The organism is Streptomyces sp. NPDC006235 (genome assembly GCF_040613735.1).
GTDB lineage: Bacteria > Actinomycetota > Actinomycetes > Streptomycetales > Streptomycetaceae > Streptomyces.
In genome coordinates, this window is sequence record NZ_JBEXSR010000025.1 from 57,672 (window position 1) to 115,342 (window position 57,671).

45 protein-coding genes, 1 tRNA gene, 1 other RNA gene and 1 pseudogene (2 of these 48 cut by a window edge) are annotated in these 57,671 nt (G+C 72.0%); 39 read left to right on the forward strand and 9 right to left on the reverse strand.

The annotated features are described in order from the left end of the window. Nucleotides 1-725, reverse strand: the 5' portion of a protein-coding gene (locus ABZ192_RS26365) for an ABC transporter substrate-binding protein (protein ID WP_356926937.1). 682 nt of this gene lie to the left of the window's left edge; 725 of the gene's 1,407 nt are visible here — the first part of the coding sequence; the start codon lies at nt 723-725; the stop codon falls past the left edge of the window. Between the two features lie 214 nt (nt 726-939). Further along, a complete protein-coding gene (locus ABZ192_RS26370) occupies nt 940-5,304 on the reverse strand; it encodes an FHA domain-containing protein (protein ID WP_356926938.1) in 4,365 nt (1,454 codons plus the stop codon). 380 nt (nt 5,305-5,684) lie between these two features. On the opposite strand from ABZ192_RS26370, the gene ABZ192_RS26375 reads away from it, so the two are divergent. From ABZ192_RS26375 to ABZ192_RS26390, 4 genes are all read left to right on the forward strand, one after another. Beyond that, complete coding sequence (locus tag ABZ192_RS26375) at nt 5,685-7,382, forward strand: serine/threonine-protein kinase (RefSeq protein WP_356926939.1); 1,698 nt, start codon at nt 5,685-5,687, stop codon at nt 7,380-7,382. A gap of 122 nt (nt 7,383-7,504) precedes the next feature. Continuing rightward, on the forward strand, nt 7,505-8,749 hold the full coding sequence (locus tag ABZ192_RS26380; protein ID WP_356926940.1) for a serine/threonine-protein kinase: 1,245 nt from the start codon (nt 7,505-7,507) through the stop codon (nt 8,747-8,749). Nucleotides 8,750-8,830: 81 nt separating this feature from the next. Next, nucleotides 8,831-9,937, forward strand: coding sequence for a peptide chain release factor 2 (prfB, locus tag ABZ192_RS26385; RefSeq protein WP_356926941.1), 1,107 nt, complete (start codon nt 8,831-8,833; stop codon nt 9,935-9,937). 304 nt (nt 9,938-10,241) lie between these two features. After that, complete coding sequence (locus ABZ192_RS26390) at nt 10,242-10,871, forward strand: LPXTG cell wall anchor domain-containing protein (RefSeq protein WP_356926942.1); 630 nt, start codon at nt 10,242-10,244, stop codon at nt 10,869-10,871. An 86-nt stretch (nt 10,872-10,957) separates the two neighbouring features. Here the strand turns inward: ABZ192_RS26390 and ABZ192_RS26395 are convergent, their stop codons facing one another. Continuing rightward, nucleotides 10,958-11,149 carry a hypothetical protein gene (locus ABZ192_RS26395; protein WP_356926943.1) on the reverse strand — a complete coding sequence of 64 codons (192 nt, stop codon included), beginning with the start codon at nt 11,147-11,149 and terminating at the stop codon, nt 10,958-10,960. Nucleotides 11,150-11,440: 291 nt separating this feature from the next. On the opposite strand from ABZ192_RS26395, the gene ftsE reads away from it, so the two are divergent. The 5 genes from ftsE to ssrA all read left to right on the forward strand — a co-directional run bounded on the left by ftsE (nt 11,441) and on the right by ssrA (nt 15,438). Further along, on the forward strand, nt 11,441-12,130 hold the full coding sequence (gene ftsE, locus ABZ192_RS26400; protein ID WP_003990615.1) for a cell division ATP-binding protein FtsE: 690 nt from the start codon (nt 11,441-11,443) through the stop codon (nt 12,128-12,130). 40 nt (nt 12,131-12,170) lie between these two features. Next, nucleotides 12,171-13,088 carry a permease-like cell division protein FtsX gene (gene ftsX, locus ABZ192_RS26405; protein WP_356926944.1) on the forward strand — a complete coding sequence of 306 codons (918 nt, stop codon included), beginning with the start codon at nt 12,171-12,173 and terminating at the stop codon, nt 13,086-13,088. A 68-nt stretch (nt 13,089-13,156) separates the two neighbouring features. Beyond that, complete coding sequence (locus tag ABZ192_RS26410; protein ID WP_356926945.1) at nt 13,157-14,326, forward strand: S41 family peptidase; 1,170 nt, start codon at nt 13,157-13,159, stop codon at nt 14,324-14,326. Between the two features lie 46 nt (nt 14,327-14,372). Continuing rightward, nucleotides 14,373-14,852, forward strand: a complete 480-nt coding sequence (gene smpB / locus ABZ192_RS26415) for an SsrA-binding protein SmpB (protein ID WP_356926946.1) — start codon at nt 14,373-14,375, stop codon at nt 14,850-14,852. Nucleotides 14,853-15,034: 182 nt separating this feature from the next. Continuing rightward, nucleotides 15,035-15,438, forward strand: a transfer-messenger RNA (tmRNA) gene (gene ssrA / locus ABZ192_RS26420). Between the two features lie 48 nt (nt 15,439-15,486). On the opposite strand, the pseudogene ABZ192_RS26425 reads toward ssrA, so the two are convergent. Continuing rightward, a pseudogene (locus ABZ192_RS26425) lies at nt 15,487-15,600 on the reverse strand (LacI family transcriptional regulator); the annotation flags it as partial. A gap of 347 nt (nt 15,601-15,947) precedes the next feature. Here ABZ192_RS26425 and ABZ192_RS26430 point away from each other — a divergent pair. From ABZ192_RS26430 to ABZ192_RS26495, 14 genes are all read left to right on the forward strand, one after another. Continuing rightward, nucleotides 15,948-16,193, forward strand: a complete 246-nt coding sequence (locus ABZ192_RS26430; protein ID WP_356926947.1) for a hypothetical protein — start codon at nt 15,948-15,950, stop codon at nt 16,191-16,193. Between the two features lie 12 nt (nt 16,194-16,205). Further along, the gene (locus ABZ192_RS26435; protein ID WP_356926948.1) at nt 16,206-17,174 is read left to right on the forward strand and encodes a hypothetical protein; all 969 of its coding nucleotides are present in this window, start codon (nt 16,206-16,208) and stop codon (nt 17,172-17,174) included. Nucleotides 17,175-17,492: 318 nt separating this feature from the next. Next, nucleotides 17,493-18,506 (forward strand): hypothetical protein, encoded by a 1,014-nt coding sequence (locus ABZ192_RS26440; RefSeq protein ID WP_356926949.1) that lies wholly within the window; start codon nt 17,493-17,495, stop codon nt 18,504-18,506. Nucleotides 18,507-18,857: 351 nt separating this feature from the next. After that, nucleotides 18,858-21,056 carry a glycosyltransferase gene (locus tag ABZ192_RS26445; protein ID WP_356926950.1) on the forward strand — a complete coding sequence of 733 codons (2,199 nt, stop codon included), beginning with the start codon at nt 18,858-18,860 and terminating at the stop codon, nt 21,054-21,056. Further along, nucleotides 21,053-22,357, forward strand: coding sequence for an acyltransferase (locus tag ABZ192_RS26450; RefSeq protein WP_356926951.1), 1,305 nt, complete (start codon nt 21,053-21,055; stop codon nt 22,355-22,357). The genes ABZ192_RS26445 and ABZ192_RS26450 overlap by 4 nt, the downstream gene beginning before the upstream one ends. A 126-nt stretch (nt 22,358-22,483) precedes the next feature. Beyond that, entirely contained in the window at nt 22,484-23,566 is a 1,083-nt protein-coding gene (locus ABZ192_RS26455; RefSeq protein ID WP_356926952.1) for a hypothetical protein, read from the forward strand. A gap of 186 nt (nt 23,567-23,752) precedes the next feature. Beyond that, nucleotides 23,753-25,138: a nitrate/nitrite transporter gene (locus tag ABZ192_RS26460; protein WP_356926953.1), complete on the forward strand. Its 1,386-nt coding sequence runs from the start codon at nt 23,753-23,755 to the stop codon at nt 25,136-25,138. Between the two features lie 117 nt (nt 25,139-25,255). Beyond that, nucleotides 25,256-26,407, forward strand: coding sequence for a uroporphyrinogen-III synthase (locus ABZ192_RS26465; protein WP_356926954.1), 1,152 nt, complete (start codon nt 25,256-25,258; stop codon nt 26,405-26,407). A 427-nt stretch (nt 26,408-26,834) separates the two neighbouring features. Beyond that, nucleotides 26,835-27,428: an ABATE domain-containing protein gene (locus ABZ192_RS26470; RefSeq protein WP_356926955.1), complete on the forward strand. Its 594-nt coding sequence runs from the start codon at nt 26,835-26,837 to the stop codon at nt 27,426-27,428. A 373-nt stretch (nt 27,429-27,801) separates the two neighbouring features. Continuing rightward, entirely contained in the window at nt 27,802-28,323 is a 522-nt protein-coding gene (locus tag ABZ192_RS26475; RefSeq protein ID WP_010039908.1) for a sigma-70 family RNA polymerase sigma factor, read from the forward strand. Further along, the gene (locus ABZ192_RS26480; RefSeq protein WP_356926956.1) at nt 28,323-29,150 is read left to right on the forward strand and encodes a zf-HC2 domain-containing protein; all 828 of its coding nucleotides are present in this window, start codon (nt 28,323-28,325) and stop codon (nt 29,148-29,150) included. The genes ABZ192_RS26475 and ABZ192_RS26480 overlap by 1 nt, the downstream gene beginning before the upstream one ends. A gap of 60 nt (nt 29,151-29,210) precedes the next feature. Then, on the forward strand, nt 29,211-31,496 hold the full coding sequence (locus ABZ192_RS26485) for a UvrD-helicase domain-containing protein (protein WP_356926957.1): 2,286 nt from the start codon (nt 29,211-29,213) through the stop codon (nt 31,494-31,496). Nucleotides 31,497-31,852: 356 nt separating this feature from the next. Next, on the forward strand, nt 31,853-33,283 hold the full coding sequence (locus tag ABZ192_RS26490; protein ID WP_356926958.1) for an NAD-dependent malic enzyme: 1,431 nt from the start codon (nt 31,853-31,855) through the stop codon (nt 33,281-33,283). 310 nt (nt 33,284-33,593) lie between these two features. Then, nucleotides 33,594-33,875 (forward strand): HU family DNA-binding protein, encoded by a 282-nt coding sequence (locus tag ABZ192_RS26495; protein WP_003990598.1) that lies wholly within the window; start codon nt 33,594-33,596, stop codon nt 33,873-33,875. Between the two features lie 104 nt (nt 33,876-33,979). Here the strand turns inward: ABZ192_RS26495 and murA are convergent, their stop codons facing one another. Further along, on the reverse strand, nt 33,980-35,320 hold the full coding sequence (murA, locus tag ABZ192_RS26500) for a UDP-N-acetylglucosamine 1-carboxyvinyltransferase (RefSeq protein ID WP_356926959.1): 1,341 nt from the start codon (nt 35,318-35,320) through the stop codon (nt 33,980-33,982). 253 nt (nt 35,321-35,573) lie between these two features. On the opposite strand from murA, the gene ABZ192_RS26505 reads away from it, so the two are divergent. From ABZ192_RS26505 to ABZ192_RS26555, 11 genes are all read left to right on the forward strand, one after another. After that, nucleotides 35,574-36,146: a YqgE/AlgH family protein gene (locus tag ABZ192_RS26505; RefSeq protein WP_356926960.1), complete on the forward strand. Its 573-nt coding sequence runs from the start codon at nt 35,574-35,576 to the stop codon at nt 36,144-36,146. Between the two features lie 29 nt (nt 36,147-36,175). Continuing rightward, complete coding sequence (locus tag ABZ192_RS26510; RefSeq protein WP_010039914.1) at nt 36,176-36,457, forward strand: DUF3039 domain-containing protein; 282 nt, start codon at nt 36,176-36,178, stop codon at nt 36,455-36,457. A gap of 211 nt (nt 36,458-36,668) precedes the next feature. After that, entirely contained in the window at nt 36,669-37,967 is a 1,299-nt protein-coding gene (locus ABZ192_RS26515; protein ID WP_356926961.1) for an extracellular solute-binding protein, read from the forward strand. A 158-nt stretch (nt 37,968-38,125) separates the two neighbouring features. Continuing rightward, entirely contained in the window at nt 38,126-39,001 is an 876-nt protein-coding gene (locus tag ABZ192_RS26520; protein ID WP_356926982.1) for a sugar ABC transporter permease, read from the forward strand. Further along, entirely contained in the window at nt 38,998-39,843 is an 846-nt protein-coding gene (locus ABZ192_RS26525; protein WP_356926962.1) for a carbohydrate ABC transporter permease, read from the forward strand. Before ABZ192_RS26520 ends, ABZ192_RS26525 begins: the two co-directional genes overlap by 4 nt. 25 nt (nt 39,844-39,868) lie before the next feature. Then, entirely contained in the window at nt 39,869-41,488 is a 1,620-nt protein-coding gene (locus ABZ192_RS26530) for a beta-N-acetylhexosaminidase (RefSeq protein ID WP_356926983.1), read from the forward strand. 259 nt (nt 41,489-41,747) lie between these two features. Beyond that, the gene (locus tag ABZ192_RS26535) at nt 41,748-42,641 is read left to right on the forward strand and encodes an FAD binding domain-containing protein (protein ID WP_086561620.1); all 894 of its coding nucleotides are present in this window, start codon (nt 41,748-41,750) and stop codon (nt 42,639-42,641) included. Next, the gene (locus tag ABZ192_RS26540; protein WP_356926963.1) at nt 42,638-45,529 is read left to right on the forward strand and encodes a 2Fe-2S iron-sulfur cluster-binding protein; all 2,892 of its coding nucleotides are present in this window, start codon (nt 42,638-42,640) and stop codon (nt 45,527-45,529) included. The genes ABZ192_RS26535 and ABZ192_RS26540 overlap by 4 nt, the downstream gene beginning before the upstream one ends. Next, on the forward strand, nt 45,526-47,844 hold the full coding sequence (locus ABZ192_RS26545; RefSeq protein ID WP_356926964.1) for a molybdopterin cofactor-binding domain-containing protein: 2,319 nt from the start codon (nt 45,526-45,528) through the stop codon (nt 47,842-47,844). Before ABZ192_RS26540 ends, ABZ192_RS26545 begins: the two co-directional genes overlap by 4 nt. Before the next feature lie 5 nt (nt 47,845-47,849). Continuing rightward, nucleotides 47,850-48,383, forward strand: coding sequence for an AAA family ATPase (locus ABZ192_RS26550; protein ID WP_356926984.1), 534 nt, complete (start codon nt 47,850-47,852; stop codon nt 48,381-48,383). Nucleotides 48,384-48,553: 170 nt separating this feature from the next. Next, the gene (locus ABZ192_RS26555) at nt 48,554-49,720 is read left to right on the forward strand and encodes an SUKH-4 family immunity protein (protein ID WP_356926965.1); all 1,167 of its coding nucleotides are present in this window, start codon (nt 48,554-48,556) and stop codon (nt 49,718-49,720) included. A gap of 11 nt (nt 49,721-49,731) precedes the next feature. Here ABZ192_RS26555 and ABZ192_RS26560 read toward each other — a convergent pair whose 3' ends face one another. After that, nucleotides 49,732-50,955, reverse strand: a complete 1,224-nt coding sequence (locus ABZ192_RS26560) for an LAETG motif-containing sortase-dependent surface protein (protein WP_356926966.1) — start codon at nt 50,953-50,955, stop codon at nt 49,732-49,734. Nucleotides 50,956-51,164: 209 nt separating this feature from the next. On the opposite strand from ABZ192_RS26560, the gene ABZ192_RS26565 reads away from it, so the two are divergent. Beyond that, nucleotides 51,165-51,653, forward strand: a complete 489-nt coding sequence (locus tag ABZ192_RS26565; RefSeq protein ID WP_356926967.1) for a DUF6083 domain-containing protein — start codon at nt 51,165-51,167, stop codon at nt 51,651-51,653. Between the two features lie 13 nt (nt 51,654-51,666). Here the strand turns inward: ABZ192_RS26565 and ABZ192_RS26570 are convergent. Further along, a tRNA-Cys gene (locus ABZ192_RS26570) sits at nt 51,667-51,741 on the reverse strand. Between the two features lie 194 nt (nt 51,742-51,935). Between ABZ192_RS26570 and ABZ192_RS26575 the strand changes: the two genes are divergently transcribed. The 4 genes from ABZ192_RS26575 to ABZ192_RS26590 all read left to right on the forward strand — a co-directional run bounded on the left by ABZ192_RS26575 (nt 51,936) and on the right by ABZ192_RS26590 (nt 57,174). After that, nucleotides 51,936-53,405, forward strand: coding sequence for an MFS transporter (locus ABZ192_RS26575; protein ID WP_356926968.1), 1,470 nt, complete (start codon nt 51,936-51,938; stop codon nt 53,403-53,405). A gap of 157 nt (nt 53,406-53,562) precedes the next feature. Next, entirely contained in the window at nt 53,563-55,362 is a 1,800-nt protein-coding gene (locus ABZ192_RS26580; RefSeq protein ID WP_356926969.1) for a DEAD/DEAH box helicase, read from the forward strand. A gap of 279 nt (nt 55,363-55,641) precedes the next feature. Further along, nucleotides 55,642-56,283 (forward strand): helix-turn-helix domain-containing protein, encoded by a 642-nt coding sequence (locus tag ABZ192_RS26585; protein WP_086561612.1) that lies wholly within the window; start codon nt 55,642-55,644, stop codon nt 56,281-56,283. Nucleotides 56,284-56,382: 99 nt separating this feature from the next. Continuing rightward, nucleotides 56,383-57,174 carry a S16 family serine protease gene (locus ABZ192_RS26590; RefSeq protein ID WP_356926970.1) on the forward strand — a complete coding sequence of 264 codons (792 nt, stop codon included), beginning with the start codon at nt 56,383-56,385 and terminating at the stop codon, nt 57,172-57,174. Here ABZ192_RS26590 and ABZ192_RS26595 read toward each other — a convergent pair. Together ABZ192_RS26595 and ABZ192_RS26600 are read right to left on the reverse strand one after the other, a co-directional pair. Further along, nucleotides 57,171-57,353 (reverse strand): hypothetical protein, encoded by a 183-nt coding sequence (locus ABZ192_RS26595; RefSeq protein WP_356926971.1) that lies wholly within the window; start codon nt 57,351-57,353, stop codon nt 57,171-57,173. The genes ABZ192_RS26590 and ABZ192_RS26595 overlap by 4 nt on opposite strands. A 1-nt stretch (nt 57,354) precedes the next feature. Further along, nucleotides 57,355-57,671, reverse strand: the 3' portion of a protein-coding gene (locus tag ABZ192_RS26600; RefSeq protein WP_356926972.1) for a helix-turn-helix domain-containing protein. Its footprint extends 268 nt past the window's final position; only the last 317 of its 585 coding nucleotides appear in the window; the start codon falls outside the window, past its right edge; it ends in the stop codon at nt 57,355-57,357.

Consider the following 57,671-nt stretch of genomic DNA (forward strand, 5'->3'; position numbering starts at 1 on the left):
TCGAACCAGTCGGTCAGCGTCCAGCCCTCGGCGCCGCCGACGGAGAACGGGGTGACGCCGGAGTCGTAGACCGTCTGCGCGGTCTTCAGCAGATCGGGCCAGGTCTCGGGCTCACTCGCCCCGGCGTTCTCGAAGACCTGGTTGTTGTACCAGATCAGGGACTTGTTGGCGGCCTTGTAGTAGACGCCGTACTGCTTGCCGCCCACCTTGCCGATGTCCTGCCAGCCCTGCGAGTAGTTCTCGCCGAGCTCCTTCTGCGCCTCCGCGCCGATGGGCTTGGCCCAGCCCCGGTCGACGGCCTGTTTGATGGCGCCCGGCTGCGGCAGCATCACGACGTCCGGCGGCTGCCCGCCGGCCACCTTCGAGCCGATGAAGTTGATGATCGGGTCCTGGGCGGGCACGAACGTGACCTTGGCGCCCGTGCGCTTCTCGAACTCCGCCAGGACCTTCTTGAAGTTGGCCTGTTCCGCGCCGGTCCACACGGCGGCGATCTCCAGGCTCGTCCCGTCCAGCTTCGGAAGAGTGACGTTGCTGGCGGCGGCCTCCTCGGTGTTGCCCGGGCTTCCACTGCTGTCCTTGTCGTCGCCTCCGCAGGCGGTGAGCGAGAGCGCGAGCGCTCCCGCGGCGACGGCCGCCGCGGCCTTGGCGGCTCCGCGGTGCTGGGGGGTCGCCTTGTCCCGTTCCGGCGACCGGCGTTTCAGGATGGTGCTGCTCGTCATGCGCATGACTGCCCCGTTCTTCGTTCCCTCGTCGAACGTTGAGCGCGCTCCCGTGCGATCTGGTCTACGCCCGGGTGTGCGGGGGCGGCAAGATGGCGTCGGCTGTCAAGCGGGGGATCGTGACCCCCTCGTGACCAGGGACTCGTCCCTGATCAACGGAGGGGGTCGGCATCCAGCCAGTGCCATGGACGAGTGCCAGGTCCTGTCGTCAGACAGGGCCTTACAGAAGTGACGGCACCTGGGCCGCCGCGACCTCCCGCGCCGCCCTTTCCAGCGCGCTGGCCAACAGTGCCAGGTCGGTGGGGCCGTTTCCGAGCTCCCGCACCGGACGCCGGGCCGGAGGGTCACCCATGCGGTGCCATTCCAGGGGTACGACCGTGGGTCGCAGCGTCGCCGTCCGGGGGATGCGGCCGGTGACCCGCCCGCCCTGGAACGGCGTGACCCGCCCGTCCTCGCAGGCGAGACGGCCACGGCCCGGAGCGGGCTCGTCCGGCCCCGGCGCAGGAGCGTCGAGCGTGACGCGGAGGGTGGCCCGGCGCGCCGGTTCCGTCTCCGCCGTACGGGGGCAGGGGCCGGTCGCCGCCACCAGGTGGACGCCCAGCCGCTCGCCCTCCCGGGCCACGGCCTCCAGCGCGCGCATCACCGACCCGGCCGCGGGCCGTCCGGTCGAGCCGAGGGCCGGGGAGACCAGCGCGTCCAGGTCGTCCACGACCACGACGAGGCGGGGCAGCGGCGGCGGCGCCGCCTGCGTCTGCCGCCGGGCCGCTCCGGGCCGCAGCCGCATCGTCGAACTGGGCGGGGAGTCGAGATCCGCGGCACCCGCCTCGGTCTGTGCGCCCCCCCGGGCCGTCGCCGTGCGCTGGGCGACCATACGGCCCGACAGCTCGCGCCCGGTGTGCCACTCGGCGAAGTCGGACCGGCCCAGCAGCTCGGCGCGCCGCTTCAGCTCGGCGCTCAGGGACTGCGCGAACTCGCGCATCAGGACCGGATCGTGGGCCGTGAGGTACGTGGTGACATGCGGGACGTCCGTACACACGCGCAGTCCCTCACCGGCCCCGCCGCCCGCGCCGGGGCCGCCCCGGCCGTCGACCAGCACGATGCCCAGTCGGTCCGGGCGCTCGGCGGCGGCCAGGGACGCGACGACGGCCCGCAGCAGCTCCGTACGGCCGCTGCCCGGCGGGCCCTCGACCAACAGATGCGGTCCCTGGGCCGCGAGGTCCGCGCAGACCGGGCCGCGCGGCCCGGCGCCCAGCACCGCGCGCACCCGCCCGCCCAGCGCCTCGGTGTCGTCGGCCGCGTCCGCCCAGCGCGCCATCAGCGACGCCGGGGTGGCCCGGGCCAGGCCCAGCTCGTCCAGCAGCCGTGCCGCCTGGGGCAGCGGCGCGGAGACCCGCGGCTGCCCGTCGCTCGCCGAGCCGTCCGTACGCAGCGGCGCCAGCGCCCGCGCGAACCGCTCGGCCCACGCGGGGGAGACGGCGTCGACCGTGGCGATGGTGCCGTGTCCGACGGGTCCGGCCGGGGAGTCCTCGCCCCCGACCCGGGCCACGCGCATCAGCCGCAGGGCCGTCGCCACGTCCCCGCTGAGCAGCGCGACGGCACCGCACTGCCGGAACGTCGGCGCCACCGAGCAGGCCGCCTCGTACGTCTCCGTCACCGGTGAGGCGGGCGAGGCGGCGGCCGTCTCGGCCAGGCAGACGACATGGATCCCGGCCCGGGGGCCTTCCGACGCCAGCCGCGCCACGGCCGCACGCAGGTCGGCGCCGCCGGGGTCGCCGTCCACGACGAGGACGGTGTACGGGCCGGGGAAGCCGGTCGCCTGGTCGGGGGCGGGAGAGGGCGTGTCGTCCCTGGCCCAGGAGGGGCGGCGACCCAGGGGACCGGCGGTGCTGGTCCCCTGGAGGTCACCGCCCTGGCCGTCGGTCCCCTGGGCTCTGGAGAACCGCACGTTGCCCAGCAGCCCGCCGACCCCTGCGGCGCTGCCTTCCGCGTCCGCCACCTGGTCCTCCAGACGGCGGATGAGCTCGTCCGTGCGGGCGGCGGCCTGCTCCCGGTCGTAGGCGAGCAGCAGGCGGCAGTCCTGCCCGTGCCCGGGACGGACATGCGGCAGCCAGCCCAGCCAGGACCACTCGGCGGTGCGCTCCGCCAAGGGGCGGGAGCGGTCCGCGGCGATCAGGACGATCTCCAGTATGTCGGGGGAGTGCAGCGCGGTGAGCTGCGCCAGCACGGCCCGGGCCAGCCCGGCGAGCCGCGCCCTCGGCCCGGCCATTCCCAGTGCGCCCACCTCGCGCAACCCGGCGGTCACCGGCACCGCGGGCAGCAGGCCGGAGCCGTCCGGCGCGGCCCGGTCGGCGGTGCCGAGACGCACCGCGAGCGCCTCCGGGTGGCCCGGCCCGCGCTCCCACAGCCGCGGGCCCGGCCCCAGCGCCGTCAGCAGCAGCGTGGCCGGATCCGGCCAGGTCTCCGGCACGGCCGGCCCGACGACCGCGGAGCGCTCCGCCGCCACCTCGACCGGCTCGTCCTCGTACGTCTCGCGCGCGGGAGCTCCCTGCTCACCACGCCCTCCGGCCAGCCGCCGCGCCCACGCCCCGAGCCCGCCCCGCTTGCGCGTCCCCGGCGGGACATCGGTCCCCCGCAGAGGAGTGCCCTTACGCCCACGCCCGGACCGCTCGTCCGAGGCGCCCGGGCCACTGTCATCGCCGGGGCGCCCGCGTCCGGCCGGGCCGGCAGTGGTGTGGGGCGTCGGACGGGGAGCTGCTTGGCCTTCGGCCGGGGCGTGTGGAGTTACGCCTGTGCCGCTGGTGTCGCCGGGGTGTCCGTCTTGGCCTCCGGCCGGGGCGTGAGGGCTGGGGCCTATGCCGCTCGCGTCGCCGCCGGGGCGGCCGCCCCTGGCCGGACCGGCGGTCGTGGGACCCGGGGCCGGCTGGGCCCCTGGCCGGGCATGAGAGCCCGCACCGTCCGCCGTTCCGGCGCCCTGGCCGGAACCGCCCGCACGCCCGTCATCGAACGCCCCGCCCAGCGCCCCGGCCCCGGAGCGGCCCGCGTGTGTGTCCCCGGCACCGAGCCCGTGCTGCGCCGCGCCGTGCTGCCGGGGTGTGCTGGTGACGCCGTCGGGGGACCCCACCGCCGACCTGCCCTCGGCGCTGCCACGCTGCCGGGGGGCCCGGACCACGCCCTGCGACGACGCCGTACGCCTCTCTTCCCGCGATGCCGGGGGCGCCGAGTCTCCTTGGCCCGGGGTGATGCCCTGCCCGTACTCACCGGCAGCAGAGCGGAACTCGCCCTGCGGGGCCGCCCTCCCACCCTCGGCAGTCGGCCGCGAAGCCTCCGCGGCCGCTCCCGCACCCCTGCTCTCGACCCGAGGCGCCACACCCTGCCCCGGCACCACCGCCGAGTCTGCGGAGCCGTGACCGGCAGTGCCCGGCATGCCCCAGGCCGCCGAGCCGTAAGCGTGATGGGTGGACCCGGCAGGACCGGAGGCCCCAGATGCCCTGGCAGACCTGGCAGCCCCGGAAGCCCCGGGAAGACCGTCGGAGGGACCGGAGGCCCCGACACTCCGTGATGCACCGGAGGCAGCAGAACCGGAACCTCCTGCAGTCCCGGCGCTCCCGTAAGCCCCGGAAGGCCTGCCAAGGCCAGAAGCCCCAGAAGACCCCACAGAGCCAGACCCGGTAGCCCCGGAAGCCTCTGCTGCCCCTGTAGAACCGATAGCCCCTGAAGGACCGGAGCCCCCGTCGGATCCGATCGCCCCGGCAGGCCCGAAGGCGCCGGTTGAACCGGATGCCCTGCCAGTCCCGCCAGGCCCGGATCCCCCGGCCCCGGCAGGCCCGGATCCCCCGGCCCCGGCAGGCCCGAACGCGCCGGTGGAACCGGCTGCCCCGCCAGCCCCGGAACCCCCGCCAGACCTGGACCCCCCGAAACCCCCGGAGGGCCCCGGCACGCGCACGTGGCCCTCCCCGTCCGGCGTCGTGTCCACCCGGCCCCCCGGCCCCCCGGCGGGAGCCAGCCGCAGGGCCGATTCGCCGATCCGCAACAGCGCCCCCGGCGCGAAACGGACCGCCCGGCCGCTCACCCGCGTGCCGTCCAGCGTCGTGCCGTTCGTGGAGTCGAGGTCGGCGACCGAGACGCGGCCGTCCGCGCTCACCGTCACCGCGCAGTGCAGCCGGGAGACGTCCGGGTCGTCGAGCGGTACGTCGGCGTCGGCGGAGCGGCCGATGCGGATCTCGCCGCCGTGCAGGAGGTGGACGCCGCCGGCGTCGGGCCCGGCGACCACCTGGAGCTGGGCCGGGGCGTCGTCCAGCTCGGGATGGGGCTCCGGCTCGCCCGGCGCGCCCACGGACAGCACGGCACCGTCGGTCAGCGGGGGCTCGCCCAGCGTGCAGCGCTGGGCGTCGAGCCGCTGCTCCCCGGCGTACAGCACCGGGGTGCCCGAGCCGTCACCGCCGAGGACCGCCTGGGCGAGCCCGGAGGCCACCGCCGCGAGCGCCGTCCCGGCGGGCGCAGTGACCAGTACGTCGCAGCGCGCGGCGCGGTCCCGGGCCGGAGCCGCCAGGCCCAGCGGGTCTACGACGGTCAGCCGGATCTGCATCGCCGTCAGCGGTCCCTTCTGCCCGGGCGCGGAGTCCCCCCACCCCGCCCCAGCACGTCGGCCAATACTGCACGCATCCTCGCACCTGCCACTGACACCGCGCCCCTCGCTCCGGAACAAGTGATCTTGATTGGTCGGCTCTGCCCGCAAAAGTGCCTGAGAGATGACCCACTGGCGATCACTTGAGATCGGTCACGCTCACTCTCGGCAACCACCAGACCGAGGTGAGCGTCTTTCCTTCGAACGCGTGCGAAATTCGAACGCGTGCGAGAACGCATACGTAAGACCCACAGAATGACGACACCCCGGTCCCCGGCGGCACGGCACTACAGTGGGTCGGACAGGCCAGCAGGCAAGGCAAGCACCAGGGAGCGCATGACGTGCGGCCGGTAGGCAGCAAGTACCTGCTCGAGGAGCCGCTCGGGCGCGGCGCCACGGGCACCGTCTGGCGAGCCCGCCAGCGCGAGACCGCGGGCGCCGAGGCGGCCGTGCCGGGACAGCCCGGCGAGACCGTCGCGATCAAGGTCCTCAAGGAGGAGCTGGCCGGCGACCCGGACATCGTCATGCGGTTCCTCCGGGAGCGCTCCGTCCTGCTCCGGCTGACCCACCCGAACATCGTCCGGGTCCGCGACCTGGTCGTCGAGGGCGAGCTGCTGGCGCTGGTCATGGACCTCGTAGAGGGCCCCGACCTGCACCGCTACCTGCGGGAGAACGGGCCCTTCAGCCCCGTCGCCGCGGCCCTGCTCACCGCCCAGATCGCCGACGCGCTCGCCGCCAGCCACGCCGACGGCGTCGTCCACCGCGATCTCAAGCCGGCGAACGTGCTGCTCCAGCAGTACGACGGGCAGATGCACCCGCTGCTGACCGACTTCGGCATCGCCCGCCTGGCCGACTCCCCGGGCCTGACCCGCACCCAGGAGTTCGTCGGCACGCCCGCGTACGTCGCGCCCGAGTCCGCCGAGGGCCGCCCGCAGACCTCCGCCGTCGACATCTACGGCGCCGGCATCCTGCTGTACGAGCTGGTCACCGGCCGCCCGCCGTTCTCCGGCGGCTCCGCCCTGGAGGTGCTGCACCAGCACCTGAGCGCCGAGCCGCGCCGCCCCTCCACGGTCCCCGACCCGCTGTGGACGATCATCGAGCGCTGTCTGCGCAAGAACCCGGACGAGCGGCCCAGTGCCGTGAACCTCGCTCGTGGCCTGCGTGTCGTCGCCGAGGGCATCGGGGTGCACGCGAACTCCGCGCAGATCGCCGCCGCCGAGGGCGTCGGCGCGCTCCTGGTACCCGACCCGGCGCCCGCGCCCGTGCCGGACACGCCCGGCGCGGGCGACGCCGACCCCACGCAGGTCCTCCCGCAGGGCGCCGGCTCGTACGACCCGAACGCCGCGACCAGCGTCATGCCGCACACCGGCGGCCCGGCCGGCGCTGCCGACCCCACCGCCGTACTCCCGAACCGGGGTGCGGCCGACCCGACCGCCGTCATGCCGCCGGTCCCGGCGGGCTCGCCCGGACACCCCGGCCAGCAGGGCCAGCAGGGCGGGCCCGAGGACCCGCACCCGTGGCAGAACCAGCTGCGGGCGGCCCGCGACCGCAACGAACAGACGCAGGTCCAGTACCTCGACCCGAACGAGGACCCGCTGCGCCGCCGCCCCCAGCGGCAGGTCGCCCGGCCCCAGCAGCCCCCGCGCCGCCAGGCACCCCCGCCCGGGCCCGGCTACGGCCATCCGCAGCAGCAGCCCCAGCAGTACGCCCCACAGCCCCAGCGGCCCCAGCCGCCGCAGCGCTACGCCCCGCCCGCGCCGCCGCCCCAGCCCCAGCAGCCGCAGCGGCCCCAGCGCGAGCCCCGCCAGCCCCGGCAGCGCAGCGCGAACCGGATGCGGATCCCCGGGCTCGGCTGCCTGAAGGGCTGTCTCTTCACGATCGTCATCCTGTTCGTCGCCGGCTGGCTGATCTGGGAGCTGAGCCCGCTCCAGGACTGGATCGGCACCGGCAAGGGCTACTGGGACCAGCTCACCGACTGGTTCAGCACGGTGACCGGCTGGATCGAGAAGGTCGGCGGGAGCGGTTCGGGCACGAACTGACCGGAACCTCCCTGCGGGGTTGGTGATTTGTCGACACCTGGCGGGTGATTTCTGCCTCCTCGGTGAAGGTTGGCTCTCCGTGCGCGTAGTTTTAGCGACAACACGCGTCGGTAGGAGCAGCCTTGGCACGGAAGATCGGCAGCCGGTACACCGCCCACCAGATCCTGGGGCGGGGCAGCGCCGGCACGGTGTGGCTGGGCGAGGGTCCCGAGGGCCCCGTCGCCATCAAGCTGCTGCGCGAGGACCTGGCCTCCGACCAGGAACTCGTCGGGCGCTTCGTACAGGAGCGGACGGCGCTGCTCGGCCTGGAGCACCCACACGTGGTGTCGGTGCGCGACCTGGTCGTCGACGGCAACGACCTGGCGCTGGTCATGGACCTCGTCCGGGGCACCGACCTGCGGACCCGGCTGGAGCGGGACCGGCGCCTCGCGCCCGAGGCGGCCGTCGCGATCTCGGCGGACATCGCCGACGGGCTGGCGGCCGCGCACGCCGCGGGCGTCGTCCACCGGGACGTGAAGCCGGAGAACGTCCTCCTGGACATGCAGGGCCCCCTGGGCCCCGGCGGCTCCCACCGCGCCCTGCTGACCGACTTCGGTGTGGCCAAACTCATCGACACCCCGCGCCGCACCAAGGCGACGAAGATCATCGGCACGCCGGACTACCTGGCCCCGGAGATCGTCGAGGGCCTGCCGCCCCGCGCCTCCGTCGACATCTACGCGCTCGCCACGGTCCTCTACGAGCTGCTGGCCGGCTTCACCCCGTTCGGCGGCGGCCACCCGGGCGCGGTCCTGCGCCGGCACGTCACGGAGACGGTCGTCCCGCTGCCCGGCATCCCGGACGAGCTGTGGCAGCTGCTCGTACAGTGCCTGGCCAAGGCGCCGGCCTCGCGGCTGCGGGCCTCGGAGCTCGGGGCCCGGCTGCGGGAGCTGCTGCCGATGCTGGCGGGCATGCCCCCGCTGGAGGTGGACGAGCCGGACACGGAGTCCGCCGAGGAGGCGGACCGGGAGGAGCAGCCCGCCAGGCCGGCACCGGCCGAGCGGGTCCGGCGGCGGGGCGCGGTCCCCCTGGTGCCGGGCGCAAAACCGGCCGACTCCAACCGGGACACCCACACCTCGATGCGCGTACCGGCCCCCGACGAGCTGGCCGGGGGCGCGCACGGCACGGCCCGGGCCCCGCGCGCGTCGGGCACGCCCCGGCCGGGCTCGGCCCGCAACCGCGCCATCGCCCGGCGCCGCCGCGTGGCCCTCGGCGCGGGCGCGGTCGTCCTGGCGGCGGCGGTCGGCGTCGGGGCGTGGCTGTCCACCTCGGGCGACGACGCGAGCGCGCCTCCCCAGGACACGAAGAACTCGGCCCCGCAGTCCCCCTGACCTCCCGGGGCCCTTCCGATCCCGCCGTCCGGCCCGGACGCCCGGCGATGGCCGCCGGGCGGAGCCGTTACGCTGGAGGGCGTGGCAGTCGTCGATGTATCCGAAGAGCTCAAGTCCCTCTCCTCGACCATGGAGTCGATCGAGGCCGTTCTGGACCTCGACAGGCTGAGGGCAGACATCGCCGTGCTCGAGGAGCAGGCGGCCGCGCCGTCCCTGTGGGACAACCCCGATGAGGCGCAGAAGATCACCAGCAAGCTGTCCCACCTCCAGGCCGAGGTGCGCAAGGCGGAGGCACTGCGCGGTCGCATCGACGACCTCGCGGTTCTCTTCGAGATGGCCGAGGAGGAGGACGACCCGGACACCCGTGCCGAGGCCGAGTCCGAGCTCGTCGCCGTCAAGAAGGCGCTGGACGAGATGGAGGTCCGCACGCTCCTGTCCGGCGAGTACGACTCCCGTGAGGCCCTGGTGAACATCCGCGCCGAGGCGGGCGGCGTCGACGCCGCCGACTTCGCCGAGAAGCTCCAGCGCATGTACCTGCGGTGGGCCGAGCAGCGCGGCTTCAAGACCGAGATCTACGAGACGTCGTACGCGGAGGAGGCCGGCATCAAGTCGACCACCTTCGCCGTCCAGGCGCCCTACGCGTACGGCACGCTCTCCGTCGAGCAGGGCACGCACCGGCTGGTGCGCATCTCGCCCTTCGACAACCAGGGCCGGCGCCAGACCTCCTTCGCGGGCGTGGAGATCCTGCCCGTGGTCGAGCAGACCGACCACATCGAGATCGACGAGTCCGAACTGCGTGTGGACGTGTATCGCTCGTCCGGCCCCGGCGGCCAGGGCGTCAACACCACCGACTCCGCGGTGCGCCTCACCCACATCCCCACCGGCATCGTCGTCTCCTGCCAGAACGAGCGCTCGCAGATCCAGAACAAGGCGACGGCCATGAACGTGCTCCAGGCCAAGCTGCTGGAGCGGCGCCGCCAGGAGGAGCAGGCCAAGATGGACGCCCTCAAGGGCGACGGCGGCAACTCCTGGGGCAACCAGATGCGTTCCTACGTGCTGCACCCGTACCAGATGGTCAAGGACCTGCGCACCGACTTCGAGGTCGGTAACCCCGAGGCCGTTTTCAACGGTGAGATCGACGGTTTCCTCGAGGCCGGAATTCGCTGGCGCAAGCAGCAGGAGAAGTAAGTTTGTCGACAAGGCAACTGCCGCCATCGGGGCGGTAGTTGCCTTGTCCGTGCCCGCTTCTGCGTCGGCATGTCTGGGTTTTACATCACACTCACAGAGTCAGACTCCCGGCATTGCCCCCGTAGTTGGACATGGCGCCCGCAAACGCCCTTGACGTGTCTTTGAAAAATGGGAAGGGTAAAGCGCGGCATGCGTGTCTCTGGGGCGCATGTGAACCGGGGGGCTCTTTCACCTGCAGCTACCCCCGTCGAGCACAGCTCCAAACGCTGCCTAATGACGATGAGCTACTGGGGGTAGCAACCACATGACGAAGAAGACGCGGATCCGTGTCGCGCGGATAGCGGCCGGTGCCGTGATCGCCGCCGGCGCCTCGCTGACCGCCGCCGGTGCCGCATCCGCCGCGGAGACCGACAACTGCCTGCTGGGCATCCTGTGCGCCGACGAGTCGCCGACCCCGACCCCGACCCCGACCCCGCCGGTTCCCACCGAGCTCCCCACCGACCCGCCCACGGACCTCCCGACCGACCCGCCGTCGACCGAGGAGCCCACGGACGAGCCGACCGAGCCGACGGACGAGCCCACCGAGCCGACCGAGGACCCGACGAGCCAGCCGAGCAACCCGGGTAACGGCAACGGCGGTGGCAACGGCAACGGCGGCGGAAACGGCAACGGCGGCAGTGTCAGCGGCGGCAACGCCGCCGACCCCGACGGCGGCACCGCGCCGCAGGAGGAGGGCTCCTCGTCCCTCACCGACACCGGCTCGGACGCCACCCCGGCGGCGCCGCAGGCCCAGGGCAACGGCCAGGAGCTCGCCGAGACGGGTGCCGCGCAGACCACCTTCCTGGTGATCGGCGCCGCCACGATGATCGCCGGCGGTGTCGGCTTCCGCGTCCTGCCGCGCCTCATGGCCGGCCGCGGCGGGGCTGCCGCCTGAGGGTAGCCGCGTCCGTACGGACGGTAGGCACAGCGCAGAACCGAGGGCCCGGAGCGAAGCGCTCCGGGCCCTCGGCCATGTCGTCGCTAGGCGGTTTGGTGCGCCAGTAGGGCGACCGCGGCGATCAGCACAGTGAGCAGTGCGATCAGTGTCATCGGGTTCAGACCCGCGAGGAAGTTCTCCTGCTGCAGCCGCTCGCGGTTCGCACGGCACACGGGGCACCGGCCCTCGCTCACGGGCGCCGCGCAGTTCGCGCACACCAGCCGGTCGTACGTCATGCGCTCGCCCTCCTTGCGCCGGTTCCTTGTGTGTAACGCTCGTGGTGGTGCGAACGTTCCCTCTCCACTGTGCCAGGTTCCTCCGGAGGGTGCGCGGTTCGCTTCCAGAGGGGTGGTTGTGCATTGTTGCGCGGCTGCGGGCCGTGGGGGGGCTGGTCGCGCAGTTCCCCGCGCCCCTGAGGGCGGTGCAAAACGGCACATCCGTGGCGCAACCACGGTCGGTGACTGCGGTGCCCTGCCCGGTTCGCGTATGGTCACGCTCATCTACCCCCGGCGACCCGTGGTGCATCCGTGATCCGATTCGACAACGTCTCCAAGGTCTACCCCAAGCAGACCCGCCCCGCCCTCAGGGATGTCTCCCTGGAGGTCGAGAAGGGCGAGTTCGTCTTCCTCGTGGGGTCCTCCGGCTCCGGAAAGTCCACCTTCCTGCGGCTGATCCTCCGCGAGGAGCGGTGCAGCCACGGGCAGGTGCACGTTCTGGGCAAGGACCTCGCGCGCCTGTCCAACTGGAAGGTGCCGCAGATGCGGCGCCAGCTGGGGACGGTGTTCCAGGACTTCCGCCTGCTGCCGAACAAGACGGTCGGCGAGAACGTCGCCTTCGCGCAGGAGGTCATCGGCAAGTCGCGCGGCGAGATCCGCAAGTCCGTGCCGCAGGTGCTCGACCTCGTCGGGCTCGGCGGCAAGGAGGACCGGATGCCCGGCGAGCTGTCCGGTGGTGAGCAGCAGCGTGTGGCCATCGCCAGGGCTTTCGTCAACCGGCCCAAGCTGCTCATCGCCGACGAGCCCACCGGCAACCTCGACCCGCAGACCTCCGTCGGCATCATGAAGCTGCTCGACCGCATCAACCGGACGGGCACCACCGTGGTGATGGCCACGCACGACCAGAACATCGTGGACCAGATGCGCAAGCGCGTCATCGAACTCGAGAAGGGCCGCCTCGTCCGCGACCAGGCCCGCGGTGTCTACGGCTACCAGCACTGAGACCGCACCCGAGAGTCACGGAAAGGCATAAACCCTCGCCATGCGCGCCCAGTTCGTCCTGTCGGAGATCGGCGTAGGTCTTCGCCGCAATCTGACGATGACCTTCGCCGTCGTCGTCTCCGTCGCCCTGTCGCTCGCCCTGTTCGGCGGGTCGCTCCTGATGAGCGACCAGGTCAATACCATGAAGGGCTACTGGTACGACAAGGTCAACGTCTCGATCTTCCTCTGCAACAAGAGCGACGCCGAGTCCGACCCCAACTGCGCCAAGGGCGCGGTGACGGACGACCAGAAGAAGCAGATCAAGGCCGACCTCGACAAGATGAACGTCGTCCAGACGGTCACCTACGAGTCGCAGGACCAGGCGTACAAGCACTACAAGGAGCAGTTCGGCGACTCCCCGCTGGCCAGCTCCCTCACGCCGGACCAGATGCAGGAGTCGTACCGCATCAAGCTGAAGGACCCGCAGAAGTACCAGGTCATCGCGACCGCCTTCAACGGCCGGGACGGCGTGCAGTCCGTCCAGGACCAGAAGGGCATCCTGGACAACCTCTTCAAGCTGCTGAACGGCATGAACTGGGCCGCCCGCGCGGTGATGGCGCTGATGCTGGTCGTCGCACTGATGCTGATCGTCAACACCGTGCGCGTCTCGGCGTTCAGCCGCCGGCGCGAGACCGGCATCATGCGCCTGGTCGGCGCCTCGGGCTTCTACATCCAGGCGCCGTTCATCATGGAGGCCGCGGTCGCCGGGCTCATCGGCGGCACGCTCGCGTGCGGCTTCCTGCTGATCGCCCGGTACTTCCTCATCGACCACGGACTGGCCCTGGCCGACCAGCTGACGCTGATCAACTTCATCGGCTGGGACGCCGTCCTGACGAAGCTGCCGCTCATCCTCGCCACGAGCCTGCTGATGCCCGCGTTGGCGGCGTTCTTCGCGCTGCGCAAGTACTTGAAGGTGTGACGCATACCAAGAGGGGCCGTGCGGACAACAAGCCGTACGGCCCTTCCCCTTGTCCTAGACTCACCGCCATGTCAGGTCGTGACCCGTTCTGTCAGCCCCGTCGCATCCGCCGCGGGGCCGCCCTGACATTGATGTTCGCGAGCGTGCTCGTCGCCGGCGCGGCCACGGGGTCCCTCCCGCAGGCCGAGCGGAAGTCCGCGCAGGACGAGGCCCGTTCGGCCGGCCCGGCCGGGCACCACGCGGACGTCACCAGGGCGGCCGAGGAGGCCATGGCCGACGGCAAGTCCCCGATGGAGGCCGCGAAGCGCGCCGTCAGCCGCAGCGGGGACCGCTGGGGCGCCGTCTACTCCCAGGGCGAGTACGAGGAGTTCGAGGAAACCCTCGACGGCCAGTACACCGGCGTCGGCCTGTGGGCGCGCAGCGCGCACGACGGCCGTATCGAGGTGACGAAGGTGCGGGCCGGCTCGCCCGCGGCCACCGCCGGGATCCGTCCCGGAGACCTGCTGCGCAGCGTCGACGGCCGCAAGACCGACGGGCGGCCCGTCACCGAGGTCGTCGCCATACTGCGCGGGGACGCCACCGACGCCCCCGCCGGCACCACCGTCCGCCTCGGGCTGGAGCGGGGCACGCGCGCGTGGACCGAGACCGTGCGCCGGGCCCAGCTGTCCACGGACTCGGTCGCCGTTCGAAAAGTCGCCGGCTCGGTCACCCTCATCCGGGTCGACACCTTCACCAAGGGCTCCGGCGACCAGGTCCGCGAGGCCGTCCGGCAGGCCCCGCCCGGCGCGGGGATCGTCCTCGACCTGCGCGGCAACTCCGGCGGCCTGGTCACCGAGGCCGTCACCGCGGCCTCCGCGTTCCTCGACGGCGGCCTGGTCGCCACGTACGACGTCGACGGCGAGCAGCGCGCGCTGCACGCCGAGCCCGGGGGCGACACGACGAGACCCCTGGTCGCGCTCGTCGACGGCGGGACGATGAGCGCGGCCGAACTGCTCACCGGCGCCGTCCAGGACCGTGGACGGGCGCTCGTCGTGGGGTCCCGGACCTTCGGCAAGGGCTCGGTCCAGATGCCGAGCCGGCTGCCCGACGGCTCCGTCGCGGAGCTGACCGTCGGGCACTACCGCACCCCTTCCGGCCGCGCGGTCGACGGCCGGGGCATCACGCCCGACCTGGAGGCCGACGAGGGCGCGCTCCAGCGGGCCGAGAGCGTACTGCGCGGTCTGGCCGGTCCCTCGTAATCGACTTCCCCCAGGCCCCCTCCGTAGTGCGAAAATGGGCGGCACTATGGCTAAGGAAAAAGGGCGCAAGCTGATCGCGCAGAACAAGAAGGCGCGGCACGACTACCTCATCATCGACACCTACGAGGCCGGTCTGGTCCTCACCGGCACCGAGGTGAAGTCGCTGCGCCAGGGACGGGCGTCGCTGGTCGACGGCTTCGTGCAGATGGACGGGCACGAGGCGTGGCTGTACAACGTGCACGTGCCCGAGTACAGCCAGGGCACGTGGACCAACCACAGCGCGCGGCGCAAGCGGAAGCTGCTGCTGCACCGCGAGGAGATCGACAAGCTGGAGTCGAAGTCGCAGGAGACGGGTCACACCATCGTGCCCCTCGCCCTGTACTTCAAGGACGGCCGCGCCAAGGTCGAGATCGCGCTGGCGAAGGGCAAGAAGGAGTACGACAAGCGCCAGACGCTCCGCGAGAAGCAGGACCGGCGTGAGGCCGAGCGGGTGATCTCGGCGGTGCGGCGCAAGGAGCGGGCATGACCTGCATCACATGCCGGGGTCGGGAATGCTCCGGCGCAGGGAGGCGTTGAACCCCGTACGACGGCGGGATGACCGCCGGGAATACGGTGGCATCGGCGGAGGTTGATCCCGTACGATGGCACCTGCACCGCCCAGGCGGTGTGAGCCCCTCGCAGCGGGGGCGATGATTGAAAAATCAACATGGGGATGATCGGTTTCGACAGCGGCTGTCGAAGCAGGGGAAGCGTGTCGAGGAAGCGGCCATGATCTCGTAAACCACAGGCCGAAAAAAATAATCGCCAATTCCAAGCGATCCATCTCCCAGGGCGAGCTCGCCCTCGCTGCCTGATCTTCAGGTAGCGAGCAGCGGCTCCCCTACTTAAGGGAGTGTCAGCCCGGGAGTGTTCCCGACCCGGTTCCTGGCATCATTTAGGGAACTAAACCTTGATCCCGGTCACGGGGTGAAAAGGGAAACCACACAGTGACTGGGCCCGTCGGAGACTTGTCGGCGTGATCTCCGGGGCCGAGAAAAGCACAGCCGACTGCACACGGAGAAGCCCTGTTTCCACACCGTTGGACGCGGGTTCGATTCCCGCCATCTCCACTCATCCCATGTGGGCACAGGTCTCGTCGCTTTCGAGCGGCGGGGCCTTTGTCATGCGTGGCGTGTGCTCGCCCGCTCGGTCAGCCGCGGCGCCGGCAGCATCGTCTCCGGTACGGGCGTGCCGTGCCCTCGCGCCATCAGCAGTTCCACCGCTCGGGTGCCCAGCGCGCCGGCGGCGGCGTGACGGACACAGAGCAGCAGGGCGAGCGATGGGCATGTTCAGCGTCAGCGCGGTTGTCATGACCGCCGTTACGCGGGGCTGTCCGAAGAGGCGGCGGTACGGGGTGAGTTGTGGTATGGGCCCCGTCGCCCGGCGGCGACCGGGCGGGCCGACACCTGGTCCGTGCCGAATCACGCAGGTGGGCCGTAGGACTGGCGGGAAATGTTCGCTGTTTGTTCTTCATACAGTGATATGGAGAGTCCTTAATGACGCATGGAAAAGATGCTCAACTGGGAAATCCTTCACTCTTTTGCCGCGCATCCGCCGAGGTGGGCCGACGGTTAGTCGGTACATGACCGAGGCGACCAGGAAAGAAGGCTGGGCAGTAACGCTCGGCCCCTACACCTACATTCCCGCTCCAGCGCACTCGTCGGCCACCGTCAACGGCACGCTCACCAAGGCCGGTTGCCCGGTCGCGCTCCAGGTGACCGAGCCGGTACTGCGCGATTTCATCGATGCCATGAGCGTGCTGGAAAAGGATCTCGCCCGGCGGTGGATCAGTGCGACGGAATGGCCCGCTTTCGCGCTTGCAGAATAGTCGGGCCGCGCTATGTACGACAAAGGAATCGAGGGCTCCGGCCGACACCGGGCGCCCACCCGGGATTTCGTGACCCCGCTGACACCACCGGATCCGACCTGGGACCCGGCCGAGGAACTGGCGTTCATCCTCGAGGAGGCACTCGGGGAGCAGGGGCCGAGGATCCCCGCCCCGTGGGCCGCGGCACCGGCCGCCCCCGCGGACCCGGCACCGGCCGCCCCCGCGGACCCGGCACCGGCCGCCCCCGCGGACCCGGTACCGGCCGCCCCCGCGGACCCGGTACCGGCCGCCCCCGCGGACCCGGCCCCCGGCGAGCGCATGCAGCGGCTCCAGGACATCACCGAGGAACTGCCGCCCGTGCGGGACGTCCCCCGGCGTCACCGCAAGGTCCGGGCCCGCAGAGCACCGGGCGTGCTCCGCGCCACCAGCTTCCTCGTCGCCGCCCTGACGGCCGTCATCGCCTCCGCGGTGGGCCTCCTGAGCGGCATGGTCGCCTACGACCCGCTGCGCCTCGTCGCCATGTCCCCGGCGGAGCGCAGTCTCCGCACCTGGTGGCCCCTGCTGGTGTACGGGCCGTGGCTGGTGGCGTCCCTGTCCGTGCTGCGGGCCGCGCTGCACCAGCGCCGTGCCGTGCACTCCTGGTGTGTGGTGCTGGTCTTCTCGTGCGTCGCCGTGCTGCTGTGCGTCGCCCAGGCGCCGAGGACCGTCCTCGGTACCGCGGCCGCGGCCCTGCCCGGACTGGCGGCGCTGGCGTGCTTCCAGCAGGTCGTCCGCCAGATCACGCTGACGCGTCCGCCCGTGCGTACGCCGGTGCCTCGGCACCGCCTGGGGCGGGTCGCGTCGAGGGAGCTCTCCGGCGGGGAGGTTCCGGGGTTTGAAGTGACCGGTGCCGGTGCCGGTGCCGGTGCGGGCTCTGGTGCGGCGGTTTCCGGTGAACGTGTGGGTGACGGCGAGGGGCCTGAGCGGGTGGCCGGGGGCTGAGGAGCGCGTCGCTCGTGGGGCGCAGGGACCTGACGCACCCCGCGCTCGACGCGCTGCGGCGCGGACCGCGGTGGCGGAGGGGTGGCTGCGCAGGCCCGACGGAGGGTGGGTTCCGGCCACCGATGACGTCCTCATGGTGTCTCGCTACTGACACGATTCCGCACGTGGTCCGCACATATCCTCCGCGTGCGCTACATTCGACGTCTGAGCACGGTGTGGTAATGGGGGCGCTTGGGACGGGTTGGGGACCCGGTCCGAACGACGGGTGCTCAGGTCGCAAGCGCACCTGAACCATCCCGTGGGGGGAAGTGCGTGCGTGTGAATCCGTGGCGAGAAGACGCCCAACCCGAATGGCCCGAGGTCGCAGCGGCGACCGGTGAACTCCTCGCGGACGGCAGAGCCCGGGACCGGAGAGCCACCCAGATGTTCTCCGGCGGCGACGTCCAGGTGTCGGGTACCCGCCCGTCCGCAGGGACGGAGCTGACGGAGATACTGCGCGGCATTCCCCGGCAGAGCGAGGGCGAGGCCGACTCGTACGCGGCGGACCCCGGTACCCGGCCGGCCGTCCGCGACCCCTGGCAGGAGGACGCCGACCCGGTCGGGCACGTCCGGGCCGACCACGCTCACGACCCGCACGAGGTCACCGTCCAGCTCGACGCCGTCCAGCTCGGGGACGGGTTCGTACGCCAGGCCGAGGAAGGCACCGGCGCGAGCACCGCCGACCGGCCCGTCTTCGTGGACGAGTCCGGTCGCCGCAGCCGTCGCCTCCGCCGGATCGGCATAGCCATCGCCCTGGCCTGCGGGGTCTACGCCGTCGTCATCGTCGCCACGGTGTTGTCGGGCAACTCCAACGCGCCCTGGCTGCCCGTACCGGGCCAGCAGGAGGGCCGGCCGGCCGGGCAGGTCGACACGCCGCCGCAGCCCACGGAGTCGGCACCGGCCGGTGACACGGGCGTCACCGCCCCGGGCAGCGCGCCGGCGACCGGCGAGGCCACGGCACCTGCGTCCGGCGCCAGCGCCCTCGACGAACCCGCGGCCTCCGCGGGCCCCGGCCGATCCGGCACGACCGCCAAGCCCTCGCCGAAGGCGACCCCGACCACGTCGGTCCCGGGGAAGGGTGTGACCGAACCGACCCCGACCAAGCCGGCGGACCCGGCGACCACGCCGGCGACCGACCCGACGCCGACGGTCGAGCCCACGCCGGAACCGACCGAGACCACGGGCGCCGACGACGGCGGCACCGACACGGTCGCCGAAGGCCCGCTCGAGACGCCGCCCGTCGCCCAGCCACCCGTCGCGGAGCCACCGGTCGCGCAGCCACCCGCCGTCTAGAGGGTGTCCGCAAAGCCCCGCCTGCCCTTCGACGCCCGGCACGCCCCCAAGCTCTTCGAGCGACAGAGGGTGTCCCAGAGCACGCACCGAATGTCGCAGGGCCCGCCCTCCGGGCGGACGACGGGACTTTGCGGACCCTCGGTCCCGGTCGCGCGGCCGGCGCCCGCCGCGTCCGCCCTCAGGAGACATGCGGAGGAAAGGGCGCCCCGGCACCCCGGATCTCAGGCCCAGAGCTCCCCGTCCCGCTGGAGCGCAGGGACCTGATCACGCCACGGAGCGCGCCGCCCCCTCCCCGCACCACCCCGTCCCCGCAGCACTTCATCCCCGCACCACCCCGGAGTACCACCACCCATGGCATCCCATACCCGCCGTTCCGGGCCCGCGCCCCGAGCCCGAGGCGGCTCCAGGCGCCGCCTGCCCCTGCGCCTGCTGCTGCCCCTGCTCGTCCTCGTGGCGCTGATGGCCATGCTCATGCTGCGCGGTTACGTGCACAGCGAGATCCTCGCCGACCACCGGGTCCGGCCGCCCGCGGCCACCGACCAGGTGCCGGAGAAGATCATGAACGGCGGCCCGGTCATCGACACCCGCAGCGGCCGCACGGAGACCCTGCGCGTGCCGGACCGTCATCTGGTCCTCACCTTCGACGACGGCCCGGACCCGGTCTGGACGCCGAAGGTCCTGGACGTACTGAAGAAGCACGACGCGCACGCCGTCTTCTTCGTCACCGGCACCATGGCCTCGCGCTACCCGGACCTGGTCCGGCGCATGGTCGAGGAAGGCCATGAGGTCGGTCTGCACACCTTCAACCACCCCGACCTGTCCTACCAGTCCAAGAAGCGCATCGACTGGGAGCTGTCCCAGAACCAGCTCGCCCTCTCGGGCGCGGCGGGCATCCGCACCTCCCTGTTCCGGCCGCCGTACTCCTCCTTCGCCGACGCCATGGACAACAGGTCCTGGCCGGTGACCGAGTACATCGGCCGGCGCGGCTACATCACCGTCGTCAACAACACCGACAGCGAGGACTGGCGCAAGCCCGGCGTCGCCGAGATCGTCCGCCGTGCCACGCCCAAGGGCGGCAAGGGCGCGATCGTCCTGATGCACGACTCCGGCGGCGACCGCCACCAGACCGTCGCGGCACTGGACCGCATGCTGCCCGACCTGCACGAGCAGGGCTACGCGTTCGACAACCTCACCGAGGCCCTCGACGCCCCGAGCGCGCACTCCCAGGTCACCGGCCTCGACCGGTGGAAGGGCACGGCATGGATCTTCCTGGTCCAGGCCTCGGAGCACCTCACCGACGGGCTCGTCGTCGGCCTCGCCATCGTCGGCACCCTCGTCATCGGCCGTTTCGTGTTGATGCTGCTGCTCTCCGGAGTGCACGCACGCCGGGTGCGCCGCCGCGGCTTCCGCTGGGGTGCGCCGGTCACCGAACCGGTGTCGGTCCTGGTCCCGGCGTACAACGAGGCCAAGTGCATCGAGAACACGGTCCGTTCCCTCGCCGCCAGTGACCACCCCATCGAGGTCCTCGTCATCGACGACGGCTCCTCCGACGGCACGGCACGGATCGTGGAGGCCATGGGCCTGCCCAACGTCCGGGTGGTCCGCCAGCTCAACGCGGGCAAGCCGGCCGCGCTCAACCGCGGTGTGGCCAACGCCCGCTACGACCTGATCGTGATGATGGACGGCGACACGGTCTTCGAGCCGTCCACCGTGCGCGAACTGGTGCAGCCCTTCGGCGACCCGCGGGTGGGCGCGGTCGCGGGCAACGCCAAGGTCGGCAACAAGGACACCCTCATCGGTGCCTGGCAGCACATCGAGTACGTGATGGGCTTCAACCTCGACCGCCGCATGTACGACGTCCTGCGCTGCATGCCGACGATCCCCGGCGCGGTCGGGGCGTTCCGCCGCAGCGCGCTGGAACGGGTCGGCGGCATGAGCGACGACACGCTCGCCGAGGACACCGACATCACCATGGCCCTGCACCGCGACGGCTGGCGCGTGGTCTACGCGGAGAACGCCCGTGCCTGGACCGAGGCGCCGGAGACGGTCCAGCAGCTGTGGTCCCAGCGCTACCGCTGGTCGTACGGCACCATGCAGGCCATCTGGAAGCACCGCCGGGCCCTGGTCGACAAGGGCCCCTCGGGCCGCTTCGGCCGTATCGGCCTGCCGCTGGTGTCCCTCTTCATGGTCGTGGCGCCCCTGCTGGCCCCGCTGATCGACGTGTTCCTCATCTACGGCCTCGTGTTCGGCCCGACCCAGAAGACGATCATGGCGTGGCTCGGCGTCCTGGCGATCCAGGCGGTCTGCGCGGCCTACGCCTTCCGACTCGATCGTGAGCGCATGACGCACCTCATCTCCCTGCCCTTGCAGCAGATCCTCTACCGACAGCTGATGTACGTCGTCCTGCTCCAGTCCTGGATCACCGCCCTCACCGGCGGCCGGCTGCGCTGGCAGAAACTGCGGCGCACCGGTGTCGTCGACGCGCCCGGCGGCGGCCCCGTGCCGCGCCAGCGGTCCCAGAGCAGCGACGAGCGGAGGCCGGTGGCATGACCCACGGAAACCCGATCCCCACGTCATCGGCGGCGTCCGGCATGCCGGGGCCGCCGTCCTACGGCATCCCGCAGCAGCGCACGACCGACCCGGCGGCCACGGGCGGAACCGCCCCCGACACGGCGGCGCCGCGCCAGGGTGGCGGCCGTGACCGCTATCTGGACCTGCTGCGCTCGATCGCCCTGGTCCGTGTCGTCGTCTACCACCTGTTCGGCTGGGCGTGGCTGACGGTGCTGTTCCCGTCGATGGGCGTGATGTTCGCGCTGGCGGGCTCCCTGATGGCGCGCTCGCTGAAGCGCCCGGCGCTCGGGGTGATCCGGGGCCGGGTCCGCCGGCTCCTGCCCCCGCTCTGGGCGTTCAGCGTGGTGGCGCTGGCGATGATGTTCGCGGGCGGCTGGAACCCGCTGAAGGACCCGGACCACGGCGGCACCTGGGCCCTGATCGACCTGGTCAACTACGTCTTCCCGGTCGGCGCCCCGCCCTTCCCCTGGCACCTGGGCGCCAAGTCCGGCCTGCTGGAGGACACCTGGGCGGTGCAGGCGGCCGGTCCGCTGTGGTACCTGCGGGCCTACCTGTGGTTCGTCATCGCCTCTCCGCTGTTGCTGTGGGCGTTCCGCCGGGCACCGTGGCCGACGCTGCTGGCGCCCCTGGGCCTCACGGCGGTCGTCGGCACGGGCCTGGTGAAGATCCCCGGCGAGACGGGCAACGCGGTGACGGACTTCGCGGTCTACGGCGGCTGCTGGGTCCTGGGCTTCGCCCACCACGAGGGCCTGCTCAAGCAGATCCCCCGCTACCTGGCGATCTCCTGCGCGTCCCTGCTGATGGCCTTCGGGCTGTGGTGGGCCTCCGGCCACCTGGGCCCCGACGGCTGGGACCTGAACGACATCCCCCTGGCCCAGGCGGCCTGGTCCTTCGGCTTCGTGGTGATCCTTCTCCAGTACTCCCCGTCCTGGCGCGAGCTCCCGGGCCGCCTCGCCAGGTGGGACAAGCTCGTGACCCTCTCCAACAACCGCGCCGTCACGATCTACCTCTGGCACAACCTCCTCATCATGGCCACGGTCCCGATCCTCGACCTCCTCTACGAACTGCCGTTCCTGCAGAGCGACAGCGCGGTGTCCGCCCTGGACTCCACGTACACGATCTGGATGTTCGTCCTGGTCTGGCCCCTGATCGGCGCGGCGACCCTCGCGTTCGGCTGGGTCGAGGACGTCGCGGCGAAGCGGAAACCCCGGTTGTGGCCGAACAGTGCGCCTCGTGTGAGGGTCCGAGGGACCCGGAGGCGGGCGGCAACCGGCAGCTGAGCTGGGTCGCTCATCGTCGGCCGAGGAGCGCCGGGACCCCGTTCCCCCGGGCTTTGTCGGTGTGGAAAACTGCCTGGGTTGCGCATGTGAACAACTGTGCCCAGTGGGCGTCCGGGGGAGCGGTGGATGAGTAAGCGGCAGACACAGAAGATGCTGCGGCTGATGGCGAGCGGAGAACCGGTCGAGCTCACCAGCCCGATGGCATCCGTGAAGAAGCTCGCCCGGCTGGCCTTCGTCGCCCAGCAGTTCGGCTACGAGTACGCGGACGTCCGGCAGAGCAGCGGCCGCAACGGCGCGCTCACCATGCTGATCCTGCCCGACCCCAGCCCGCAGGCCCGGGCCCGGGCCGCACAGAACTGGGCGCAGTACCCCAACGCGTCCGACGGCGTCTCCCTCCCGCCGCTCGTGCCGGACGCCTTCGAGCTCCTCAAGGCCCGCATCAACTTCGACCTCACCGGCAAGAACGCCGAGAAGCGCATGGGCTACGGGGCGCTCGGCGTCACGATCGGCTGCGTGGTCCTCGCGTTCCGGTCCGGCGGTGAGTCCTTCGACTTCATCGCGGCGGGTGCGGTGTGGCTCGTGATCATGGCGATCCTCGGCATCGGGCTGCTGGTCACGCGCAAGCGCAACACGAAGTTCGCCGCGCGCCTGCAGGCGGCCGGCTTCATGCCGGTGACCGACGAGAACGGGCGGGTGCGGTACCTGCCGCCCGGGGCACAGATGCCGGGACAGGGCAATCCGTTCGCGGGAGGGCCGTACGGCGGCGGGCAGGCGGCCGGGACGCCGGGGTACGCGGGTGCGCCGGGTCAGCCCGGCCAGCCGGGAGTGCCCGGCCAGCAGGGAGTGCCGGTCCAGCCGGGAGTGCCCGGTCAGCCCGGCGGGATGCCCGCCCCGGCCGCAGGCGGCCCCGCGGGGTACGGCCGGCAGGCGCCGGGGCCGTACGCCCAACCCGCCCCCGGTCCCTACCCCGGCCAGCCGGCTCCCGGCCCGTACCCCGCCCAGCCCGCACCGGGCCCGTACGGGGGCCAGCCGGCCGCTGGTCCGTACGGAGGTCAGCCGGCCGCTGGTCCGTACGGAGGCCAGCCCACCCCCGGCCAGCCCGCGCCGAGCCCGTACGCGGCGCAGCCCGCTCCCGCCCCGTATCCCCCTCAGCAGCCCCCCGGCCCGTACGCCCAGCAGTACCCTCAGCAACAGCAGCCCCCCAAGTAGCAGAATCCGCACGGACAGGCCCCGCAAAGCTGACCCGAACCCACGGAACCTCTCATCCCGCCCCAAGCCGGGGTGAGAGCAAAGTTCCCTTGCGGTCACCCGCTGGCACAGCCACGAAACGCGTCCTCCCTACCTTCGGGATCAGCACTCATGGAACGACCGAGTCCCGGAGCAAGTGGAGGCGTCATGACAGGCCCTGGCACGGCACCCGCACCCCCGAGCAGGGGCGGACGCTGGATCCAGCACTGGGATCCGGAAAACGAGACCTTCTGGAAGGAGACGGGCGAGAAGGTCGCCCGCCGGAACCTCTTCTTCTCCGTCCTCTCCGAGCACATCGGTTTCTCGATCTGGACCCTGTGGTCCGTCCTGGTCCTCTTCATGGGCCCGGAGTACGGGCTGACCCCGGCCGACAAGTTCATGCTGACCTCGATGGTCACGCTCGTCGGCGCCGTCGTCCGCGTCCCCTACACCTTCGCCGTGGCGATCTTCGGCGGCCGGAACTGGACGATCATCTCCGCCGGTCTCCTCCTCGTCCCGACCGTCGCCGCGTTCATGGTGATGGAGCCGGGCACCTCCTTCACGACCTTCCTGCTCGTCGGCCTGCTGGCCGGCATCGGCGGCGGTAACTTCGCCTCCTCCATGACCAACATCAACGCCTTCTTCCCGCTGCGGAAGAAGGGCTGGGCCCTCGGCCTGAACGCGGGCGGCGGCAACATCGGCGTACCGGTGATCCAGCTGGCCGCGCTCGCGATCATCGGCGCCGGAGGCGGGCCGCGCGTGCTGCTCGGGATCTACATCCCGCTGATCCTCGTGGCCGCCGTCATGGCCGCGCTCTTCATGGACAACATCGAGAACGTCAAGAACGACACCGGTGCAGCCAAGGACGCCGCGCGGGACGCCCACACGTGGATCATGGCCTTCCTCTACATCGGCACGTTCGGGTCGTTCATCGGATACAGCTTCGCCTTCGGCCAGGTCCTCCAGAACCAGTTCGGGCGCACCCCGCTGGAGGCGGCGTACGTCACCTTCATCGGTCCGCTCCTCGGCTCGCTGATCCGGCCCCTGGGCGGCTGGCTGGCCGACAAGTACGGCGGCGCGAAGATCAGCCTGTGGAACTACGTCGGCATGGGCGTCGCGACTGCGATCCTGATCGGTGCCTCGATGGAGAAGTCGCTGGCGCTGTTCACCGTGGCGTTCGTGGTGCTCTTCGTGCTCAGCGGGCTCGGCAACGGCTCGACGTTCAAGATGATCCCGGGCATCTTCCAGAACAAGGCCCTCGCCAAGGGGCTGAAGGGCGAAGCGGCCGCTGCCTACGGGCGTCGCCTCTCCGGCGCCTCCATGGGACTCATCGGCGCGGTGGGCGCGCTCGGCGGCGTCGGCATCAACCTCGCCTTCCGCCAGTCCTTCCTCTCCTACGGCTCCGGCACCGGGGCGTTCGTCGCCTTCCTCGCCTTCTACGCGGTCTGCTTCGCGGTCACCTGGGCCGTATACCTTCGCCGCACGACCCCCCGGGTACCCGCCACGACGGCGACCTCGGACGCGGAGCCGCAGCTCAGCTACGCCAAGGTGTGACGTAACACCAGCGACATCAAGCCGATCCGGGCCTGTCACGAGCCGTTGACAGGCTCGATCGGCATGTAGGTACGCCGTACCCACGAAGTACGACGACTCGAGTGCGGGACGAGAGCCATGTACGAGGAAGAACAGCGACCGGACCACGGACCCCTGGCGGGTTTCACCGTGGGCGTGACGGCCGCGCGCCGGGCCGACGAGCTGGGCACGCTGCTACAGCGGCGAGGTGCCGCCGTTCTGCACGCCCCGGCCCTGCGGATCGTGCAGCTCGCCGACGACAGCGAGTTGCTGGGCGCGACGAAAGAGCTCATCCGCCAGGTTCCGGACATCGTGGTCGCCACGACCGCGATCGGCTTCCGGGGCTGGGTCGAGGCCGCCGACGGCTGGGGGCTCGGCGACGATCTGCTGTCACGGCTCGGCAGCGTACGGATCCTGGCGCGCGGACCCAAGGTGAAGGGCGCGGTCCGGGCCGCCGGGCTGACGGAGGAGTGGTCGCCGTCGTCGGAGTCCATGGCCGAGGTGCTCGACCGGCTGCTGGAGGAGGGCGTCGACGGGCAGCGGATCGCGATCCAGCTGCACGGTGAGCCGCTGCCCGGGTTCGTGGAGGCGCTGCGCGAGGGCGGGGCCGAGGTCGTGGGCGTGCCCGTCTACCGGTGGATGCCGCCGGAGGACATCGCCCCGGTGGACCGCCTGCTCGACGCGGCGGTCTCCCGGGGCGTGGACGCGCTGACCTTCACCAGCGCCCCGGCCGCGGCCTCCCTGCTCTCCCGGGCGGAGGAGCGCGGGATGCTCCCCGAGGTGCTGGAGGCCATGAGCCACGACGTACTTACGGCCTGCGTCGGCCCGGTCACCGCCCTGCCGCTGCAGTCCCGCGGCATCGACACGATCCAGCCCGAGCGCTTCCGGCTCGGCCCCCTGGTCCAGCTCCTGTGCAAGGAACTGCCCGGCCGGGCACGCGCGCTGCCGATCGCCGGGCACCGGGTGGAGATCCGCGGCCACGCCGTCCTGGTCGACGGCGACCTCAAGCCCGTACCGCCCGCCGGCATGTCCCTGCTCCGCGCCCTCTCCCGCCGCCCCGGCTGGGTGGTCGCGCGCGCCGAACTCCTGCGCGCCCTGCCCGGCTCCGGCCGCGACGAGCACGCGGTCGAGACGGCGATGGCCCGTCTCCGCACGGCCCTCGGCACCCCGAAACTGATCCAGACGGTGGTCAAACGGGGATACCGCCTCGCCCTGGACCCGGCGGCGGAGACGAAGTACGCGGACGCGTGAGCGCGTCCGCGGGTTGAGCGAAATACGGCCGTGCTGACGCCGGCCGTGCGATGCCGGCCGTGCTGACGCCCGCCGCGACGGCGGACGTGCCACGCTCGCCACGCTGAGGCCGGCCGCGCGACGCCCGCCGTGCTGAGGCCGGCCATGCGACGCCCGCCGTGCTGAGGCCGGCCGCGCGACGCCCGCCGTGCTGAGGCCGGCCATGCGACGCCCGCCGTGCTGAGGCCGGCCGTGCGACGCTGACGCCCGCTGCGCGACGCCCGCCGTGCCCGGGCGAAGGCCGCTCCTCATGACCGGCCCGCGTGGGAGGGGTTCCCGGCGCCGGAGTGGGCAGGCACTGTAAGAGGGAACGGTTTCCCAGCCCTCTCACTGGCACCTCACCGAGCCCTCGCGACCGGGGTGCACCCCTATAGGCGGTGACAGGCACATGGCACTGGGTACGGCCACGGCCCCGTACGAGCTGCGCTTCGATGCCGGACGGATCTGCCTCGACCTGCTCTCCACCACGCATCCGGAGGAACGGCTCGACTCCGTGGACGTGCTCCGCGCCTGGATCACCGGCTCCGGGCTGGTCCCGGCGGACACCGCCCTGGCCCACGCCGACGCCGCCTGGCTGGTCGCCTTCCGCGAACTGCGCGGCCAGATCGACCGGTTGGTGCGCGGCTGGCCGGGGGCCGGAGCACGGGCGAACGACTTCGCGCTGGCGCGCGTCAACGACCTCGCCCGCACCGCGCCCCCCGCCCCGCGCGCGGTCCGCGGTGGAGACGGCGAACTCGTACGGCAGTTGGACGGCCCGCCCGGCTGCCCCGCTCTGCTGGCGGCCGTCGCGCGGGACGCCGTGGACCTGCTGACCGACCCCGTCGCCCGCGCTGCCCTGCGCCAGTGCGAGGGCGACAACTGCCCGATCGTGTACCTCGACACCTCCCGGGGGCGCCGGAGGCGCTGGTGCTCCAGCGAGGTCTGCGGAAACCGCGAACGGGTCGCCCGGCACCGCCGCCGCGCGGCACTCACCCGGGCTTAAATCCCTTTTGCCCTTCACCGCAAGGCCGTTGAGTGGTCACTGCACTCAATTTCCCTGTCCTAAATGCGACTTCTGTGGACGCACTGTCGAAGTGATTTCGATTACATGCCGTTTACCTACGCACCCGTAGGGAAAGCCTGGCTTGATCGCGTCGATGTGGCGGAAATGTAAAGAACGCGGGGTGGGAATGTGCTCCCATGTCCCGCTCGTCACGTCACTTCGAAGAAATCTGTCACGCCTCTTTGAACACCCAACGCCTCGCATCCGTACGGCTTGTGGAGCGACCGACTGGGGGAACCCCCGGACACCGGAGGTGGGCGTGCGCAAGGATTCCGTCGTGGCCAATGAACGTGCACCGAGGGCCCGACATCGCATGTCCCAGCCCTCGGAACCCGACGAGGAGCTGATGCGTGCGCTCTATCGCGAACACGCCGGACCCCTTCTGGCATATGTCCTGCGCCTGGTCGCCGGAGACCGGCAGCGCGCCGAGGACGTCGTGCAGGAGACGCTCATCCGTGCCTGGAAGAACGCCGGTCAGCTCAATCGGGCGACCGGATCGGTACGCCCCTGGCTGGTGACGGTCGCCCGGCGCATCGTCATCGACGGCCACCGCAGCCGGCAGGCCCGGCCGCAGGAGGTCGACCCGTCGCCGCTGGAGGTCATCCCCGCGGAGGACGAGATCGACAAGGCGCTGTGGCTGATGACTCTCTCGGACGCACTCGACGACCTGACCCCCGCTCACCGGGAGGTGCTCGTCGAGACGTATTTCAAGGGGCGTACGGTCAATGAGGCGGCCGAAACCCTGGGCATACCCAGCGGCACCGTCCGCTCCAGGGTGTTCTACGCCCTGCGTTCGATGAAGCTGGCACTGGAGGAGCGGGGGGTGACGGCGTGATGAGTGTTTACGGGGGTAACCAGGGGTTCGGTACGGGAGGCATGGGTATGTCTGGACCCATGCAGGAATCTCCGGTGCCGAACGAGCACGAGACCGTCGGCGCCTACGCTCTCGGCATCCTCGACGACGCCGAAGCCACCGCCTTCGAAGCCCACCTCGCGACCTGCGAATGGTGCGCCCAGCAGCTCGACGAGCTGGCCGGCATGGAGCCCATGCTCGCCGCCCTCGCCGACCTGCCCGGCTCCGGCACACCCGCGATCGGCGAGTCGCTGTCCGCGAAGCCCCGCCCGCGCCTGGTGGAGAAGCTGGTCGACGAGGTCGCCGACCGCCGCGCCCAGAAGCGCCGGCGCAGCTTCTACATGGTGGCCGCGGCCGGCGCGCTGATCATCGGCGGCCCCTTCGTCGCGGTCGCGACGAACAGCGGCGGTGACGGCGGCGGCGCGGAGAACCGCCCGCTCGCGGCGAGCCCCGCCAAGGAGGCCTTCGACGGCATCTCCGACAAGATCTCGGCCACCGACCCGAACACGAAGGTCTCCGCGACCGTCGCAGTCCAGAAGAAGGACTGGGGCACCGGAATGGTCCTGGAGCTGAAGAACGTCAAGGGCCCGCTCAAGTGCGCCCTCGTCGCGGTCGGCAAGAACGGCGAGCGGGAGACCCTGTCCTCCTGGTCCGTCCCGGAATGGGGCTACGGCCTCCCGGACGCCAAGTCCGAGAAGGCCAAGGAGCCCCTGTACGTCCAGGGCGGCGCCGCCTTCGAGCCGAACGAGATCGACCACTTCGAGGTAGTGACCTTCGACGGCAAGCGGCTGGTCGAGGTCGACGCGTAGCCTTACCGGGTCCCCTTCGCGTACGGTGGACGGCTGCCCAGCACGTCAGAAGGGGGCCCGGTGGCCGCTCAGGCTCAACAGGAAACCGCGCTCGACTCCCTGAGAGACAGAGAGATCAGCGTCGAACAGGAACACCTGGACCGGGTGTACCGGCGTCTCGAGGAGAAAATCCACGAGGCCGAGTTCCTCATGAACGACGCGGCCCAGCGCGGCCAGGTCGGCACGCCCGGCGCGCTCGCCGAGCGGGACGCCCAGGTCTTCCGGGCCGGCATACACCTCAGCCGGCTGAACAACGAGTTCGAGGACTTCCTCTTCGGCCGCATCGACCTGCTGCGCGGCAAGGACGGCAAGAAGGGCCCCGACGGCGCGTACACCGCAGTCGAGCCCGCCGAGGGCGCGATCCGCGAGGACAGCACCGCCGACATCGCCGAGACGCTGCACATCGGCCGCATCGGCGTCCTCGACCAGGACTACGCCCCGCTGGTGATCGACTGGCGGGCCCCGGCCGCCGCCCCCTTCTACCGGTCGACGCCCGTGGACCCCGGCCGCGTCGTCCGCCGGCGGGTCATCCGCTCCAAGGGCCGCAAGGTGCTCGGCGTCGAGGACGACCTGATGCGGCCCGAGCTGACGGCCTACCTCGACGGCCACGAGCTGCCCGTCATCGGCGACGGCGCCCTGATGGCCGCGCTCGGCCAGGCCCGCAGCCACACCATGCGCGACATCGTCGCCTCCATCCAGGCCGAGCAGGACCTGGTCATCCGCGCCCCCGCCGCCTCCGTGACGTACGTCGAGGGCGGTCCGGGCACCGGCAAGACCGCCGTCGCCCTGCACCGCGCGGCCTACCTCCTCTACCAGGACCGGCGCCGCTATGCGGGCGGCATCCTGATCGTCTCGCCGACCCCGCTGCTCGTCGCCTACACCGAGGGCGTGCTGCCCTCCCTCGGCGAGGAGGGCCAGGTCGCCATCCGCGCCATCGGCTCCCTCGTCGACGGCGCCGAGGCCACGCTCTACGACTCCCCGTCCGTGGCCCGTGCCAAGGGCTCGTCCCGCATGCTCAAGGTGCTGCGCAAGGCCGCGCGCGGAGCCCTGGAGCTGAACGATTCACCGACCCGGCTGCGCGTGGTCGCCTTCGGCCGCCGCCTGGAACTGGAGGCCGAGCGGCTCGCGGACATCCGCCGCGTCGCCCTCGGCGGCACCGCCCCCGTCAACCTGCTGCGCCCCCGCGCCCGCAAGCTGCTCCTGGACGCCCTTTGGGAGCAGTCCGGCGCCGCGGGCCGCCACAGCGATCCGGAGCTCGCCGCCGAGCTGCGCTCCTCCTTCGACGAGGACATCACCTCCGAGGACGCCTTCATCGCCTTCCTCGACGCCTGGTGGCCCGAGCTGACCCCGGCGGCCGTCCTGCACGCCATGGCCGACGAGCGGCGCCTCGGCCGCTGGGCCCGGCGGATCCTCAACCCCGGCGAGGTCCGCAAGGTCGCCCGCTCCCTCAGGCGCGACGGCCACTCGGTGCACGACATCGCGATGCTCGACGAGCTCCAGGCCGTCCTCGGCGCCCCGGCCCGCCCCCGCAAGAAGCGCGAACTCGACCCGCTCGACCAGCTCACCGGCCTGGAGGAGCTGATGCCGGTGCGCGAGGAGTCGCAGCGCGAGCGCGCCGAGCGCCTGGCGCAGGAGCGCACCGAGTACGCGCACGTCATCGTCGACGAGGCCCAGGACCTCACCCCGATGCAGTGGCGCATGGTCGGCCGCCGCGGCCGGCACGCCACCTGGACGGTCGTCGGCGACCCGGCCCAGTCGTCCTGGTCCGACCCGGACGAGGCCGCCGAGGCCCGTGACGAGGCCCTCGGCACCCGCCCGCGCCGCCGCTTCGAGCTCACCGTGAACTACCGCAACCCGGCCGAGATCGCCGAGCTCGCCTCGAAGGTGCTGGCCCTGGCCATGCCCGGCTCCGCGTCCCCGAAGGCGGTCCGCTCCACCGGTGTCGAGCCCCGCTTCACCGTCGTGGACCACGCATTGGCCGAAACCGTCCGTGCGGAGGCGGCCCGGCTGCTGGAGCGCGTCGACGGCACGGTCGGTGTGGTCGTCGCCATGCAGCGCCGCGAGGAGGCCCGGCGCTGGCTCGCCGGGCTCGGCGACCGGGTCGTGGCCCTCGGCAGCCTGGAGGCGAAGGGCCTGGAGTACGACGCGACGGTCGTGGTCTCCCCGGCGGAGATCGCCGACGAGTCCCCGGCCGGCCTGCGTGTGCTCTACGTCGCACTGACCCGGGCCACCCAGCAGCTCACGGTCGTCTCGGCGGACCGGGACGAGCCCGACGCGGCGGGAGTACCGGACCTGCTCAGGGACTGATTCCGGTCCGTCCGGCGGGAGCGCGCTCCGCTACCCACTTGCCGGCGAAATGAACTCCCGGTACGGGAATGGCCTTACGGGATCTGTTTGTTAGCCTGGACGTGGCACCGGCCCGATCCAAGCCCCCGGGCCCAACCATCGTCGCTACGAGCGACCACTTGCCGCGAGGCGAGCATGGCGGGTCGGTGCCACCTACTTCCGAAGAGACCCGCGTCCATCGTGACGTGGGTCTCTTTTTGCTGGCCTGTTCCGCGAACAAAACGTTCGCAATCGAGGGTGGCTACCTGCTACTCAGCGGTAGGTGCGACGATCGGACGGCACAACTCAGCGTCAGGTGAAAGCAGAGGAAGTCGGCCATGGCAACGGCGCCCAGCGTCTCCTACTCGATGACGGTCCGGCTGGAGGTGCCCGCGAGCGGAACCGCCGTCTCGCAGCTCACCACCGCCGTGGAGTCCTCCGGAGGCTCGGTGACCGGCCTCGACGTCACCGCATCCGGTCACGAGAAGCTCCGTATCGACGTCACCATCGCGGCCTCGTCGACCGCGCACGCGGACGAGATCGTCGAGGAACTCCGCGGCATCGAGGGCGTCACGCTGGGCAAGGTCTCGGACCGGACCTTCCTCATGCACCTCGGCGGCAAGATCGAGATGGCGTCGAAGCACCCCATCCGCAACCGTGACGACCTGTCCATGGTCTACACGCCGGGTGTCGCCCGCGTCTGCATGGCGATCGCCGAGAACCCCGAGGACGCCCGCCGCCTCACCATCAAGCGCAACTCCGTTGCGGTCGTGACGGACGGCTCGGCCGTGCTGGGTCTGGGCAACATCGGCCCGAAGGCCGCGCTGCCCGTGATGGAGGGCAAGGCGGCCCTCTTCAAGCGGTTCGCCGGCATCGACGCCTGGCCGATCTGCCTGGACACCCAGGACACCGACGCGATCGTCGAGATCGTCAAGGCGATCGCCCCGGGCTTCGCGGGCATCAACCTGGAGGACATCTCCGCCCCCCGCTGCTTCGAGATCGAGGCCCGGCTGCGCGAGGCCCTCGACATCCCCGTCTTCCACGACGACCAGCACGGCACCGCGATCGTCGTCCTCGCCGCCCTCACGAACGCCCTGCGTGTCACGGGCAAGGCGATCGAGAACATCCGCGTCGTCATGTCCGGCGCCGGCGCGGCCGGTACGGCCATCCTGAAGCTGCTGATCGCCGCGGGCGTCAAGAACGCCGTCGTCGCCGACATCCACGGCGTCGTGCACGCCGGCCGCGAGGACCTGGTGGACGCCGCCCCGGACTCGGCGCTGCGCTGGATCGCCGACAACACCAACCCCGAGGGTCTGACCGGCACGCTCAAGGAGGCCGTGCGCGGCGCGGACGTCTTCATCGGCGTCTCGGCCCCGAACGTCCTCGACGGCGACGACGTGGCCGGCATGGCCGAGGGCGCCATCGTGTTCGCGCTCGCGAACCCCGACCCCGAGGTCGACCCGGCAATCGCCCGTCAGACCGCGGCCGTTGTGGCCACCGGCCGTTCCGACTTCCCGAACCAGATCAACAACGTGCTGGTCTTCCCGGGTGTCTTCCGCGGTCTGCTGGACGCCCAGTCGCGCACGGTCAACACCGAGATGATGCTCGCGGCGGCGAAGGCCCTCGCGGACGTGGTGACCGAGGACGAGCTGAACCCGAACTACATCATCCCGAGCGTCTTCAACGACAAGGTCGCGGGCGCGGTCGCGGGGGCGGTCCGGGAGGCCGCGAAGGCGGTCGGCGCGGCGGCGACGACCTCGCAGCCGTAGGGTGACGGCCCTGCGGCCGCTGTGAGGATTGCCACGACTGGCCTGGCAACGGCGCGTCGGGGAACCCGACCCCTTGGGACGCCCTCTATCGTGTCGGCCAGGCTCAGGCCCTCTTTTCGTGTGACTCCCAAGGGTGTTCTCACGACTCCTGCGGGTGCCGGATTGGCTTTCCCGCCGCAGGTAGAGGCAGGATGCGTCCCTGGGCGCGAGGGTCTGACGACGGACCCGGGTCCGGGGACTCACGGAGGACCCTGGCAGCATCGGCTTCGATCTGACGCCTCAACGGCAAGATGAACACGGGAGTAACAACATGAACCGCAGTGAGCTGGTGGCCGCGCTGGCCGACCGCGCCGAGGTGACCCGCAAGGACGCCGACGCCGTTCTGGCCGCGTTCGCCGACGTGGTCGGCGACATCGTCTCCAAGGGGGACGAGAAGGTCACCATCCCCGGCTTCCTGACCTTCGAGCGCACCCACCGTGCCGCTCGCACCGCCCGCAACCCGCAGACCGGCGAGCCCATCCAGATTCCGGCCGGCTACAGCGTGAAGGTCTCCGCGGGCTCCAAGCTCAAGGAAGCCGCTAAGGGCAAGTAACCCTGCCGTTCGTACGCCGACGGTGTACGAACCACAGTGAGTGACATCAAAGGGGCGGCCACCCGAACCGGGTGGCCGCCCCTTTGGCATCACTGCCTGCGTAGCTACCCGAGCGCCTTGCCCGGCAGCTCGACCTTGGCGCCGAGCTCCACGAGCTTCTCCATGAAGTTCTCGTAGCCACGGTTGATGAGGCCGATGCCGTGGACGCGGGACGTGCCCTGGGCCGCCAGCGCCGCGATGAGGTACGAGAAGCCGCCGCGGAGGTCGGGGATGACCAGATCGGCGCCCTGGAGCTTGGTGGGGCCGGAGACGACGGCCGAGTGCAGGAAGTTGCGCTGGCCGAAGCGGCAGTTCGAGCCGCCCAGGCACTCGCGGTAGAGCTGGATGTGCGCGCCCATCTGGTTCAGGGCGGAGGTGAAGCCGAGGCGGGACTCGTAGACCGTCTCGTGGATGATGGACAGGCCCGTGGCCTGGGTCAGGGCCACGACCAGCGGCTGCTGCCAGTCGGTCTGGAAGCCCGGGTGGACGTCCGTCTCCAGCGCGATCGACTTCAGCTGGCCGCCGGGGTGCCAGAAGCGGATGCCCTCGTCGTCGATCTCGAAGGCCCCGCCCACCTTCCGGTAGGTGTTCAGGAACGTCATCATCGAGCGCTGCTGGGCGCCGCGGACGTAGATGTTGCCCTCGGTCGCCAGCGCGGCGGACGCCCAGGAGGCGGCCTCCAGGCGGTCGGAGAGGGCGTGGTGGGTGTAGCCGCCGAGTTTGTCGACACCGGTGACGCGGATGGTCCGGTCGGTGTCCATCGCGATGATGGCGCCCATCTTCTGAAGGACGCAGATCAGGTCCTCGATCTCCGGCTCGACAGCCGCGTTCGAGAGCTCCGTGACACCCTCGGCGAGCACCGCCGTCAGCAGCACCTGCTCGGTCGCGCCGACGGACGGGTACGGCAGCCGGATCTTCGTACCCCGCAGCCGCTGCGGAGCCTCCAGGTACTGCCCGTCAGCCCGCTTCTCGATCCGCGCGCCGAACTGCCGCAGCACGTCGAAGTGGAAGTCGATGGGCCGGCCGCCTATGTCGCAGCCGCCGAGGCCCGGGATGAAGGCGTGGCCGAGGCGGTGCAGAAGGGGGCCGCAGAACAGGATCGGGATACGGCTCGAACCCGCGTGGGCATCGATGTCAGCGACGTTCGCGCTCTCCACGCGCGTCGGATCCATCACCAGTTCGCCGGGTGCGTCCCCCGGACGGACCGTCACACCGTGCAGCTGCAACAGACCCCGTACGACCCGTACGTCGCGGATGTCCGGAACATTGCGGAGGCGGCTCGGGGCGCTGCCCAGCAGCGCTGCCACCATTGCCTTCGGTACGAGGTTCTTCGCACCGCGGACACGGATCTCGCCCTCCAGCGGGGTTCCGCCGTGGACAAGCAGGACATCGTCGTTGACGGTCATGAATCTCGCGTTCCGTGGAGTCGGGCAGGGGCCAGGAGGGAAAGGGTAATCGCCCTCCACCCCCCTTCCGTAAGCCTGAGTCAGACCCAGCCACGTCATAGCTCTGTCACAACACGAACGGTTCCGTGCCGGGCACGTGGGGTCACGGTCACGTCCGTGCGCGCGGGACGCATCGGTGCGCCCCTGAGCTGCGTTCACTCGCGTCCCCGCATTGGCTCCCCACGGGGAGGGAAGATGCGGGATCATGTCTGGCATGACCGAGGTGTCCTCGCTCACAGGGCGGTTGCTCGTGGCCACGCCCGCCCTGGCGGACCCGAACTTCGACCACGCGGTGGTGCTCCTCCTCGACCACGACGAGGAGGGCTCCCTCGGTGTCGTCCTCAACCGTCCCACCCCGGTGGACGTGGACGACATCCTGGAGGGGTGGGGCGATCTCGCCGGCGAGCCCGGCGTCGTGTTCCAGGGCGGCCCGGTGTCGCTGGACTCGGCCCTCGGGGTCGCCGTCGTCCCGGGCGGCGCGTCCGGGGAGACCGCGCCGCTGGGCTGGCGCCGGGTGCACGGCGCGATCGGTCTGGTCGATCTCGAGGCCCCGCCGGAGCTGCTGGCCTCCGCCCTCGGCTCCCTGCGGATCTTCGCCGGATACGCCGGCTGGGGCCCCGGCCAGCTGGAGGACGAGCTGGTGGACGGCGCGTGGTACGTCGTCGAGTCGGAGCCCGGTGACGTCTCCTCGCCGTCCCCGGAGAGACTCTGGCGCGAGGTGCTGCGCCGCCAGCGCAACGAGCTGGCGATGGTGGCGACGTACCCGGACGACCCTTCGCTCAACTGATGTCTGTGACCTTCAGTACCCTTGGGCCTATGAGCACTCTCGAGCCCGAGCGCGGGACTGGTACGGGGACCCTCGTAGAGCCGACGCCGCAGACCTCTCACGGTGACGGTGACCACGAGCGCTTCGCCCACTACGTCCAGAAGGACAAGATCATGGCGAGCGCCCTCGACGGCACCCCCGTCGTGGCGCTGTGCGGCAAGGTCTGGGTGCCGGGCCGCGACCCGAAGAAGTACCCGGTGTGTCCCATGTGCAAGGAGATCTACGAGTCCATGGGCTCCGGGGACGACGACAAGGGCAAGGGCGACAAGTAGGTCCGGCCCGCGTGGCGTAAAGCCTCCAGGGTGCGTTTTGCGCGCCCTGGAGGCTTTTGTGCTGTCCGGGCGTTGCGCAGGATGCGTCTGCTGGTCACAGAGTGGTTGAGACCTCTTGTGGGCGTGTTCATGCAGTCCCTAGCCTCCGAGGTGTTGTGCACAGCGAAACCTTCATTGCGCATGTTGCAACACTCCTTCGGAGGAGCACTCCATGAAGCTGTCCGTCCGATGCGCCGCGCTCACCGCGCTCGCCGCCCTCCTGGCCACCGCCTGCGCGCCCCAGACCGCCACGAACCCCTCCTCCGACAAGGACGAGAAGACCGGCACGCTGCGCGTGTGGCTCTTCCAGGAGGTCGGCAACACCCCCAAGGAGAAGGCCGTGGACTCCGTCGTCGCCGCCTTCGAGAAGGCCCACAAGGGCACCGAGGTCGACGTCGAGTACATCCCGATCGACACCCGCGCCCAGCGCGTCAAGGCCGCCTTCAACGACCCCGCCTCCGCTCCCGACGTGATGGAGTACGGCAACACCGACACGGCCGGCTATGTGAAGGACGGCGGACTCCTCGACGTCACGAAGGAGTTCGGTGACTGGAGCGAGGCGAAGGACACCGACCCGACGGCCAAGCAGTCGGTGACGGTCGACGGCAAGGTCTACGGCGCCCCGTTCTACGTCGGCGTCCGCGCGCTGTACTACCGCACGGACGTGTTCGAGGAACTCGGCCTGTCCGTCCCGAAGACGATGGGCGAACTGGCCTCCACGGCCCGGAAGATACGTGCCGCGAAGCCCGAGCTGTACGGGCTCGTGGTCGGCGGCGCCTACACCTACGGCGCGATGCCCTTCGTCTGGGCCAGCGGCGGTGAACTCGCGAACGGCAAGGGCGGTTCGTACGCCTCCGGCATCGACAGCCCTCAGGCGCAGAAGGGCATCAAGGCGTACACGTCCCTCTTCGGGGACGACAACTGCCCGGCGGCCAAGTGCGCGGGCATGGGCGGCAACGACACGATCTCCGCGTTCGCCGCGGGCAAGGCCGGGATGGCGATCGGCGGCGACTTCAGCCACACCGCGGTCGAGGCCGGGAAGGTCAAGGGCAAGTACGCGGTCGTCCCGCTGCCGGGGGTGACATCCGGCTCGATCGCACCGGCCTTCGCGGGCGGCAACAACATCGGCGTCCTGAAGAGCACGTCCCACCGCACGCTCGCGGTCCAGCTGATGCAGCAGCTCGCCTCGAAGAAGACCCAGACCGAACTCTTCGACGCGATGGGCTTCCTGCCGACCTTCACGGACGTGCGCCGGCAGGTCGCGGAGAAGGAGCCGTTCGTGAAGCCCTTCGTGCAGACTCTCTCCGCGGGCACGAAGTTCGTCCCCGCCTCACCCGCCTGGGCCGAGATCGACTCCTCGCTCGTCCTGCCCACGATGTTCCAGGAGATCGTCAGCGGCAAGAAGAGCGTGGCCGCGGCGTCCGAGGCCGCCGCGAAGAAGATGAACACCGCGTTCGGCTCCACCGGGTGAGCCGGGTGAGCCGGGTGTACGACAGCAGGGAATCGCCTCCCGAGGCCGGTTCGGGCGAGGTCGTCTCGGGCGGGAAGGGTGTGAGTGGGGCGCCGGGGCGGGCTTCGGCCTGGGGGCCGCGCGGGGCGCGTCGGGGCGGGGCCGGCAAGTCCCCGCTCGTGTCCGGCGGCTGGACGCCCTGGCTCTATCTCGCGCCCGCGCTCGTCGTGCTCGGCGGGCTGCTCCTCTACCCCATTTATCAGCTCGGGCTGATCTCGTTCTTCGAGTACACGCAGGCCCAGGTCAGCGGTGGGGAACCGACGGTGTTCCGGGGGTTCGCGAACTACACCGAGCTGTTCGGGGATCCGCAGTTCTGGCAGGTGCTGTTCGCCACGGTGCTCTTCGCGGCCGCCTGTGTCGTCTGCACGCTCGCGGTCGGATGCGCCCTCGCCGTGCTGCTCACCCGCGTCCGGGCCGTACCGCGGCTCGCGCTGATGCTGGCCGCCCTCGGTGCGTGGGCGACCCCGGCCGTGACCGGCTCCACGGTGTGGCTGTTCCTCTTCGACCCGGACTTCGGCCCGGTCAACCGCGTACTGGGCCTCGGCGACCACTCCTGGACGTACGGGCGTCTCAGCGCCTTCTTCCTCGTCCTGCTCGAAGTGGTGTGGTGCTCCTTCCCGTTCGTCATGGTGACCGTCTACGCGGGGATTCGCGCCGTGCCCGCCGAGGTCCTGGAGGCCGCTTCCCTCGACGGCGCCTCGCAGTGGCGCATCTGGCGTTCCGTGCTCGCCCCGATGCTCCGGCCCATCCTGGTCGTCGTCACCATCCAGTCGGTCATCTGGGACTTCAAGGTCTTCACCCAGATCTACGTCATGACGGGCGGCGGCGGAATCGCCGGCCAGAACCTGGTCCTCAACGTCTACGCCTACCAGCAGGCGTTCGCGTCCTCGCAGTACAGCCTGGGCTCGGCGATCGGCGTCGTGATGCTGCTGATCCTGCTCGCCGTCACGCTGGTGTACCTGCGGTTGCTGCGCCGTCAGGGGGAGGAACTGTGAATCCGCCGCGCGTCCGTGTGCGCCGCCCGGGGCGGCTGGCCGCCGAGGCCTCGGCCCTGCTGGTCGCGGTCGTCGTCGCCTTCCCCCTCTACTGGATGGTGCTCAGCGCCTTCAAACCGGCCGGGGAGATCGAGTCGAGCGAGCCCAGACCGTGGACTCTCGCGCCTTCTCTCGACTCCTTCCGGCGGGTCTTCGGGCAGCAGGAATTCGGCCGTTACTTCCTCAACAGCCTTGTCGTCGCGGGCTGTGTCGTGATCGCCTCCGCGCTGATCGCGTTTCTCGCCGCGACCGCCGTGACACGATTCCGGTTCCGCCTCCGGACCACCTTGCTGATCATGTTTCTGGTGGCCCAGATGGTGCCCGTGGAGGCCCTGACGATCCCCCTCTTCTTCCTCATGCGGGACTTCGGCCAGCTGAACACGCTGGGCTCGCTGATCCTGCCCCACATCGCCTTCTCGCTGCCCTTCGCGATCTGGATGCTGCGGGGGTTCGTGAAAGCCGTCCCGGAGGCGCTGGAGGAGGCCGCGTACATCGACGGGGCGAGCCGGGCGCGATTCCTGTGGCAGATCCTTTTCCCGCTGGTCCTGCCGGGGCTCGTGGCCACCAGCGTGTTTTCCTTCATCTCCGCCTGGAACGACTTCCTCTTCGCCAAGTCGTTCATCATCAGTGACACGTCGCAGTCGACGCTGCCCATGGCGCTGCTGGTCTTCTACAAGCCCGACGATCCGGACTGGGGCGGGGTGATGGCGGCATCGACGGTGATGACGATCCCGGTGCTGGTCTTCTTCGTACTCGTACAGCGCCGCCTGGTCTCCGGACTGGGCGGAGCGGTGAAGGACTGACGTGACTCCTGCGAACACGGACGTGATCCCGGCGCCCCTGCGCGTCGAGGCCGGGGACGGACAGGGCTTCCTGCTCGACCCGCGCACCGGGATCGAGGCGGACCCCGGCACCGAGCCGGTCGCGCGGTGGCTGCGCGCGACCGTAGGTGCCGCGACCGGCCTGCCGCTGGGCCCGAACAGCGGCGACGACCGCCGCGTCCGGCTGCGGATCCTGCCCGCCCTCGACCCCGCCCTCGACAGTCCCGAGGCGTACCGCCTCACGGTCGGCACCGACCGCGTCCTCATCGAAGGAGCGAGCCCGGCGGGCCTGTTCTGGGGCGCCCAGACCTTCCGTCAACTGCTCGGCCCCGAGGCCTTCCGCCGCGCGCCGGTGACCCGCGGGCGGGAGTGGGAGGTGCCCGCCGTCACCATCCACGACGCGCCCCGGTTCCGCTGGCGCGGCCTGATGCTCGACGTGGCCCGGCACTTCACGCCCAAAGAAGGTGTCCTGCGCTATCTCGATCTCATGGCGGCGCACAAACTCAACGTCTTCCACTTCCATCTGACGGACGACCAGGGCTGGCGCATCCAGATCGAACGGCATCCGCGGCTGACCGAGATCGGCTCCTGGCGGGCGCGGACGAAAACCGGCCACCGGGCCTCACCCCTGTGGGAGGAGAAGCCGCACGGCGGCTACTACACCCAGGACGACATCCGGGAGATCGTCGCCTACGCCGCCGAGCGGCATATCACCGTCGTCCCCGAAATCGACGTCCCCGGCCACTCGCAGGCCGCCATCGCCGCGTACCCGGAACTCGGCAACACCGACGTCATCGACACCACCGCCCTCTCCGTCTGGGACACCTGGGGAATCAACCCGAACGTACTCGCCCCCACCGACAACACCCTGCGCTTCTACGAGGGCGTCTTCGAGGAAGTACTGGAGCTGTTCCCGTCGGAGTTCGTCCACGTCGGCGGCGACGAATGCCCCAAGGAACAGTGGCGCCGGTCCGCGACCGCCCAGGCGCGCATCAGGGAACTCGGCCTCGCCGACGAGGACGAGCTCCAGTCCTGGTTCATCGGGCACTTCGACGCGTGGCTGGCCGCGCGCGGGCGCCGGCTGATCGGCTGGGACGAGATCCTGGAAGGCGGGCTGGCGAAGGGCGCGGCCGTGTCCTCCTGGCGCGGCTGTGCGGGGGGCATCGCCGCCGCCCGGGCCGGCCACGACGTCGTCATGTGCCCCGAGCAGCAGGTGTATCTGGACCACCGTCAGGATCCGGGCCCCGACGAGCCGGTACCGATCGGGTGGGTGCGCACCCTGGAGGACGTCTACCGGTTCGAGCCCGTGCCGCCGGAGTTGACGCCCGAGGAGGCCCGGCACGTGCTCGGCACCCAGGCCAACCTGTGGACCGAGGTGATGGAGGACCCCGCGCGCGTGGACTACCAGGCGTTCCCCCGGCTCGCGGCCTTCGCCGAGGTCGCGTGGAGCGCCCTGCCCGCCCCGTCGGAACGGGACTTCGCCGGCTTCGAGCGCCGTATGGCCGCCCACTACCGGCGGCTCGACGCCCTCGGTGTCGCCTACCGGCCACCCGCCGGCCCGCTGCCCTGGCAGCGGCGCCCGGGGGTGCTGGGCCGCCCGATCGACGGCCCGCCGCCCCACCGGTAGGACCGGCCGCCGCTACCGAACAGCTCGAACAGGCCACGGAAAAAGCGCACAAGGGTCACCGAAAGTGCCAATCGCCACGCACTGGTGAACCGGTGCGAAAACGGACCATCTCGCCGGTGAGGTGGGCGAATGCCTCCTAGCGGACCCGTGTCTTCGGCTCTCGCCAAGATGTGCCAGAGTTGCCACGTCCGCCCTGTCAGCACGTACCGTACGGCAGCACAGGTGGGACCAGGTGGGGCAGCGGGAAGGGGCAGCCGGTTTGACCACGCACGCACCGCAGGCGGCGCAGGCCGTCACGCTGCCCACGACGCTGGACGAGGCCGTCGCGGCACTCACCGCCGTGCCCGCCGCCGTGCCCGTCGCGGGCGGCACCGACCTGATGGCCGCCGTCAACTCCGGACAGCTCAGGCCCGCCGCCTTGGTGGGACTCGGCAAGATCAGCGAGATCCGCGGCTGGCAGTACCTGGACGGACACGCGCTGCTCGGCGCGGGCCTCACGCACGCGCGTATGGGCCGCCCCGACTTCGCGGCCCTGATCCCGGCGCTCGCCGCCGCCGCGCGCGCCGCGGGCCCGCCGCACATCCGCAACGCGGGCACCCTGGGCGGCAACATCGCCTCGGCCGCCCCCACCGGGGACGCGCTGCCGGTGCTGGCCGCCCTGGAGGCGACCCTGATCATCGCGGGCCCGGGCGGGGCCCGCCGGGAGATCCCGGTGTCGCACCTGCTGGCCGGGATGGACATGCTGCGCGCCGGTGAACTCATCGGCTACGTGCGCGTGCCTCTGCTGCACGCCCCGCAGGTCTTCCTGAAGGCCACCGGCCGGACCGGCCCGGGGCGCGCGGTGGCGTCCGTGGCCCTGGTCCTGGACCCCGCGCGCCGGGGTGTGCGCTGCGCGGTGGGCGCCATAGCGCCGATGCCGCTGCGGCCCCTGGAGGCCGAGCAGTGGGTCGGCCGGCTCATCGACTGGGACAACAACCGCGCGCTCGTGCCCGAGGCGCTGAGCGCCTTCGGGGAGTACGTCGCCGCGGCCTGCATCCCCGACGCGGCCCCGGCCGAGGACGGCTCCGTACCGCAGCTCCCGCCCGCCGTACTGCACCTGCGGCGCACCGTTGCCGCGCTGGCCCGACGAGCACTGGGGAGGGCGCTGTCGTGACCGACGACCAGCACGGAGAGGGCACGCCCCGGGGCGGGAGCCGCTGGGACCCGCTGCCCCAGGGCGAGTACGACGACGGCGCCACCGCCTTCGTCGAACTCCCCGAGGGGGGCGTCGACGCCCTGCTGGCCGCCGACAGTCCCCTCGCCGCGCCCGGCCACGGCTACGTACCACCGCAGATAACGGCCGACCTCGCCACGACCGCCGGGACCGACCCGGCGGCCCCCGGCGGGTGGCCGGTGCCCGGCGCGCCCGTCGACGGCGCCCAGTGGCACGACCCGCACGCAGCCCACCAGCAGGGCCACGAGCAGGGTGGCCACCAGCAGCCCGGACCCGACACGGGGGAGCAGTCGTACGGCTCGCAGGCGCCGTACGGATCCGGCGCGCCCTACGGCTCCGACGCGCAGGCGGGGCGGCACGGCACGAACGACCGCTTCACGTACAACCCGGGAGCCACCGGGCAGTGGAACTTCGAGGACGCCGCGGCGGCGGAGACCGCGCCCGGCCATGATGTGACCGGACAGTGGTCCATCCCCGTCGCCGGGGGCGACCTTCCGGACGAGTCGGGCGAGTTCACCACGTCGTCGCTGGTCGAACAGTGGGGCGGCACCCCACCGCCGACGCTGCCGGGCGGTGCGCCCGCCCCGTGGGCGACCCAGGCGGCGGGTCGGCCGTGGGGCCAGCAGGTCCCGCAGGACGCGGCGGGGCAGGAGCAGAACGGGCCCGGCTATCCGCACGAGCACGGACACGGGCAGCCGGCGGCTGCCGGACCGGCCTCCGAGTACGCGCCGGACCCGGGCGCGCGCAACCCCCACGCCCCGGACCAGCAGCCCGCCGGGCCCATGCCGCACGAGGCGGACCCGACTTCCGGCCACGCCCCGGGAGCGACCGACGGCACCGGTCACGTGCCGCAGCGGCCGGAGGATGCCGGGCAGAGGCCTGAGGCGTCCGGATTCGCCGGTCACGGGCCGGAGGCGTCGGGGTTCGCCGGTCACGGGCACGAGGCGTCGGAGTTCGGCGGTCACGCGCAGGAAGCGTCCGGGTTCGCTGATCATGGGCAGGAGCCGTCGGAGCTCGGCGGTCACGCGCAGGCACCGACCGGGTTGAGCGGCCACGGACCGGAGTCGTCCGGGCCGGGCGGCCATGGGCCGGACATGTCCGGCGCCGGTCACGCACCCCAGGCCCCCGACGGCGGAGGACACGCGCCGGAGCAGCCGGAGTTCGCCGGCCACGGCTCGGATCCGTCCGCCTTCCCCGGCCACCGCCCGGAGCAGCCGGCCTACGCCGATCACGGCGCGGAGTCGCACGGCGCGCCCGACCACGGCTCGGACCCGCACGGCTTCACGGAGCACGGCCCGGAGTCGCACGGCGTGCCCGGCCATGGCCCGGAGCCGCATGGGGTACCCGGCCAGGGCGCCGAGCCGCACGGTGTCCCCGGCCAGGGGTCGGATCATTCCGCCTTCGCGGACCGCGGCTCGGATCCGTCCGCGTTCGCCGGCCACCGCCCGGAGCAGTCGGCCTACGCCGATCACGACGCGGAGTCACGCGGCGTGCCCGGCCACGGCCCGGATCCGCACGGCTCCGAGTCGCACGGAGCGGCCGGCCACGAGTCGGCCCGGCCCGCCTACCCGGACCACGGCTCCGAGTCGCCCGACTTCACCGAACACCGCCCGCAGGCGCACGCCTTCACCGACCACCACGGACCCGAGCCCTCCGGCCCCGCCGGCCACGGCCCGGAACAGCCGGGCTCGCCCACCTCCGGCCCACCCGGGCACGCGCCGCAGCACTCGGGCCCTGACGGTGAGCCGACCCAGCACCACCCCGGTTCAGACGCGAACGGCCCCGAACGGTCCGCGTCCCCCCAGCCGTACCCCGAGGCTCCCGGGGAGACCCGCAGCGAGCCCGCGCACGACGAGCCGCACACGGAAGCCGCCGCGCGTCCGCAGACCGCCCAGGAAGCCTCACAGGACGCTCCCGGCCACGGTGAGGACGCCGAGACCGCCGAGGCCGCCCCAGGGGCCGCAGAGGGCGCTGACGCCCCCGCCGAGCCGTCCGCCGGGCCCCTCCCGGCCGAGGCGGACCCGGACACCGGGCCGGAGTCCGCCGACGGCGAGACCCCGGACGACCCGGCACCGCAGGACCCGTCCGGCGACGCGCACGACTCGGGCGAGACCGAGGGCGAGGCGTCCCAGGACGCGCCCTCCACCGCCCCGCAGGAGGAACACCCCCTCGCCTCCTTCGTCCTGCGCGTCAACGGCACCGACCGCCCCGTCACCGACGCCTGGATCGGCGAGTCCCTGCTGTACGTGCTGCGTGAGCGGCTCGGACTCGCAGGGGCCAAGGACGGCTGCTCGCAGGGCGAGTGCGGCGCGTGCAACGTCCAGGTCGACGGGCGGCTCGTCGCGTCCTGCCTGGTCCCGGCCGTGACCGCCGCGGGCAGCGAGGTCCGTACCGTCGAGGGCCTCGCCGAGGACGGCCGGCCGTCGGACGTGCAGCGGGCGCTCGCGCGCTGCGGCGCCGTGCAGTGCGGCTTCTGCGTACCCGGCATGGCGATGACCGTGCACGACCTCCTGGAGGGCAACCCGGCGCCCAGCGAGCTGGAGACCCGCCAGGCGCTGTGCGGCAACCTGTGCCGCTGCTCCGGCTACCGGGGCGTGGTGGACGCCGTGAAGGAGGTCGTCGCCGAACGCCAGGCACACAGCGCGCCCGCCGACGGCGACCCGGACGAGGCCCGTATCCCGCACCAGGCGGGCCCGGGCGCCGGCGGCGTCCACGTGTCGGCCTTCGGCTCGGCCCCTGAACAGCACGCCCCTAACCCGCACGCCCCGGATCCGCACACTCCAGACCCCCATGACCAGCCCTACGGCCAGGACGGAGGCCCCGCGTGAGCAACGAAGCAGCCACCGCGCAGGCCGCACAGGCCGCGGAGGCCGCCCCCGCCCCCGAACCGCTGCCCCACGGCCTGGGCGCTTCCCTCCCGCCCGCCGACGCCCGCGCCAAGACGGAGGGAACCTTCCCGTACGCCGCCGACCTGTGGGCCGAGGGCCTGCTGTGGGCGGCCGTGCTGCGCTCACCGCACCCGCACGCGCGCATCGTGTCCATCGACACCTCCCACGCGCGCGAGATGCCCGGCGTACGCGCCGTCGTCACCCATGAGGACGTCCCCGGGCTCGCGTTGCTCGGCCGGGGCAAGGCCGACCGCCCGGTCTTCGCCTCCGAGGTCGTACGCCACCACGGCGAGCCCATCGCCGCCGTGGCGGCCGACCACCCGGACACCGCGCGCATGGCCGCCGCCGCCGTCATCGTCGAGTACGAGGTGCTCGACCCGGTGACCGACCCGGAACAGGCCTTCGAGGCCGAGCCGTTGCACCCCGACGGGAACCTGATCCGGCACATCCCGCTGCGCCACGGCGACCCGGAGGCGGCCGGCGAGATCGTCGTCGAGGGCCTGTACCGCATCGGCCGCCAGGACCCCGCGCCCATCGGCGCCGAGGCGGGCCTGGCCGTACCGCGCCCGGACGGCGGTGTGGAGCTGTACCTCGCCTCCACCGACCCGCACGCCGACCGCGACAGGGCCGCAGCCGCCTTCGGCCTCGAACCCGACCGGGTCAAGGTCGTCGTCACCGGCGTCCCCGGCGCCACGGCCGACCGCGAGGACCAGGGCTTCCAGCTCCCCCTCGGCCTGCTGGCGCTGCGCACCGGCTGCCCGGTGAAACTCGCGGCCACGCGCGAGGAGTCCTTCCTCGGGCACACCCACCGGCACCCCACCCTGCTGCGCTACCGCCACCACGCCGACGCCGAGGGCAGACTCGTGAAGGTGGAGGCGCAGATCCTGCTCGACGCGGGCGCCTACGCCGACACCTCCGCCGACGCCCTGGCCGCCGCCGTCGCGTTCGCCTGCGGCCCGTACGTCGTCCCGAACGCCTTCATCGAGGGCTGGGCCGTCCGCACCAACAACCCCCCGTCCGGCCATGTGCGCGGCGAGGGCGCCATGCAGGTCTGCGCCGCCTACGAGGCGCAGATGGACAAGATCGCCAAGAGGCTCGGCATCGACCCGGCCGAGGTGCGGCTGCGCAACGCCATGGCGACGGGCGACGTGCTGCCGACCGGCCAGACCGTGACCTGCCCGGCCCCGGTCGCCGAACTGCTCCAGGCCGTGCGGGACTTCCCGCTCCCGCCGCTGCCCAAGGACACGCCCGAGGAGGAGTGGCTGCTGCCCGGCGGCCCCGAGGGCGCGGGCGAGCCGAGCGCGGTGCGCCGGGGCGTGGGCTACGGCGTGGGCATGGTGCACATGCTCGGCGCGGAGGGCGCGGACGAGGTCTCCACGGCGACCGTGAAGGTCCACGACGGTGTGGCCACGGTGCTGTGCGCGGCCGTCGAGACCGGCCAGGGCTTCACGACCCTGGCCCGGCAGATCGTGCAGGAGACGCTCGGCATAGACGAGGTGCACGTGGCGCCGGTCGACACCGACCAGCCCCCGGCGGGCGCGGGCTGCCGCGGCCGGCACACCTGGGTGTCGGGCGGCGCGGTGGAGCGCGCGGCCAAGATGGTCCGCACGCAGCTCCTGCAGCCGCTCGCCCACAAGTTCGGCATGTCCACGGAGCTGCTCCAGATCACCGACGGCAAGATCACGTCGTACGACGGCGTCCTGTCGACGACCGTCACCGAGGCGCTGGACGGCAAGGAGCTGTGGGCCACCGCCCAGTGCCGCCCGCACCCGACCGAGCCGCTGAACGAGGCCGGCCAGGGCGACGCGTTCGTCGGCATGTCCTTCTGCGCGATCCGCGCGGTGGTGGACGTCGACATCGAGATCGGTTCCGTACGGGTCGTGGAACTGGCCGTCGCCCAGGACGTGGGGCGGGTCCTGAACCCCAGCCAGCTGGCCGCCCGGATCGAGGCGGGCGTGACCCAGGGCCTGGGCATCGCGCTGACCGAGAACCTGCGCACCCCGCGCGGCCTGATCCGCCACCCGGACCTGACCGGTTACGCCCTCCCGACGGCGCTCGACGCGCCCGACATCCGCATCGTCCGGCTGGTCGAGGAGCGGGACGTGGTCGCCCCCTTCGGGGCGAAGGCGGTCAGCGCGGTGCCGGTGGTGACGTCCCCGGCGGCCATCGCGTCCGCCGTACGGGCCGCCACGGGGCGCCCCGTGAACCGTCTGCCGATCCGCCCGCAGGCGGCGGTGGTGACGGAACGGGCGTGACGTCCGTGCCGGCCGGCGTCGTCCTGGTCACCGGGGTGATGGCGGCCGGCAAGTCGACCGTCGCCCAGGCGCTGGCGGAGACGCTGCCGCGGGCGGCGCACGTCAGGGGTGACCTGTTCCGGCGCATGATCGTCTCGGGGCGCGAGGAGTACGTCCCCGGCGCCGGGGACGAGGCCCGGGCCCAACTCCTGCTCCGCCACCGCCTGTCGGCGGCGACGGCGGACGCGTACGCCGAGGCCGGGTTCACGGCGGTCGTGCAGGACGTGGTGCTGGACGAGGACCTGAGGACGTACACCGGTCTGGTGCGCACCCGGCCGCTGTACGTGGTCGTCCTCGCACCGCGGCCCGAGGCGGTGGCCGCGCGGGAGGCGGAGCGGCCGAAGACGGGGTACGGCGCCGCCTGGACCGTGGGCATGCTGGACGAGGTGCTGCGCACACGGACGCCGCGCATCGGACTGTGGCTGGACACCTCGGAGCTGACGGTGGGGCAGACCGTGGCGGCGATTCTGGCGGAAAGGGAACGCGCGAGGGTGCTCTGAGCGTCCTGTGAGGTGGACGTGTGTGGTCGCCGGGGCGCGCGTCGCTGTTCCGGGGCGTTGTCAGTGGTGGGGCGTACTGTTCTGGGCAGTGGGGGACGGCTGCCGGGCCTGGCCGGGCGGTCTGCCGTGCTCCGCCAGGGGACGGTGAGCAAGCACATGCGGGGGAGCCCATGAGTACGACCGACGCCGGTTCCGCGGTGATCACCCTGACCGAGTCCGAGCTGGATCCGTGGGTGACGCACGCGTCGACGCGGCACTGGCTGACCGGGCCCGGACTGCCCTGTGACAGCGGCGTGCTGAGCTTCGCCGAGCTGGACCGGGAGGGTCTGCGCACGGTGGCGGACTCGACGGGCGATCCGTCGGACCGGTTGTCGGCACAGCTGCGCGAGCAGCTCGTGATAGGCGGGCTGCTCGGCCCCGGAGGCCTGGAGACGGAGTCGGTCCTGCTGGACGGCGCGACGGGCGAGATCTCGACGACGTACGTCCTGCACGACCGCCCCGACCTGATGGATCGCCGCCCCCTGGCGCCCTCGCTGCGGACGCTGGTGCGCTTCGCCGAGGCGACCGACGAACTGGCGGGCCTGCGCGGCCAGTTCGCCTCCTACGCGGGCCGCTTCGGACCCAAGGCGGTGGCGGAGGCGTCCCAGCACCTGCTGGCGGTGTTCCGGGACGGGGTGGACGGCGAGCCGGCCCCGTTCTGGAAGATGGCGGCGCTCATCCGCCCGCTGTCCCTGGTCGCGGGCCGGGGCGGCGCGTCCGGCCTGTCCCTGGACCTCCCGCACCGCCTCCTGGACCAGGAGTTCGGCCCCCGCAAGGTGGCCCGCTTCGAGGACGTCGACTTCCCCGCGACGCTCAGGCACGAGCCGACCCGCCGCTTCCTGCGCGAGGTGGGCCTCCCGGAGGAGGCCCACGTCTTCTCCCTGGACACGGACGTCCCCCTGGCGACGCTCGCCGAGTACCACGCCGACGCGGACGGCCCGGCGGAGCTCCCCTCCGGAGCCCACGGCCTGATACGGCTCGGCCATCTGGTCGAGGACAACAGCCTGGTCGTCGACGGTGCGACGGGCGCGGTCCTGAACTGGAGCGAGCCCGAGGCGACGCTGTCCCCGCTGAACACGGACGTCTCGACCCTGGCCTTCACCCTCTGGCTCCTGCACCGCGAGCGCGCGATCGACGCCCAGTCGGATCACGAACTGACGACCGACACGTACGACCAGCTGGCCATGACGATGCTTCAGGTCCTCTCGGCGGTCGACCCGACGGGCGTCACGGCGGGCAGCTCGGGCCGCCACTACTGGACGGACGCGTTCCGGGACGAGGCGGGCGGGGTGCTCTGACGGCGCTGCCGTCAGGCGGACCCGACGGTGCCGCGGCGGCGGCGTACGACGAAGACCAGGCCGCCACCGATCACCGTGGCGGCGGCCGCCGCACCGGCGAGGAGCGGGGTGCCGTCGGAGCCGGTGGAGGCGAGGTTGCCGCCGGTGGTGCCGCCGGTCGTGGTGCCGCCGGAACCACCCGTCGTGCTGCCGGTCGAGGCCGACGCCGAGGGGGAGGCCGTGGCACCCGTGCCGCCGGCGGCCTGGCCCTCCGGGTCGTTGCCGTTCCCGCCGTTGCCGGAGCCACCGTCGGCGCCGTCCGAGGGGCTCGGCCCGGGCTCGTTGTCGCTCGGCAGATCGATGCGGATCAGGGCGGTGTTGTTGGCGCGGTTCTTGTCGTACGCGGGCGCGATGTCGTAGACGGACGACGCCTTGACCTCGCCCTCGGGGTCCTGCGCCGACTCCTCGATCTTCAGCGTGAAGGTGTACGCCAGGGACTGGCCCACGTCGAGGGTCCCGTCCTTCGGCCAGCAGACGTACTTGGGCTTGCCCGTGGTCCCCTGCGGTCCGCTCGGCCCGTCGATCCCGAACGGCGCGCAGTCCTTGGGCACGCCGACGGCGACGGTGCCCGGCGGGATCTGCACCAGCAGGCCCGGGAGGTCGTCGCTCTCCTGGTTCTGCACCCAGCCGGGGCCGTCGTTGCGCAGGGTCGCCGTGACCGACTGCTCTTCGCCGGGCAGCGCCTCGGTGTCCTCGCCGACCGCGACGAGGTCGGCGGTGTTGTCCGCCGTCAGGGTGAGCCGCCGGTAGCTGTCGTCGTACCCCTCGCCCGGGGCCTCACCGGTCGCGCTCGTGCCGTACTCGACGGCCTCCATCAGGGCGTTGTCCAATGCCTTGAACCGGACGGGCGTGGTGACGGAGGCGCCGGGCTCGATGACCGTGTCGAGCTCGCACAGGGCCTGCCGCACCTGGTCCTTGACGGTCGAGTAGGTGCAGCCCTGTACCTGCTCCGGGAAGTCCAGCCCGCGCGTGAGGCGGACCCGGAAGGTGACTCCGTCCACGGCGGCCGTGCCCTTGTTGGTGAGGGTGACGGACTTGTCGTACACCTCACCGGGCTTGGGCGTCGCGGACGGCAGGGCCGAGACGACCAGCTCGGGCACGCCCTCCTCGGCCTGCGCCTGGGGTGCGGCGACAGCGGGACCGGCGACGGCGATCACGGCAGCGGCCAGGACGGCTGCCGAGGGGCGGAGGTGCACGATGGTTCTCCTCGTCGAAACAGGGGGCGGGACGACCGGAACGTGGGCTACCGGTCATGTCCTGGACACCTAAGAGGCACTGAGGGTTGTGCGCGACTTCACGAAGCCACGCCCCGAGCCGTGCACCGAACCCCGACGCCCGGCGGATTGCCCCGTTGCGCCCTGAACGCGCCCTTTCCCGGTCACCGACCCGCGCACATGCTCGCACCATGGGGGACACAGACGAGTCGAGCATCATCCCGCTACCCGACCCCGACGGACACCGGCAGCGGCCACCGGACGCCCCGCGGCCGTGGGAGAAGACCGACCGGGCCCAGGCCGCGATGGAAGGCGCCACCGGCCCCGAACCGCCCGCTCCGCCCGTCTGCCCCGACTGCGGGCTCGTCGGGGACCGGCGTGTCACCTACTACGGCTGGCATGTCCTCCTGGAACCGGACATGCCGGTGCCCGCGCACATGGTGCCCGCCTGGCACCGCTGGTACGTGGACTCCGACGGGACGGCGTGGAACAGCCGCGAGGACGAGCCCGCGCCCGGTGCGGTGTGCCGCGTACCGCACCGGATCGCCTGCCCCGGGCTGAGGATCGAGGAGGTCGGCCTCTGGCGGTGGCTGGACGCCGTACGGGCGGAGAACGCGCGCCGGGCGCGGCGGAAGGCGGACGAGGAAACCGGACCGGGAGCGCTTCCCGACGCCGGCTGACGCTTGACGCCTGTGGAGGCCGTGGCGGGATTCGAACCCGCGTAACTCGCTTTGCAGGCGAGCCCCTGAACCACTCGGGCACACGGCCGTGTTCGAACTCGGTGCAGTGACCGTAGGTGGGGGGCGAGTGAGGGTTCAAGGGCATCGTGTGGGCTGCAATATGACTGCCATACGCAGTTCATGAAGGGGGTGGCCGAAAGGAGGGGCGTACGACCAAGGTCCCACGCCGGGACCATCTCGGGACAGGGGTCAAAGTGCCGCGTGGCCCTTACTCTGGCGGTCATGACCGCCCCGAAGCCGCGTGACGCAGATGTCGTGGAAGCCGATGGCCCGACTTCCGTACCCGCGCCGGACGGCACTGTGCTGGGGCGGGAGTACCGGGCGCTGAGCTTCGGGATCGTCTCCGTGGTGCTGCTCATCGCCTTCGAGGCGACGGCGGTCGGTACGGCGATGCCCGTCGCGGCGCGGGAGCTGGACGGGGTACCGCTGTACGCGTTCGCGTTCTCCGGATACTTCACGACGAGTCTGTTCGGGATGGTGCTCTCCGGGCAGTGGTCGGACCGGCGCGGGCCCCTCGGGCCGTTGACGACGGGCATCGCCTCCTTCGGGGCGGGGCTGCTGCTGTCGGGGACGGCCGGGGCGATGTGGGTGTTCATCCTGGGGCGGGCCGTGCAGGGGCTCGGCGGCGGGCTGGTGATCGTCGCGCTGTACGTCGTCGTCGGGCGGGCGTATCCGGAGCGGCTGCGACCGGCCATCATGGCCGCGTTCGCCGCGGGCTGGATCCTGCCGTCGATCGTCGGCCCGCTCGCCGCCGGCACGGTGACCGAGCAGCTCGGGTGGCGGTGGGTGTTCATCGGGATACCCGTGCTCGTCGTCTTCCCGCTCGCGCTCGCGCTGCCGCAGATACGGCGCCGCGCGTCCGGGCCGGTGCCTACGCCGGACTCGGAGCCTTCTCCGCCCGGTCGGCCCCCTTCCCTCAACCGCCGCCGCATCCGCCTGGCCCTGGCCATCTCCCTCGGTGCCGGCCTCCTCCAGTACGCCGCCCAGGACCTGCGCCCGCTCTCGCTCCTGCCGGGCGCCGCCGGACTGGTCCTGCTGGTGCCCGCCGTGCTCGGGCTGCTCCCGCGCGGCACCTACCGGGCCGCTCGCGGGCTGCCCTCCGTCGTGCTGCTGCGCGGCGTCGCCGCGGGGTCCTTCATCGCCGCGGAGTCCTTCGTGCCGCTGATGCTGGTGACCCAGCGCGGGCTCAGTCCGACCCTGGCCGGGTTCTCGCTCGCCGCGGGCGGCGGAACCTGGGCGCTGGGCTCATGGGTGCAGTCGCGGCCGCGGTTCGAGCCCTACCGGGAGCGGTTGACGACCTTCGGCATGCTGCTGGTGGCGGCGGCCATCGCCACCGCGCCGAGTGTGCTGCTCGACTCCGTGCCCGTGTGGACCCTGGCCGTCGCCTGGGCCTTCGGCTGCTTCGGCATGGGTCTCGTCATCTCCTCCACGAGCGTGCTCCTGCTCAAGCTCTCCGCCCCCGAGGAGGCCGGCACCAACTCCGCCGCCCTCCAGATCTCCGACGGCCTGTCCAACGTCGTCCTGCTCTCCGCCGGCGGCGCCGCCTTCGCGGCCCTCGGCGGCGGCACGGTCACCCACGACACCACCACCGCCACCGCCTCCCACCCGGCCGCCTTCGCCGCGGTGTTCCTGCCGATGGCGGTGGTCGCGCTGGTGGGGGCCTGGGTGACCACGCGGCTGCGGGAGCGGTGAGGAGCCCTGCCGGGCTGTGACGTGAATCCCACCCTGGCATGACCCGGGCTCGTCCGCGCATGAGCAGGGGCAGGGCGCCGGTAGGGTGGCCCGGTTGTCATACGTAGCCGAGCCGTCAGGCTCCCTCGAACGAGCCGCCCGACCCCCAACGGAGACCGTGACTACCACCGCCGGCACCAGCTCTGCCTCGCACCACCTGTCCCCGGCGTTCCCCGGCCGCGCCCCCTGGGGTACCGCAAACAAGCTGCGCGCCTGGCAGCAGGGCGCGATGGAGAAGTACATCCAGGAGCAGCCGCGGGACTTCCTGGCGGTCGCCACCCCCGGCGCCGGCAAGACGACCTTCGCGCTGACGCTGGCGTCCTGGCTGCTGCACCACCATGTCGTGCAGCAGGTCACCGTCGTGGCCCCGACCGAGCACCTGAAGAAGCAGTGGGCGGAGGCCGCGGCCCGGATAGGCATCAAGCTCGACCCGGAGTACAGCGCCGGGCCGCTCGGCCGGGAGTACCACGGGGTCGCCGTGACGTACGCGGGTGTCGGCGTGCGGCCCATGCTGCACCGCAACCGCGTGGAGCAGCGCAAGACCCTGGTCATCCTCGACGAGATCCACCACGCCGGTGACAGCAAGTCCTGGGGCGAGGCCTGTCTGGAGGCCTTCGAGCCCGCGACCCGCCGGCTGGCCCTGACCGGTACGCCCTTCCGGTCCGACACCAACCCCATCCCCTTCGTGACGTACGAGGAGGGGCAGGACGGAATCCGGCGGTCCGCCGCCGACTACACCTACGGCTACGGCAACGCCCTGGCCGACAACGTCGTCCGGCCCGTCATCTTCCTCTCCTACAGCGGCAACATGCGCTGGCGTACCAAGGCCGGTGACGAGGTCGCCGCGCGGCTCGGCGAGCCCATGACCAAGGACGCCATCAGCCAGGCCTGGCGGACCGCCCTCGATCCGCGCGGCGAGTGGATGCCGGCCGTGCTGCGCGCCGCCGACCAGCGGCTGACCGAGGTCAGGAAGGCCATCCCGGACGCAGGTGCGCTCGTCATCGCCTCCGACCAGGACTCGGCGCGCGCGTACGCCAAGCTGATCCGCGAGATCACGGGCAGCAAGGCGACCCTCGTGCTGTCCGACGACTCCGGCGCCTCCGAGCGGATCGACGAGTTCAGCAACAACACCGACCGGTGGATGGTCGCGGTGCGGATGGTGTCCGAGGGCGTCGACGTGCCCCGGCTCGCCGTCGGGGTGTACGCCACCACCATCTCGACGCCGCTGTTCTTCGCTCAGGCCGTCGGCCGTTTCGTACGGTCCCGGCGGCGCGGCGAGACGGCCTCCGTGTTCCTGCCGACCGTGCCGGACCTGCTCTCCTTCGCCAACGAGATGGAGCGCGAACGCGACCACGTCCTCGACAAGCCCAAGAAGGAGGGCGAGGAGGACCCGTACGCCGAATCCGAGAAGGAGATGGAGGAGGCGAACAAGGAGCAGGACGAGGACACCGGCGAGCAGGACATGCTGCCCTTCGAGGCGCTGGAGTCCGACGCGGTCTTCGACCGGGTCATGTACAACGGCGCCGAGTTCGGCATGCAGGCCCACCCGGGCAGCGAGGAGGAGCAGGACTACCTCGGCATCCCCGGGCTGCTGGAGCCCGACCAGGTCCAGCTGCTGCTGCAGAAGCGGCAGGCCCGGCAGATCGCGCACAGCCGCAAGAAGCCGGACGCGGAGGCCGACCTGCTCGAAGTGCCCGCCGAGCGGCGGCCGGTCGTCTCGCACAAGGAGATGATGGAGCTGCGGCGGCAGCTCAACACGATGGTCGGCGCGTACGTCCACCAGAGCGGCAAGCCGCACGGCGTGATCCACACGGAGCTGCGGCGCGTGTGCGGGGGGCCTGCGGCGGCGGAGGCGACGGCGGGGCAGCTACGGCAGCGCATCGCCAAGGTGCAGGAGTGGGCCACGCGCATGAAGTGACCCCCGTGTCGTACGTATGCGGGCAAAGGGCGCCAGTCGGTCCTGGCCGGTGCCCGGATTCTGGACGGAGCCTTCCGCTCAGCGAACTCCCTTCGCTACTGTCCGGCTACGCACACGCCCCGTGGCAGCGCCGCCGCGGAGCGCAGCCGTGAAGCGACGCGGCCCGGACAGGCCGGGCCGCCGGCCGATCGGCGGCCTCTGAAGCGCGTCGCCGACGGGACTCGGTGACGCATCCACCGACCAGGGGGCCGTCGACCTCACCACTAAGGAGTGGGCGTCGTGACCGCGGAGACCTCCCAGACGCTCGACAGGGGACTACGGGTCCTCAAGCTGCTCGCCGACACGGACCACGGACTGACCGTGACCGAGCTCTCCCTCAAACTGGGCGTCAACCGGACCGTGGTGTACCGGTTGCTCGCCACGCTGGAACAGCACGCGCTCATACGCCGTGACCTGGGCGGACGTGCCCGGGTCGGGCTCGGCGTGCTGCGTCTGGGCCGGCAGGTCCACCCCCTCGTACGAGAGGCCGCGATGCCGGCACTGCGGTCGCTGGCCGAGGACATCGGCGCGACGGCGCACCTGACCCTGGTGGACGGGGCGGACGCCCTCGCCGTGGCCGTGGTGGAGCCGACCTGGACGGACTACCACGTCGCCTACCGGGCAGGATTCCGCCACCCCCTGGACCGGGGCGCCGCGGGCAAGGCGATCCTCGCGGCCCGGCAGCACCCGATGACGGACCCGGGCTTCACGCTGACCCACGGCGAGCTGGAGGCCGGCGCGTGCGGGGCGGCGGCGCCGCTGCTGGGCGTGACGGGCGTCGAGGGCAGCGTGGGCGTGGTGATGCTGGCGGACGTGGTGCCGGAGCGGGTGGGGGACAGGGTCGTCGAGGCGGCACGAGAGGTCGCGGACGCGCTGCGCTGACCTGTGCGGACGCGCTGTGCTGACGTGTGCGGATCCCTCCGGCCGGGCCCCGGGCGACCTGGGACCGGCCCGATTCCGTGCCCGAGTTAGATTGATCCCGTGTTCTCTCGTCTCACGCGTCCCCAGGCCATCGCCGTCTGCGCCCTGCCCGTCGTGGCTCTGCTCGCCACGGCGGTGTTCGCGCCGCTGCCGTTCTCGGTGGCGCAGCCCGGGCAGACGACGAACGTGCTCGGGGAGGACAAGGGCGCCCCGGTGATCACCATCAAGGGCGCGCCGACCCGGGAGACACCCGGTCAGCTGCGTATGACCACCATCGTGGCGACCTCACCGGACACCCGGGTCTCGCTCCCGGACGTCATCGACAACTGGTTCCGCACGGACCGGGCGGTCATGCCGCGCGACGCGATCTACCCGAGCGGCGACTCCGTCCAGGAGATCGAGCGGCACAACGAGAAGCAGATGAAGGAGTCCCAGGACGCGGCGACGCAGGCCGCGCTGAACTATCTCGGCCTCGACGACAAGGACGTCAAGGTCGGCCTGCGGCTCGCGGACGTGGGCGGGCCCAGTGCCGGGCTGCTGTTCTCCCTGGGGATCATCGACAAGCTCGACGGCGACGGCACGGGTGGTGATCTCACCGGGGGCCGTGTCATCGCCGGCACCGGCACGATCGCCGCCGACGGCACGGTCGGGGCGGTGGGCGGCGTCGCCCTCAAGACCCAGGCCGCCAAGCGGGACGGGGCGACCGTGTTCCTCGTCCCGAAGGCGGAGTGCGCGGACGCGCGAGCCGAACTGCCGAAGGGCCTGCGGCTGATTCCGGTGACCACGCTGAAGAGCACGGTGAGTTCGCTGGTGTCCCTGGAGACGGGGAAGGGGTCCGTGCCCAGCTGTTAGTGGGCGGCGGCTGCCGGCCCCGGCCGGGTGGCGAGCCTTAACCCGACCTCCACGAGGGTCCAGCCGAGGCGGGTACGGAGGCCATGGCTGTTCCGGGCGGTGGGGCCCCGGCCTCCGGTCTCGGCGCGGAGGTCGGCGGCGCGGGCGTGGTGCAGGGCGAGGTGGATGTCGGGGTGCATCTCAGTCCGTCCTGATCGGGAAGGCGTGGGTGTGGAGGCGCACCTGCTCGGCGCCGGGGGTGTCCTCGGTGGCCGCGCGGTCGCGGTAGGTGTCGAGCAGCGCGTGCATCTTCTCGACGAGCTCTTGCGTCAGTTCGGGCGTCAGTCGCAGCGTCCAGCTGCTCATGTCCCACACGCGGCTCCACTCCTCGGGCCATGAGTCGCGGTTGCCCAGCCATGTCGACAGGTCCCGGGTCTGCGTGGTGGCGACCTCGTGGAGGTACATGTCCGCCGCGCCGCGCACGGCCGGGTCCGAATCGGTGAGCAGGGCGTCGTCGA

Bases quoted from the DNA above. Each gene is read 5' to 3' on its own strand.
- ABZ192_RS26395 (WP_356926943.1), bottom strand. From the start codon at position 11,149: ATGACGTACGACCGGCTGGTGTGCGCGAACTGCGCGGCGCCCGTGAGC.
- murA (WP_356926959.1), bottom strand. From the start codon at position 35,320: ATGACCGTCAACGACGATGTCCTGCTTGTCCACGGCGGAACCCCGCTG.
- ABZ192_RS26370 (WP_356926938.1), bottom strand. From the start codon at position 5,304: ATGCAGATCCGGCTGACCGTCGTAGACCCGCTGGGCCTGGCGGCTCCG.
- ABZ192_RS26505 (WP_356926960.1), top strand. From the start codon at position 35,574: ATGACCGAGGTGTCCTCGCTCACAGGGCGGTTGCTCGTGGCCACGCCC.
- ABZ192_RS26455 (WP_356926952.1), top strand. From the start codon at position 22,484: ATGAGTAAGCGGCAGACACAGAAGATGCTGCGGCTGATGGCGAGCGGA.
- ABZ192_RS26575 (WP_356926968.1), top strand. From the start codon at position 51,936: ATGACCGCCCCGAAGCCGCGTGACGCAGATGTCGTGGAAGCCGATGGC.
- ABZ192_RS26495 (WP_003990598.1), top strand. From the start codon at position 33,594: ATGAACCGCAGTGAGCTGGTGGCCGCGCTGGCCGACCGCGCCGAGGTG.
- ABZ192_RS26450 (WP_356926951.1), top strand. From the start codon at position 21,053: ATGACCCACGGAAACCCGATCCCCACGTCATCGGCGGCGTCCGGCATG.
- ABZ192_RS26475 (WP_010039908.1), top strand. From the start codon at position 27,802: ATGTCCCAGCCCTCGGAACCCGACGAGGAGCTGATGCGTGCGCTCTAT.
- ABZ192_RS26470 (WP_356926955.1), top strand. From the start codon at position 26,835: ATGGCACTGGGTACGGCCACGGCCCCGTACGAGCTGCGCTTCGATGCC.
- ABZ192_RS26445 (WP_356926950.1), top strand. From the start codon at position 18,858: ATGGCATCCCATACCCGCCGTTCCGGGCCCGCGCCCCGAGCCCGAGGC.
- ABZ192_RS26460 (WP_356926953.1), top strand. From the start codon at position 23,753: ATGACAGGCCCTGGCACGGCACCCGCACCCCCGAGCAGGGGCGGACGC.
- ABZ192_RS26465 (WP_356926954.1), top strand. From the start codon at position 25,256: ATGTACGAGGAAGAACAGCGACCGGACCACGGACCCCTGGCGGGTTTC.
- ABZ192_RS26480 (WP_356926956.1), top strand. From the start codon at position 28,323: ATGAGTGTTTACGGGGGTAACCAGGGGTTCGGTACGGGAGGCATGGGT.
- ABZ192_RS26430 (WP_356926947.1), top strand. From the start codon at position 15,948: ATGACCGAGGCGACCAGGAAAGAAGGCTGGGCAGTAACGCTCGGCCCC.
- ABZ192_RS26565 (WP_356926967.1), top strand. From the start codon at position 51,165: ATGGGGGACACAGACGAGTCGAGCATCATCCCGCTACCCGACCCCGAC.
- ABZ192_RS26390 (WP_356926942.1), top strand. From the start codon at position 10,242: ATGACGAAGAAGACGCGGATCCGTGTCGCGCGGATAGCGGCCGGTGCC.
- ABZ192_RS26410 (WP_356926945.1), top strand. From the start codon at position 13,157: ATGTCAGGTCGTGACCCGTTCTGTCAGCCCCGTCGCATCCGCCGCGGG.
- ABZ192_RS26515 (WP_356926961.1), top strand. From the start codon at position 36,669: ATGAAGCTGTCCGTCCGATGCGCCGCGCTCACCGCGCTCGCCGCCCTC.
- ABZ192_RS26555 (WP_356926965.1), top strand. From the start codon at position 48,554: ATGAGTACGACCGACGCCGGTTCCGCGGTGATCACCCTGACCGAGTCC.
- smpB (WP_356926946.1), top strand. From the start codon at position 14,373: ATGGCTAAGGAAAAAGGGCGCAAGCTGATCGCGCAGAACAAGAAGGCG.
- ABZ192_RS26595 (WP_356926971.1), bottom strand. From the start codon at position 57,353: ATGCACCCCGACATCCACCTCGCCCTGCACCACGCCCGCGCCGCCGAC.
- ABZ192_RS26510 (WP_010039914.1), top strand. From the start codon at position 36,176: ATGAGCACTCTCGAGCCCGAGCGCGGGACTGGTACGGGGACCCTCGTA.
- ABZ192_RS26490 (WP_356926958.1), top strand. From the start codon at position 31,853: ATGGCAACGGCGCCCAGCGTCTCCTACTCGATGACGGTCCGGCTGGAG.
- ftsX (WP_356926944.1), top strand. From the start codon at position 12,171: ATGCGCGCCCAGTTCGTCCTGTCGGAGATCGGCGTAGGTCTTCGCCGC.
- ABZ192_RS26435 (WP_356926948.1), top strand. From the start codon at position 16,206: ATGTACGACAAAGGAATCGAGGGCTCCGGCCGACACCGGGCGCCCACC.